The sequence below is a fragment of the Streptomyces sp. cmx-18-6 genome, assembly GCF_046548915.1.
Lineage (GTDB): Bacteria > Actinomycetota > Actinomycetes > Streptomycetales > Streptomycetaceae > Streptomyces.
The window spans coordinates 1-56,547 of record NZ_JAEBEP010000014.1 but is presented as its reverse complement, the minus strand read 5'-3'; the positions used below and the strand labels follow the sequence as shown (position 1 = coordinate 56,547).

Sequence of the window (56,547 nt, the reverse complement as noted above, 5' to 3'; positions counted from 1 at the left end):
CCGCCGGGTAAGCGATGGCCGGAATACGCCGCGACGGCGGCCGGTAACGTACTCCGCCCGCCTGCTCGCGCCTCTTTCATCCACGCATTCCTCCGTGCTTGACGTGAGAAATAACCGGGAGGTTGCCCGCGTCCGGCCCAAAACTTCGGGATGTCTCCCCGCACCCCGGGGGGCGTCTTCCCGTGCGGGGCCGCCCGGCGGGCGGGGCGGCGGCGGTCGACTCCTCGATGTGGCGATGTGTCGACCCGGTCTCCACTTCCGTCCCCGCCGGTGCGTGACCCCTGCCACGGATCCCGCGTTGTCTCTTCATGAGCCGGGAACCGCCCGGCCCCGCACCGAGCCTCCAGGAGCCACCCGTGCCGCGCATGCTCGACGTCAGCCAGGACGTACGCGCCGAGATCGGCGACGACGAAGCCGACCGGCTGCTCGTCGGCGACGAAACACCCGGCAGTTACGACTGCACCTCCTGCCGCACCCCCGGCGACTCCGATCAGGAGCGCACCAGCACGGTGCTGTTCATCGGGGACGAGACCGCCGTGCTCGCGTTCGCCCACGCGACGTGCATCCCGTCGCAGGTCGTCAAGGTCGCGGAGGACCAGCTCCAGGGCGCGGTGCGCAGCATCACCGGCAGCGAGCAGAAGAACACGGAGGGGCGCATGCCCGAACAGGCCGTCCTCGGCATCACCAGCGGTCTCGTCCTCATCGAGGACGATCTCCGCCCGGCCCTGGTCGTCGAACCGACCGGTCCGGTCGCCCGGCCCGGCACGGACGGCAGCGGGGGCGACGAGTTCCTCTCGTTGCTGCTGGAGCAGGGCTTTTGGCCCGCCCCCGACCTGAACCGGCTGCCGGAGGTGCTCCCCGGCTGGTCGGTGCTGCTCGCCGTGGGCCAGCTGCACGCCGTGCTCCAGCCGGGCCCCGGCGGCGGCAACCCGGTCGCCTGGTGGCAGGCCCACCAGCCCCTCCAGGTGACGGACGGCTGGCGGGCCGCGGTCAACAAGTCGCAGCACGTCCTGGTCTTCGCCGCGCCGGCCGGCACCATCGGCCAGCAGCCGCGCGAGGACCTGCTCCGGGACGCCCTGGAGAAGGCCGCGGTCAACGGGGTCCTGGTCGCCGCGTCGATGCCGCTGGCCGGGACCTGATCATGTCCGCCCCCGGGCGCCCCCGCCGAACAGCGTTTTCTCCGGCGGGACCGCATCCGACCGGCGGTGACGTCGTTGGCACCTACGTGCACTCATACGACGCCTCCCGCCAGCACCAGAGCCAGATTCCTGCCATGCGCCCCTCGCAGGATCCATCGGTGGGCACGTCCGCCACCCCGATCTACGACGCGCTGTACTCCGAGTACCGGCGCTCGTTCCGGGCGTTGCCGGGTGACCGCAGCGGTGAGGAGAACCTCCGCTTCCCGGCCTTCGGCGCCGGGCTCTTCGCCTCCCGCGCCCCGCTGGGCGGCAACGGCCACGCGGCGGCCCCGGCCGGGCAGGGCCAGCAGCACACGACCGGGCCCGGCGGCGGCCAGAGCCAGCACACCGGGAGCCTCGGCTCCTGGCAGCGAGTGGGCCGGCACGCCGGGCGGCCCCGGCCCGCCGCGCTCCCCCCGGGGTCCCGGGACTCCTGAGGACGGCGTACGAGAGAGCCCCGGCCCGCCCCACAGGGGGACGGCCGGGGCTCTCGTACGCGCGGGTGCTACTTGTTGCGGCCGCGCTTCTCGCGGACGCGCACCGAGATGTGGATCGGGGTGCCCTCGAAGCCGAACTCCTCGCGCAGCCGGCGCTCGACGAAGCGGCGGTAGCCGTGCTCCAGGAAGCCGGAGGCGAACAGCACGAACCGCGGCGGCTTGGTGCCCGCCTGGGTGCCGAACAGGATGCGCGGCTGCTTGCCGCCCCGGATCGGGTGCGGGTGGGAGGCGACGATCTCACCGAGGAAGGCGTTCAGCCGGCCGGTGGGGACGCGGGTCTCCCAGCCCTCGATGGCGGTCTCGATCGCCGGGACGAGCTTCTCCATGTGCCGGCCGGTGAGGGCCGAGACGTTGACGCGGGGGGCCCAGGCGATCTGCGCGAGCTCCGTCTCGATCTCGCGCTCCAGGTAGTAGCGGCGCTCCTCGTCGAGGGTGTCCCACTTGTTGAAGGCGACGACCAGGGCGCGCCCGGCGTCCACGGCCATGGTGATGATCCGCTGGTCCTGGACGCTGATGGACTCGCTGGAGTCGATCAGGACGACGGCGACCTCGGCCTTCTCCACGGCGGCGGCCGTACGCAGCGAGGCGTAGTAGTCCGCGCCCTCCTGGAGGTGGACGCGGCGGCGGATGCCGGCCGTGTCGATGAACTTCCAGGTGATGCCGCCGAGCTTGATCAGCTCGTCGACCGGGTCCCGGGTGGTCCCCGCCTGCTCGTTGACGACGACCCGGTCCTCGCCCGCGACCTTGTTCAGCAGGGAGGACTTGCCGACGTTCGGGCGGCCGATCAGCGCGATGCGGCGGGGGCCGCCGAGCGCGGTGCCGAACTTCTGGGCCGGGGCGTCCGGCAGGGCCTCCAGGACCGCGTCCAGCATGTCGCCGGTGCCGCGGCCGTGCAGCGAGGAGACCGGGTAGGGCTCACCGAGGCCGAGGGACCACAGGGCGGTGGCGTCGGCCTCGCCGCTCTGGCCGTCGACCTTGTTGGCGCACAGCACGACGGGCTTGCCCGCCCGGCGCAGCAGCTTGACGACGGCCTCGTCGGTGTCGGTGGCGCCGACGGTCGCGTCGACCACGAAGACGACCGCGTCGGCCGTCTCGATGGCGTACTCCGCCTGGGCGGCGACGGAGGCGTCGAGGCCCAGCACGTCCTGCTCCCAGCCGCCGGTGTCGACGACCTTGAAGCGGCGGCCCGCCCACTCGGCCTCGTAGCTGACGCGGTCGCGGGTGACGCCGGGCTTGTCCTGCACGACGGCCTCGCGGCGGCCGATGATCCGGTTCACCAGGGTCGACTTGCCGACATTGGGGCGGCCGACGACGGCGAGCACGGGAAGGGGGCCGTGTCCGGCCTCGCCGAGGGCGCCCTCGACCTCTTCGGGGTCAAAGCCCTCCTGCGCGGCGAGCTCCATGAACTCCGCGTACTCGGCGTCGCCAAGTTCTCCGTGCTCGTGGTCCGAGCCGCCGGAGTGAATCTGGTCGTTCATGAAGTCCGTTCCTCTTTGCATCATCATCGATGGACCACGATCAGCGCGGTCCACTACTCAAGTCAGGTCAAGTCTCGCCTATCGCCCGGTGAGGCGCTTGGCGCTTTCCAGGTGGGCGGTGAGCTTCGCCTGGATCCGCACGGTCGCCTCGTCCAGCGCCTTGCGCGTACGCCGCCCGTCGCCGGCGCTCGCGTCGAACGCGTCACCGAAGACGACGTCGACCCGGCTGCGCAGCGGGGGCAGCCCCCGTATCAACCGTCCGCGGCGCTCCGTGCTTCCCAGGACGGCGACGGGGACGATCGGCGCCCCGCCCCGCACCGCGAAGTACGCCAGTCCGGCCCGCAGAGAGGCGAAGTCGCCCTGGCCCCGGGTGCCCTCCGGGAAGATCCCGAGCACCCCGCCCCCGGCCAGGACGCCCAGCGCGTGGCCGATGGCGGTGCGGTCGACGGTCGTACGGTCCACCTCGATCTGGCCGATCCCGTGCAGGAACGGGTCGAGGGGGCCGACGAACGCCTCCTTCTTGATCAGGAAGTGCACCGGCCGGGGTGCGGTCCCCATCAGCATCGGTCCGTCGATGTTGTGGGAGTGGTTCACCGCGAGTATGACGGGTCCGGCGACGGGCACGCGCCACGCGCCGAGCACCCGGGGTCTGAACAGCCCGTGCATCAGGCCGATGCCGATTCTTCGCCCGACCGCGGCTCCGCGCGGTGTGGGCGCCCCCGTGGCGTCGCTCACGCGGCTGTCCGCCTCTCCTCGACGAGGGTGACGACGCACTCGATGACCTGCTGGAGGGTCAGCTCGGTGGTGTCCACCTCGACGGCGTCGTCCGCCTTGGCGAGCGGCGAGGTCTTGCGGCCGGAGTCGGCGGCGTCCCGCTGGATCAGGGCCTCGCGGGTGGCGGCGAGGTCGGAGCCCTTGACCTCGCCGCTGCGGCGGGCGGCGCGGGCCTCCGGGGAGGCGGTGAGGAAGATCTTGAGGTCGGCGTCGGGCAGCACGGTGGTGCCGATGTCCCGGCCCTCGACGACGATGCCGCCCTCGGCGCCGGCGGCGATGGAGCGCTGGAGCTCGGTGATGATCGTGCGCACCTCGGGGACCGCGCTGACGGCGCTGACCTTGGAGGTGACCTCCTGGGTGCGGATCGGTCCCGACGCGTCCCGGCCGTCGACGGTGATCGTCGGGCGGGTCGGGTCGGTGCCGGAGACGATGACGGGCTTGGCGGCGGCGGTGGCGATCTCGGCCGGGCTGGTCACGTCGATGCCGTTGTCCAGCATCCACCAGGTGATCGCCCGGTACTGCGCGCCCGTGTCCAGGTAGCTCAGGCCGAGCTTGGCGGCGACGGCCTTGGAGGTGCTCGACTTGCCGGTGCCCGAGGGCCCGTCGATGGCGACGATCACTGCGGAGCTTGCGGTTTCCACGGTGGTGGACACCTTCCTGGTACACGGGGTGGGGACGGACGGGCCCGAAGACGGCCTCGTACCAGGTTACCGAGTGCCGGGCGCGCCCTTGTACCCCGTACGGGGGAGGCTCCGTCCCCGTACGGGGGAGGCGGCGGGGGCGTACGGCGTGCCGGGGCCGCGGTGTCCCCGGGCCGCCGCCCCCGCACGGCCGGTCGTCGCCCCGTACCGCGTCCTCAGCCGCGGATCGACCAGCCGCGCTCGGTGAGGGCGGCGGCGAGGACGGGGGCGGCGCTCGGTTCGACCATGATCTGGACCAGGCCCGCCTGCTGCCCGGTGGCGTGCTCGATGCGGACGTCCTCGATGTTGACCCCGGCCCGGCCGGCGTCGGCGAAGATCGCGGCGAGCTCGCCCGGCTTGTCCCCGATGAGGACGGCCACGGTCTCGTAGACGGCGGGGGCCGCGCCGTGCTTGCCGGGGACCCGGACGCGGCCCGCGTTGCCGCGGCGCAGGACGTCCTCGATGGCGTCGGTGCCCGCGCGCCGCTTCTCCTCGTCGGCCGAGTGCAGGCCGCGCAGCGCGGTCACGGTCTCCGCCAGGTCGGCGGCGACCCCGGCGAGCACGTCCGCGACCGGCCCCGGGTTGGCGGAGAGGATCTCCACCCACATCCGGGGGTCGGACGCGGCGATCCGGGTCACGTCGCGGATGCCCTGGCCGCAGAGGCGTACGGCGCTCTCGTCGGCCTCCTCGAGACGCGCGGCGACCATGGAGGAGATCAGCTGCGGGGTGTGCGAGACGAGGGCGACGGCCCGGTCGTGGGCGTCGGCGTCCATCACCACGGGCACGGCCCGGCAGAGCGCGACGAGCTCCAGGGCGAGGTTGAGGACCTCGGTGTCGGTGTCCCGGGTCGGGGTGAGGACCCAGGGGCGGCCCTCGAAGAGGTCGGCGGTGGCGGCGAGCGGCCCGGAGCGCTCCTTGCCGGCCATCGGGTGCGTACCGATGTACGGGGTGAGGTCGAGGCCGAGCGCCTCCAGCTCGCGGCGCGGCCCGCCCTTGACGCTGGCCACGTCCAGGTAGCCCCGGGCCACCCCGTCGCGCATGGCCCCGACGAGGACGGTGGCGGTGTGGGCGGGCGGTACGGCGATGACGGCCAGGTCGACCGGGCCGGCGGGCGGCTCGTCGGTCCCCGCGCCGAGCGCCGCCGCCGTACGGGCCGACTCCGGGTCGCGGTCGACGAGGTGGACGTGGACGGAGCGGCCGGCGAGCGCCAGGGCGGCGGAGGTGCCGACGAGCCCGGTGCCGATGACGAGGGCGGTTCTCACTGGGCGATGTCCTTGCGCAGGGCGGCGGTGGCGCCGAGGTAGACGTGCTGGATCTCCGCGCGCGGGAGGTAGGTCTCGACGTGGGCGAGGACGCGCACGACCCGGGGCATGGCCCCCTCGACGTCCAGCTCCTGGGCGCAGATCAGCGGTACGTCGACGATCCCGAGCCCGCGCGCGGCGGCGGCCGGGAAGTCGCAGTGCAGGTCCGGGGTGGCGGTGAACCAGATGCTGATCAGGTCGTCGGCGACCAGCTCGTTGCGTTCCAGGACGGCCGTGAGCAGCTCACCGACCCGCTCGTCCATGTGTCCGGCCTCGTCCCGCTCCAGCTGGACGGCTCCCCGGACCGCTCGTACCGCCACGTCGTACTCCTCGCTCGTTCACTTCCGCGCTGCTCCTGATCACCCTAGAGGGACGGGGCGGGGTGCGGTCGCCGCGCTCTCCAGGTGAGACGCGGTGTGCCGGTCGGCCTTCCAGGGCGATTTCGCGGTCGGCGGTGCGGGAAATCGGCCCCGGCCCGCCGGGTTGCTTCACCTGCGCGCTCCCTGCCGCCACCATGGCGAGCACGCATCCCCCACACCTGACAACTGGAGAGCCCATGAACGCACGGCGAAGGACGGTCCTGGCGGCGGGCGCGGCAGGGGCCGCCGCCCTGGTGGCCGGCTGCGGATCGGACGGGGACGGGGGTGGCGGCGGGGAGACGGCCGCGACCTCGCCCGGGGCCTCCCCGGACGCCTCCCCCGGCGGCGGCGGGGAGGCGCTCGCCGCGACCGGGGACGTCCCGGTCGGCGGCGGCACCGTCTTCAAGGACCGGAAGGTGGTGGTGACCCAGCCGGAGGAGGGCGAGTTCAAGGCGTTCTCCGCCGTCTGCACCCATGCGAAGTGCCTCGTCTCCACGGTCAGCGACGGCACGATCAACTGCCCCTGCCACGGCAGCAGGTTCTCCCTCACGGACGCGGCGGTCGAGGCCGGCCCGGCGACCCGTCCGCTGCCCGCCGAGCGGATCACCGTCGCGGACGGGACGATCCGGCTGGGCTGAGGGCGTCGGGCCGGATCCCGGGAGCGGGCGGACGGAACGCGGAGGCGGGGCGGCTCTCCCCCACGTACCCTCGCGGCCATGATCACTCCTGCCGACGAGACGCTCGTACGCGACCACACGGTCTACGCGTGTGTGATGGGTTCGCGTGCGTTCGGGCTGGCGACGGAGGGCAGCGACACCGACCGGCGGGGTGTGTTCGTCGCCCCCACCCCGCTGTTCTGGCGCTTCGACAAGCCCCCGGCGCACATCGAGGGCCCCGGGCCCGAGCAGTTCTCCTGGGAGCTGGAGCGCTTCTGCGAGCTGGCGCTGCGGGCCAATCCGAACGTGCTGGAGTGCCTGCACTCCCCGCTGGTGGAGTACGTGGACGACACCGGCCGGGAACTGATCGCCCTGCGCGGCGCGTTCCTCTCCCGGCTGTCCCACGCCACCTTCGTCCGCTACGCGCTGGGCCAGCGCAAGAAGCTGGAGGCGGACGTGCGGGTGCACGGCGCGCCCCGCTGGAAGCACGCGATGCACCTGCTGCGGCTGCTGGCGAGCGGCCCGGACCTGCTGCGCACCGGCGAGCTGCGCATCGACGTCGGCGGCGCGCGCGAGGACCTGCTGGCGGTGAAGCGGGGCGAGGTGCCCTGGCCGGAGGTGGAGCGCCGGATGAACCGCCTGGCCGAGGAGAACGACGCGGCGGCGGCCGCCTCCCCGCTGCCGCCCGGGCCGGACCGGGCGGCGGTGGAGGACTTCCTCGTACGGACCCGGCGCGCGTCGGCCTGAGGACCGGCCCGGGGACCGGACGTCAGGGCGCGAGCCTCGCCCGTACGACGAGGGCGTGCAGGTCCTCCAGGGCCGTCGCGGCCTCCGGCAGCCGGGAGCGCTCCTGCGCCTCGTCCAGGACGCGGTGCAGCTCCTCGACGTCCCGGGTCACCGCTCCCCCGTCCAGGTCCGTCGCCGCCGCGTGCTCGGCCTCCGCCTTGGCCGCGATCAGGCCGGGCAGATAGGCGGGGGCGTCGTCGACCTCGTCGAGCAGCGTCGGCAGATGGGCCTGGACGCCCCCGCCGCGCATCAGGTGGATGCCGGTGAGCAGGGCGCGGAAGGTGTAGAGCAGCGGTTTCAGCTCGCCGCTCTTCGCGTACAGCCGCCACTGCGTGCCGGCGAAGCCCCGGTAGTGGTGGGCGTGGTTGCGGGTCAGCACGCCGGGGGCGAGGGCGGCCAGTTCGGTGTGGAGGGCGCTCGTGTGCACCACCAGCGGGGAGAGCAGCTGCTCCAGGACATAGCCGTTCGGCCGGAGCATCAGGCGGACGAACTTCCGCAGGTCGTGGGTGACGAGGTCCATCTCGATCCCGTCCCGCTCCCACATCCGGGTCCGGGTCTCCTCCGGCTCGTGCAGCCCCACCAGGTCCTCGGCGGGCAGGACGTGGACCCCCCGCAGGTCCACGTCCGAGTCCCGGGAGGGGAAGCCGTAGAGGTGGGCGCCGGAGACCGTGGCGAAGACCAGCGGGCCCGGGGCCTCGGCGAGGTCGGGGCGCAGGTCGGCGACGGGCAGGCCGGCGGACGTCAGGGTGAGGGGAGCCGCGTTCATCGCTCAAGCATCCCAGAGCGCCCCCAGGGACAGCAGGTCGCTGCGGTACTCGATGCGCTCCGACCACTCCTGGGGCCAGGCCCCCGCGCCCAGGTGGGCCCCGGCGAAGGCCCCCGCCAGGCAGGCGATCGAGTCGGAGTCGCCCCGGGTGCAGGCGGCCCGGCGCAGGGCGGTGAGCGGGTCCTCGGGGAAGAGCAGGAAGCAGTGCAGGGCGGTGGCGAGGGCTTCCTCCGCGATCCAGCCGTCGCCGGTCCGCTCGCACGGGTCGGTCTCCGGCGACGGGGTGCGCAGGGCCTCCTGGACGGCGGCCAGGGCGTGTCGGCACTCGTCCCAGCCGCGGCTGATGAACGCCTCGGGCGAGACGTCCCCGGCGTAGCGCCACAGGTCTCCGAGCCAACGGGTGTGGTAGCGGCCGCTGTTCTCGTACGCGTAACTGCGCAACTGCCCGATCAGGCCGAGCGGTTCGGCTCCCTGGGCGAGCAGATGGACCGCGCGGGCGGTCAGGTCGGACGCGGCCAGGGCGGTGGGGTGGCCGTGGGTGAGGGCGGCCTGGAGCTGGGCGGCTCCGGCGCGCTGTTCGTCGCTGAGGCCGGGGACGAGGCCGATGGGCGCGACCCGCATGTTGGCCCCGCAGCCCTTGGAGCGGGTCTGGCTCGCCTCCTGCCAGACCGGGACGACTTCGAGCAGCCGGCAGGCGGTGAGGCAGGTGTTGCCGGGGGCGCGGTTGTTGTCCGGCGAGTGGTACCAGGCGGCGAACTCCCGCCGCACCGGCTCCACCATGCGTTCCGGGGTGAGCAGTCCGCTGTCCATGGCGGTGCGGATGCCCCGGCCCAGCGCGATCGTCATCTGGGTGTCGTCGGTCACGATGGCGGGGGTCGGCAGCTCCATCCCCCGCCAGGGGCCGCACGTGGCGAGGATCGAGGGCACGTCGTTGAACTCGGTGGGGAAGCCCAGCGCGTCGCCGAGCGCGAGCCCGGTCAGCGAGCCGGTGGCCGCCTGCTTGGTCAGTCTTCGGGTGGCGATGGTCATGGCGTTCGTCCTTCCGGGCGCGGGCGCGAGAGAGGTGGATCGGCGGGGCCGGGAGAGCCTTCGACGGTTACGGGGCCGGGCTCGGCGGCTCCGGCGGCGGCGGGCGCAGCAGCGGCGGGTGCAGGGCCGTGGCTCCGCCCGCCCGGTACAGCGCGGCCGGTTTGCCCCGGCCGCCCGTGCGGCGCGGCGGCCGGTCGACGAGCTGGACGAAGCCGGGCGCGTTCAGGACCTTGCGCCGGAAGTTGGGGCGGTCCAGCTCGACGCCCCACACCGTCTCGTAGACCTGCTGGAGCTCGCCGAGGGTGAACTCGGCGGGACAGAACTCCGTGGCCAGGCAGGTGTATTCGAGCTTGGCCCCGATCCGGTCGCGGGCGTCCGCCAGGATCCGGTCGTGGTCGAAGGCCAGGTTCCGGTCGTGGTCGTGGTCGAAGGCCGGCGGGCCGGTGGAGCCCGCGTCGCGCCACCGGGCGCTCGCCGCGTCGCCGCCGCCGCGCGGTTCGGGCAGGTCCGGCAGGAGTGCGGCGTACGCGACGGAGACGACCCGCATCCTCGGGTCGCGGTCCGGGGCGGTGTAGGTGCGCAGCTGCTCCAGGTGCAGGGCGTCCACGGCGTCCGGGCCGAGTCCGGTCTCCTCCGCCAGCTCGCGGCGGGCCGCCTCGTCGGCGGACTCGCGGGGCAGGACGAAGCCGCCCGGCAGCGCCCAGCGCCCCCGGAACGGGTCCTGCCCGCGTTCGACGAGCAGCACGTGCAGCGCGCCGTCCCGGACGGTGAAGACCGCGAGGTCGACGGCGACCGCGAACGGCCAGAAGGCGTGCGGGTCGTACCCCTCGGGCACGCCGGCGCTCATCGCTTCTCCGTGAGGGGCGCGGCGAAGTCCCAGCCGGTGGCGAGGAGTTCGTCCACGGCGGCGACGGACCGCGCGAGACGGGCCTCGGGCGGGCCGGTGATCTCGACGAACCGCCTTCCCGTGCGGGTGAGTTCGGCGCGGAAGCGGTCGGTCATCCAGGGCCGCAGCTCCTCGCCGTCCCGCAGCCTGTCGTCCTCGAAGGCGACGCCCTCGTGGTCGGTGAGCAGCCACAGGTGGTGCGCGGCCTTGTCCGCGATCTCCTCGACGAGCGGGTTGCGCCCGCCGACGTACCGCTCGTGCCAGACGGTGGTGGCGAAGGAGTCCGTGTCGCAGAAGAGCACCGGGGAGCCGGTGCGGGCGGCGGCCTCCTCCCGCTCGTTCTGGGCCCGCGCGATGGCGGGGAAGTCGTCGGTGGTGAACGTGACGTCCTCCCAGGCGGCCCCGGGCCACTCCTCGCGCAGGGCGGCGAGCTTGCGCTCGCTGTACTCGCGCCCGTACTCGGCGACGTACCCCGTCCGCGCCCAGACCCCGCCGCGTGCCCGGTAGTGGTCGGTGAGCGCCCGCGCCAGGGTGGTGGTGCCGGTGGACTCCGCGCCGAGGACCACGACGCGGCGGGCGAGGGCGGCCCGCACGGGCGGCCGGAGGAAGTCCCAGCAGCCGGCCGGGTCGGTGCGCACGGCCGTGCCGGAGACCGGGAAGAGGGTGCGGTCGGGGTCGACGAGGACGGAGGCCGCCCCGAAACGGCGGCCGAGCTCCTCCCCGTACGCCTCCGAGGTGAACACCGCGTCCACCCGCTCCGGCACGGCGGCGGTGAAGACCGCCATATGGGCGTCCCAGACCGCCGGATCCCGCACGTCCATGTGCGTGTCGTCGACCGCGCCCACCACCGTGACGTCCGGGTGCACTTCGCGCATCCAGGCGACCCGGTCCGCGAGCGGGACCGACTCCACGGAGGCGGCGCAGACCAGCACGGTCAGCCGTTCGCAGTGGTCCTGGGCGCTCCGGACGAGGTGGTGGTGGCCGGCGTGCGGCGGGTAGAACTTGCCGAGGACCAGGCCGTGTTCGTAACGCTTCATACCGTGGCCACCTCCTGTGTACGGGAGTCGCGGGCCGTCAGGTCGCGGTGCCAGTTGCGCAGGCCGACGACGCAGAGCGCGAGGAACCCCGCGTACAGCAGCGAGGTCAGATACAGCCCCTTGTGCGCGTACAGCGGGATGTAGACCAGGTCGGCGGCGATCCACAGCCACCAGGACTCCAGCCGCTTGCGGCACTGCCCGTACGTCGCCATCAGCGACAGCGAGGTCGTGGCCGCGTCCCAGAACGGGACGGTGGAGTCGGTGGCCCGGGTGAGCAGCAGGGTGAGCCCGGCGGTCCCCACCACCCCCGCCGCGAGCAGCCAGGTCCATTCGGTGCGGGTCGTCCTGCGCACCGGAAGGACGGAGGAGCCTGGTCCACCCCCGTGGGTCCAGGTCCACCAGCCGTACGCGGCGAGGGTGATGAAGACGATCTGGAGGCCGGCGTCGGCGTACAGGCCGGCCTGGGCGAACAGCAGGATGAAGAAGACGTTGTTGGCGATGCCGATCGGCCAGTTGGCGATGTGCTGGCGGGCCACCAGCCAGACGCACAGCGCCCCGCTGCCGAATCCCAGGACCTCGGTCCAGCTGACCGGGGTGTCCAGGACGGTCACCAGGGGCTGCTGCAGGGGATCGAGCACGTCCGCGAGGCTCACGGGCCCGCCTCCTTCTTTATGGTCACTCTGACTATAAAGGGTGTGCGGGGGCGGCAAAAGGCCCGCGGCCGGTTCTGGTCGAACTTTCCGAACAGCTACCGGCCGCGGGCCTCGGGGAAGAGCTTCTAGAGACCGACCTCGCGCATCAGCATGCCGACCTCGGTGTTGGTGAGGCGGCGCAGCCAGCCGGACTTCTGGTCGCCGAGCGGGATCGGCCCGAAGGACGTCCGCACCAGGCGCTCGACCGGGAAGCCGGCCTCGGCCAGCATCCGGCGCACGATGTGCTTGCGGCCCTCGTGGAGGGTCACCTCGACCAGGTAGTTCTTGCCGGTGTTCTCGACGACGCGGAAGTGGTCGGCACGGGCGTAGCCGTCCTCCAGCTGGATGCCGTCCTTGAGCCGCTTGCCGAGGTCGCGCGGCAGGGGGCCCTGGATGGCGGCCAGGTAGGTCTTCTTCACGCCGTACTTCGGGTGCGTGAGGCGGTGGGCCAGCTCACCGTGGTTGGTGAGCATGATGATGCCCTCCGTCTCGGTGTCGAGCCGGCCGACGTGGAACAGCCGCGTCTCACGGTTGGTCACGTAGTCGCCGAGGCACTGCCGGCCGTCCGGGTCCTCCATCGAGGAGACGACGCCCGCGGGCTTGTTCAGCGCGAAGAACAGGTAGGACTGCGCGGCCACGGTCAGGCCGTCGACCTTGATCTCGTCCTGGTGGACGTCGACGCGCATGCCCTGCTCGACGACGATCTCGCCGTTGACCTCGACGCGGGACTGCTCGATCAGCTCCTCGCACGCGCGGCGCGAGCCCATGCCGGCCCGGGCCAGGACCTTCTGCAGCCGCTCGCCCTCCTGCTCGGCGCCCGGGTGGGTCTTGGGGAGGTTGATCTCGGGCTTGTTCGCGTACCGGTCGCGGTTGCGCTGCTCGATCTTGGCGTCCAGCTCGCGGGGGCGCGAAGGGCTGCCACCGCGCCGGAAGCCACCGCCGCGGTTGCCGCCCTGTGCGGGCTTCGGGCCGCCCTTGGCGCCGCCGCGGGCCGCCGAGCCGCGGCCCTTGCGGGGGCCGTCCTGCTCGGTACGGGCGCCGGGGGCGTCGTTGCCCACGTCGTAGCGGCGCTCCTCGGGGCGGGGACGGCGGGGGCGCTGCTCCTGCTCGTCACGGCCGCCCTGGTAGCTCGGACGCCCGTCCTGGGAGCTGGGGCGTCCGCCCTGGCTGGAGGGACGGCCGCTCTGGCCGCCGGGACGACCGCCCTGACCGCCGCCGCGCCCGCCCTGACCGCCGGTGGGACGACCGCCCTGGCCGGAGGGGCGGCCGCCCGGGGCTCCGGGCCGCCCGCCCTGGCCGCTGCCGCCGCGTCCGCCGCCGCCCTGGCCGCCGGGACGACCGCCCTGGCCGCCGCCCTGACCCTGGCCCTGGCGGAAGGAGCCGCCGCCGCTGCGGCCGCCACTGCCCGCGCCGCCGCCGCTCCGGGGGTTCCGGCCGCTGCCGCCGCTGCCGCTTCCGCTGTTCCTGCCACTGCTTCGCATCAAAATTCCGTCTTGTCGTCTGCGTGAGTATCCGGGGTGTCCGGTGCGTCCGGATCGAACGACGGCACACCCTCTAGCGTCTCAGCCTCGATCGCGTCCGCCTCCGGGAGGAAGGGCGCGAGTTCCGGGAGCTCGTCCAGGCCGCGCAGGCCCATTCGCTCCAGAAAGTAGTTCGTCGTCCTGTACAGGATCGCACCTGTTTCGGGTTCCGCGCCCGCCTCCGCCACCAGCCCCCTCTGGAGCAGGGTCCGCATGACGCCGTCGCAGTTCACTCCGCGTACCGCCGAGACCCGCGAACGGCTCACCGGCTGCCGGTAGGCGACCACCGCCAGCGTCTCCAGCGCGGCCTGGGTCAGCCGGGCGTGCTGGCCGTCCAGGACGAAGCCCTCGACGGCCGCCGCGTACTCTGGGCGGGTGTAGAAGCGCCAGCCGCCCGCCACCAGCCTGAGGTCGAAGCCCCGGCGCTGCACGGTGTACTCGTCGGCCAGCTCCCGCAGCGCGTCCGCCACGGCCCTGCGGGGCCGCTGGAGCACCTTGGCCAGCTGGTCGACGGTCGCGGGCTCGTCGACGACCATGAGGACCGCCTCCAGGGCGGGCTTCAGGTCGAGCGAGGCGACGGCGCCCGTGTCGTCCCCCAGGGTCGGCTGCTCGCTCATTCCCGTACGTCCTCCTCCTGCTCGGCCGTCCCGTTCAGCTCCCGGTCGAACTCGTCCGTCACCACCGGCTCCGCGTCCGCCCCGCCGCACCAGGCCACCATCAGGTCGCCCAGCGCCTCGTCCTGGTCCAGGGTGACGGCCTTCTCCCGGTACAGCTCCAGCAGGGCCAGGAAGCGGGCGACCACGGTGAGGGTGTCCGGGGCGTCCTCGGTGAGGGCCCGGAAGCTCACCGCCGCCCCGGCCTCGCGCAGCCGCCCCGCCACGATGCCCGCCTGCTCCCGCACGCTGACCAGCGGGGCGTGGATGTGGTCGACGTACACCTGGGGCCTGGGCCTCGGCCGCATCGCCTTGACCGCGAGCTTCGCGAACCCCTCGGGCCCGATGCTGATGACGACCTCGGGCAGCAGCTCGGCGTGGTGGTCCTCCAGGCCGACGGTACGGGGGTGGCTGCGGGCCTCGGACTCCAGGCGGCCCTGGAAGATCTCCGCGATCTGCTTGTACGCCCGGTACTGGAGCAGCCGCGCGAAGAGCAGGTCCCGCGCCTCCAGCAGCGCGAGGTCCGCCTCGTCCTCCACCTCGGCGGCGGGGAGCAGCCGGGCGGCCTTCAGGTCGAGCAGGGTGGCGGCGACCACGAGGAACTCGGTGGTCTGGTCGAGGTCCCAGTCCGGGCCCATGGCGCGGATGTACGCCATGAACTCGTCGGTGACCTTCGAGAGCGCGACCTCGGTCACGTCCAGCTTGTGCTTGGAGATCAGCTGGAGGAGGAGGTCGAAGGGGCCCTCGAAGTTCACCAGCCGGACGGTGAAGCGCTTGTCGTCGGCTTCGGGCTCCGGCTGGGCCTTCGGCTCCGGTACGGGCTCCGCCTCCGGTACGGACTGCGCCTGCGGTACGGGAACGGGATCCGGTACGGGAACGGCTTCCCACTCCCGTACGGGCTCCGGCTCGGCCTGTACGGGTCCCGGCTCGGCTCGTACCGCCTCCGGCTCGGCCGGTGCCGCCACCGCTCCCGGACCTCGCCCCAGGGCGCGGCGGCGCGAGGCGGCGGGGTCGTCGGGCGTGGGCATGGTGGTCCAGGGGTGGGGCGCGGACGGGCCCCGCCGGTCGGCGGGTCCCACCCGGCAGGCTACCGGCGGTGCGCCGGTCAGCGGCCGCGCAGCCGCCGTACGAGGATGCTCGCGTCGCCCCGGGACTCCAGGTCGGCCAGGACCACCGCCACCGCCTCGCGGACGATGCGGCCCCGGTCGACGGCGAGGCCGTGTTCGCCGCGCAGGACGAGCCGGGCATGTTCCAGGTCCATCAGCTCCTCGGCGGAGACGTAGACCGTGATCTTCTCGTCGTGGCGCTCACGGCCGCTGGGACGCCGGTTCGCGCCGCGTCCGCCGCCGCGCCTGCGCTGCTGCTGGACGGCCGGGGACTGCTCCGCCGGGGACGACCCGGTCGCGGGCCGCTCGCCGGACGGGGCGGGCGCGGAGGAGGCAGCGGCGGCCTGGGCCTGGCGGTCGCTCTCGCCGCCCCGGCCGCGCTGGTCGCCGCCGTCCATGTCGGCGGAGGCGTGCTCCTCGCGGCCCTCGGCGGGAGCGCCGCCCTGGCCGGAGGGATCGCTCTCCCCCGCCGGTGCGGGCACCCGTGGCTCGCCGTTCGCCTTGCGTCGCCGGTCCGCCGGGGAGGAGGACTGGAGGCCCATCCCTCCCCCGGTGGTGCGGAACAGTTCGTCGGCCCCCGGCAGACTCACTCGGCGTGACACCGGGCGAGCACCTCCCTGGCGAGCTGGCGATAGGCGGCTGCGCCGACCGAGTTGGAGGCGTACGTGGTGATGGGCTCACCGGCGACCGTGGTCTCCGGGAAGCGGACCGTACGCCCGATGACCGTGTGGTAGACGTGCTCGTCGAAAGCCTCGACGACGCGCGCCAGGACCTCGCGGCTGTGCACCGTACGGGAGTCGTACATGGTGGCGAGGATGCCGTCGAGCTCCAGCTCCGGGTTCAGCCGCTCCTGGACCTTCTCGATGGTCTCGGTGAGCAGCGCCACCCCGCGCAGCGCGAAGAACTCGCACTCCAGCGGCACTATGACCTTGTGAGCGGCCGTCAGGGCGTTCACGGTGAGCAGGCCCAGCGAGGGCTGGCAGTCGATCACGATGTAGTCGTAGTCGGCCATCAGCGGCTTCAGGGCGCGCTGGAGCGTGGACTCGCGGGCCACCTCGCTGACGAGCTGCACCTCGGCCGCCGACAGGTCGATGTTGCTCGGCAGCAGGTCCATGTTGGGGACGGCGGTCTTGAGCAGGACCTCGTCGGCCGCCATGCCCCGCTCCATGAGCAGGTTGTAGACGGTGAGGTCGAGCTCCATCGGGTTGACCCCGAGACCGACCGAGAGGGCGCCCTGCGGGTCGAAGTCGACGAGCAGGACGCGGCGTCCGTACTCGGCGAGCGCGGCGCCCAGGTTGATGGTCGACGTGGTCTTGCCGACGCCGCCCTTCTGGTTGCACATCGCGATGATCTTCGCGGGGCCGTGGTCGGTCAGGGGGCCCGGGATCGGGAAGTACGGCAGGGGCCGCCCGGTCGGGCCGATGCGCTCGCGGCGCTGGCGCGCGGCGTCGGGCGCGAGCGTGGCCGCGTACTCCGGATCGGGCTCGTACTCGGCGTCGGGGTCGTAGAAGTGCCCCTCGGGCACCTCGGCGAAGTCGGCGAAGCGGTCGGTGTTCCGGCTGCTCTCGTTGCCGGCCGTGGCGTTCACGTGTAGGCCGTCCATCATCTGGGGGGCTGTCGTCATGTGCTGTTGGGTGGCGAAGGTGCGGACAGCGACGGAGCCGACAGCCTCGAGCCCGATCGGGCTCAGACCCCGTGCAGGCATCCCTGGTTGACCACCCCCGGGAGTAATTGTCGACTCATTCACAAGTCGTCTTACCTCCTTGGACGTGACCAGGAAACTTATCGATAGGTCAGCGTGGCACCATGCCGACGATTGGCGACTCTATGGCGTGCCACCCGTCCGCAGCAACACAATCCGCCGGACCCGGCCCGATGTGTCGGCAATCGAACACCTCGCTGTCAAGGGTGCACACCGACCAAGCCGCACATTTCGCCGCCGCGCGAAACGGGTAAAGGGTTACGTTCGAGGCGAGTTGCGCAAGGGCCTCGAAGGGCCCGACACACGTCCGGCCGGACCTTGCTCGGCAAGGTCCGGCCGGAGTCCCGATGTTGACGGGAGGTGTTGACCCGTCAGCCGAGCAGGGCGCTCAGCTCGACGTGCGGGAGGCCGTGCGCCTCGGCCACCTCGCGGTAAACGACCTGGCCCTCATGGGTGTTGAGGCCCTTGGCGAGTGCGGCGTCGCGGCGCAGGGCGTCGGCCCAGCCGCGGTTCGCCAGCTCCACGATGTACGGCAGCGTCGCGTTGGTGAGCGCGTACGTGGAGGTGTTCGGGACCGCGCCGGGCATGTTGGCGACGCAGTAGAAGACCGAGTCGTGGACCTGGAAGGTCGGCTCGGCGTGGGTGGTCGGGTGCGAGTCCTCGAAGCAACCGCCCTGATCGATTGCAATGTCGACAAGTACACTTCCGGGCTTCATCTTGGCGACGAGCTCGTTGGTGACCAGCTTCGGGGCCTTGGCTCCGGGGATCAGGACCGCGCCGATGACGAGGTCGGCCTCGACGACGGCCTTCTCCAGCTCGAAGGCGTTGGAGACGACGGTCTGCACCTTGGTGCCGAAGATCCTGTCGGCCTCGCGCAGCTTGTTGACGTCGCGGTCGAGCAGCGTGACGTGGAAGCCGAGGCCCACGGCGATCTGCGTGGCGTTCCAGCCGGAGACGCCGCCGCCGATGACCACGGCGCGGCCGGCGTGGGTGCCGGGGACGCCGCCGGGGAGCACGCCGCGGCCGCCGACCGAGCGCATCAGGTGGTACGCGCCGACCTGCGGGGCCAGGCGGCCCGCGACCTCGGACATCGGGGCGAGCAGCGGGAGCGCGCGGTTCGCGGTCTCGACCGTCTCGTAGGCGATGGCGGTGGTGCCGGAGGCCAGCAGCGCGTCGGTGCAGTCACGGGAGGCGGCGAGGTGCAGGTACGTGAAGAGGGTCTGGTCCTTGCGGAGGCGGTGGTACTCCTCGGCGACCGGCTCCTTGACCTTGAGCAGCAGGTCGGCGGCGGCCCAGACCTCGTCGGCGGTGTCCAGGATCTGCGCGCCGGCGGCGACGTACTCCTGGTCCGGGATGGACGAGCCGACGCCGGCGTTCCGCTCGATGACGACCTGGTGGCCGTGGCGGACGAGCTCATGCACTCCGGCGGGGGTGATCGCCACCCGGAACTCGTTGTTCTTGACTTCGCGGGGGATGCCGACCTTCACGTCGATCACGGTCCTTGGCTCGGAGGGTAATCCGGGCACCATGGTGCAGACCCGGACATACACAGCGTAAATGGAGACGCCACGAAGGAACGCGGCAGAGCCAGTCTAATGAAGGACTTCGCGCTGTCTAGCCTTACAAAGCATTAACTTTCTGTCGAAGCACTGCGGATTTCGTAGGCAGAAGCCTCCTCACCCAGCAATCTATCGGCGGCGGCCCGGTGCAGCCGGGCGGCCGCGGGATCGCCCAGCCGGTCCAGGGTGTCGGCCAGCCGGAGCTGGAGCGCCGCCTGAAGCCGCACGTCATCGGCGCGACGGGCCAGCTCGGCGGCCTCCCGGCAGGTGTGCAGCGAGTCGTGCGGCCGCCCCGCGTACTCCTGCACCCGGGCCGCCTCGCTGAGCGCCCGCGCCTGGGCCGCGAGGTCCCCGAGCCTGCGGTGGCCCGCTGCCGCCGCCCGCCAGTTCCGCAGCGCCTCGCCGTACCGCCCGGCGTACGTGTGGACCGCGCCGAGCCGCCCGTAGAGCCGCGCCTCGTCCGCCCGCTCCCCCTGGGTGAGGCGCTGGGCGAGCGCCCGGCCGTACCAGTCGGAGGCCCGGTGGTAGTCGCCGAGCTCCGCGTACGTACCGCCTACGGATTCCATCGCGCGGCCCGTCGCGTACAGGTCGCCGGCGGCCCGTCCGGCGTCCAGCGCGGCCCGGTAGCGGGTCAGGGCGTCCCGGGTGCGGCCGGTGCGCGCGTCCAGGTCCGCGAGGTTCAGCAGGGCCGCCGCCTGCTCCCGGGGCAGGTTCCGGCGGAGCGCCACGTCCAGGACCAGGCCGTGCAGCCCGTAGAGCTCGGGGGCGGCGGCCTCGGTGCCCCGGTGCGCGGCCAGCGCCCGCACCAGGGCCGCGACCAGGCGGCGGGCCAGGGTGTCCAGCTCGCCGTCCGCCACGGCGAGCCGGGCGGAGGCGAGCAGGGCGGGCCGGCGCAGCCACAGCCAGACGCCCGCCTCGTCCGCGTTCGGGAAGCGCAGGGAGCGGGGCAGCCCGGCGAGCCTGCGGTGGGCGGTGGAGCCCTCCGGTTCGGTGACCGCCCGGCACGCCTGGAGCCGGCGCACGGTGCGCTCCAGCATCCGGGCGCGGGCGAGCTGGATCTCGGCGGGGCGGTCCCGGTCCTCCAGGAGGTCCCGCAGCAGCGGGGCGAGGCAGCCGGGGATGCCGTACTGGGGGTGGGCCGCGCCGTCCGTGCGCAGCAGCCCGAGCCTCACGAAGTCGTCCAGCGTCGACTGCGCGGCCGAGACCGAGCAGCCGGCCAGGGCGGAGGCGGTGTGGGCGTCCGCGAGCCCGGCGGGCGCGAGCGCCAGAAGGCGCAGTATCCGGGCGGCGGCCTGCGGGAGGGAGTCGTGGACGAGTTGGAAGGCGCGGGCCAGCGGGCGCGCTCCGGCTGGCTGCTGCTCGCCGGATTCGGGCAGTTCGTGCAGCTGCTTGGCGAGGTCCGCGACGGAGGCCATGGGGTGGGTGGCGAGCCAGCCGCCGACCAGGGCGAGGGCCGCGGGCTGCCCCCCGCACGCCTCGGCCAGGCTCTCGGCGGTGCGCGGGTCGACGGTGATGCGGACCTGGCCGATGGCGCGGGCGAGGAGCCGTACGGCCGCGCCCGCCTCCAGTCCGCCGAGGGTGCAGGGGCGGACGTCGGGGATTCCGGTCAGCGGGCCGGTCGCGGTGGCGACGACCAGGCAGTCGGGGTTCTCCGGGAGCAGCGGGTCGACCTGTTCGGCGTCGGCCGCGTCGTCGAGCAGCAGGACGAGACGGCGTACGGCGAGGGCTTCGCGGACCATCTCGGACAGCTCGTCCTGGTCGGCCCCGGGCGGGGCGGCGATGCCGAGGAGGCCGAGGAGTTCGCCCGCGGTGCGTTCGGTGGGGACGCGGTCGCCGCCGGGTTCGGTGAGGCCGACCCGGAGCACCCCGTCCGGGTAGTCGCCGGAGCCCGTACCGGGAACGGCCCAGGGCAGCGCGCCCGTTCCGGTCTCCGGCCCGGAGGCGTCGGCCGGGGCCGGGCCCGTGCCGGTGAGGGCGCCCGCGAGTTCGGCGGCGAGCGCGCTGCGGCCGGAGCCGGGGCGGCCCGCGACGAGGAGGACCCGGGCGCGGGGGGTCTTGCGGCCGGCCAGGGTGTCGAGCCCGGCGCGTTCGATGTCCGCCCGCAGGGCCTTCAACTCGCGTTCCCGGCCGAAGAACCGGGGCGGGGCGGCGCCGGGCGGCTCCTCGGTCCCCGCAGCTTCGGCCGGGCCGCTGGTGTCCACCGCCTGATCGGTCACGAGCCACGCTCCACTTCGCTGCACGCGGTGCCCGCCGGAACTCCGGACGGGGCCTTTCGAGCGTAGTTCAGCGGTGGTGTGGATCACTGCGGAGCGGGGCGGGGCAGTGGAGAACATCCCCCGATCGGATCAGCATTTCTGATGATTGTCCGACCGGGATGGGGAGGGATGGCGGGTGCGGGGAACGGCGGCGGACGGGCCGTCAGACGTTCGAAGCCTGAACCGGCCGGTCCGCCGGACTTCCGACGACCGGACGGTCAGGCTTCGAACGGCCGGACCGTCAGGCTTCGAACGGCCGGGCCGGCCACGGCGCCTCGGCCGGCCGCAGCGAGTCGACGCCGTCGCCCGCGAGGACGGCGGTGAGCGCGAGCGCCCCGACGACCAGGCAGTTGTTGTGCAGGTCGCCCGCGATCACCGAGCGCACCAGCTCGGGCAGCGGGACGCGCGCCTGCTCCATGTCCGCCTCCTCCTCGGCGACCGCGAACCGCTCGCCCTCCGCGTCGGAGAGGCCCCGGGCGAGGAAGATCCGCACGGCCTCGTCGCAGCCGCCGGGCGTGGTGTAGACGTCGGTCAGCACCCGCCAGTCCTCGGCCTTGACGTGCGCTTCCTCGTACAGCTCGCGCTGGGCGGCGTGCAGGGGGTTCTCACCGGGGACGTCGAGCAGCCCGGCGGGGATCTCCCACAGCCGCTGGCGGACCGGGTGGCGGTACTGGCGTACGACGATGACCTGGTCGTCCTCGTCGATCGCGAGGATCGCCACGGAGCCGGGGTGGACCTGGTAGTCGCGGCCGTGGACGGCGCCGTCCGGCATCACCACCTGGTCGGTGCGGACGCTGGTCTTGTTGCCGGTGAAGGGGGTGACGGTCGCGGTGACCTCCCACTCCTCGGGCGTGTCCTGGATACCCATGTGCGTCCTCCTGCGTACCGCGTACAAAAACGAGCGACCGGGGCACGCATCCGTGAAGATCCATGCCCCGGTCAACCGTAATGCCTCCGCGTTACCCGCCCGCGCCGACCTTGCGCGCGACGGCCGCCCTCACCAGGCCCGCGAAGAGCGGGTGGGGGCGGGTCGGGCGGGACCGGAGCTCCGGGTGGGCCTGGGTGGCGACCAGGTAGGGGTGCACCTCGCGCGGGTACTCGACGTACTCGACGAGCTTGTTGTCCGGGGAGGTGCCGGAGAACACCAGTCCGGCCTTCTTCTCCAGCTCGCCGCGGTAGGCGTTGTTGACCTCGTAGCGGTGGCGGTGGCGCTCCTCCACATAGGGCTCGCCGGCGTACGCCTCGCGCACGAGGGAGCCCTCGGCGAGCTTGGCCGGGTAGAGGCCGAGCCGCATGGTGCCGCCGAGGTCGCCCGCGCCCTCGACGTAGGCGAGCTGCTCCTCCATGGTCGAGATGACCGGGTGGGAGGTGGCGGCGTCGAACTCGGTGGAGTTGGCGTCGGGGATCTCGGCCAGCGAGCGGGCCGCCTCGATCACGATGCACTGGAGGCCCAGGCACAGGCCGAGCAGCGGCACCTTGTTCTCGCGGGCGTAGCGGATCGCGCCGACCTTGCCGTCGACGCCGCGCTCGCCGAAGCCGCCGGGGATGCAGATCGCGTCGACGTCGCCCAGCTGCTCGGCGGCGCCCGCCGCGGTCCGGCAGTCGTCGGAGGTGACCCACTTGACGGTGACCCGGGCCTTGTTGGCGAAGCCGCCGGCGCGGATGGCCTCGATGACCGAGAGGTAGGCGTCGGGCAGGTCGATGTACTTGCCGACCAGCGCGACGGTGACCTCGTGGTCGGGGTTGTGGACGCGGTCCAGCAGGTCGTCCCAGGTGGTCCAGTCGACGTCCCGGAAGGGCAGGTCCAGCTTGCGCACGACGTAGGCGTCCAGGCCCTCGGTGTGCAGCACCTTGGGGATGTCGTAGATCGACTTGGCGTCGATGGCGGCGACGACCGCGGCCTCGTCCACGTCGCACATCAGCGAGATCTTGCGCTTGATGGAGGTCGGGACGTCGCGGTCGGCGCGCAGCACGATCGCGTCCGGCTGAATACCGATGTTGCGCAGAGCGGCGACGGAGTGCTGGGTGGGCTTGGTCTTCAGCTCGCCGGAGGGGCCGATGTAGGGCAGCAGCGAGATGTGCACGACGAAGACGTTGTCGCGGCCGACCTCGTGGCGGACCTGGCGCACGGTCTCCAGGAACGGCAGCGACTCGATGTCGCCGACCGTGCCGCCGACCTCGGTGATGACGACGTCCACGTCGTCGGTGGCCATGCGGCGGATGCGGTGCTTGATCTCGTTGGTGATGTGCGGGATGACCTGGACGGTGTCGCCCAGATACTCGCCGCGCCGCTCCTTGGCGATGACCTGCGAGTACACCTGGCCGGTCGTCACGTTGGCGGAGCCGTCGAGGTCGACGTCGAGGAAGCGCTCGTAGTGGCCGATGTCCAGGTCGGTCTCCGCGCCGTCGTTGGTGACGAACACCTCGCCGTGCTGGAAGGGGTTCATCGTGCCGGGGTCGACGTTGAGGTAGGGGTCGAGCTTCTGCATGGTGACCCGCAGGCCCCGTGCCTTGAGCAGGGCACCCAGGCTGGAGGCAGTCAGACCCTTGCCGAGGGAGGAGGCGACACCCCCGGTGACGAAGATGTGCTTGGTCGTCGTGGATGTGGGCTGCATAGCCAAAGGGGGCTCCCGTGGTCGCGATTCTGAGGTGCGTACCGGCCGCCCGTCCGGGGGTTCCGGGGGCGCCGTCGCTGCGGTTCGGGGGCCTCGTACGCTGTCCGAGACGACCACCGGTCCACGGGCTACCAGGGTAACAGCGACGTGGGGAGGCTGCTTCCGGCCACACCCTGCACAGGGGGGTCACACCATCCCCCCAGTGATTTCACGTCCCACCCGATCAGCTCAGAGATGTTGCGGGGACCGTCGCGCGGATCTTCGTACCGCGTCGTATCCTGCTCGGACACTCGCTGCCGAGACGGCCGGACGGCGGCACCACCCAGCCCGCTCAAACCGGTACGGGACTCGTCGGTTCCCCTACACCCAGTAAGCGCCCCGGACGGGGCGACATGGCCGTTCGACTGGAGACGCACGTGGCCGGGCGCATCGAGGATTACGCACTCATCGGAGACATGCAGACCGCTGCCCTGGTCTGCCGGGACGGTACAGCGGACTGGCTGTGCCTTCCCCGCTTCGATTCGCACGCCGTCTTCGCAGGACTGCTGGGCACCGAGGAGCACGGCTTCTGGCGTCTGGGTCCGGCGAGGCCGGAAGGAGCCGAACCGCTGTCCGCGGACCGGCGCCGCTACCGAGGTGATTCCCTCGTCCTGGAATCGGAATGGGACACACCACGCGGGACCGTACGGGTGACCGATTTCATGCCACCGCGTGACGGCGCACCGCAGCTCATCCGGATCGTGGAGGGCGTCAGCGGCCGGGTGCCGATGCGCTCGGAACTGCGCATGCGGTTCAGCTACGGCCGGGTGACGCCGTGGGTGCACAAGGTCGACGGCCGCACGGTCGCCGTCGCCGGGCCGGACTCCGTCTGGCTGGACACCCAGGTCGACACCTTCGGCAAGAACCTCACCACCTACTCCGACTTCACCGTGGCCCCCGGCGACCGGGTGGCGTTCACGATCAGCTGGCAGCCCTCGCACCGCGAGCCGCCCGCGCTCCCCGACCCGGAGGGGTCGCTGGAGGCCACCGAGCTGTTCTGGCGCGAGTGGGTCGACCAGTGCACGTACCACGGGCCCTACCGCGAGGCGGTCGTCCGCTCCCTGATCACCCTCAAGGCGCTGACCTACGCACCGACCGGCGGCATCGTCGCGGCCCCGACCACGTCGCTGCCCGAGGAGATCGGAGGCGTACGGAACTGGGACTACCGCTACACCTGGCTGCGGGACGCCGCGATCACCCTCTCCTCACTGCTGCGCACCGGCTACCGGGAAGAGGCCCGCGCCTGGCGGGAGTGGCTGCTGCGGGCGGTGGCGGGCGACCCGGAGAACCTCCAGATCATGTACGGCATCGCCGGCGAGCGCGAGCTCGGCGAGGCCGAGCTCGACTGGCTGCCCGGCTACGAGAACTCCGGCCCGGTCCGGGTCGGCAACGGGGCGGCCAACCAGCTCCAGCTGGACGTGTACGGCGAGGTCACCGAGGCGCTGCACCTGGCGCACATGACGGGCCTGACCCGCAACGACTACGCGATGGGCCTCCAGCTCAAGCTGATCGAGTACCTGGAGAAGCACTGGGAGGAGCCCGACGAGGGCATCTGGGAGGTGCGCGGGCCGCGCCGGCACTTCGTGCACTCCAAGGTGATGGCCTGGGTCGCGGTCGACCGGACGATCAAGCTGGTCGAGTCCGGGGACGTCGAAGGCCCGCTGGAGCGGTGGCACCAGCTGCGCGACGACATCCACCGGGACGTCTGCGAGCGGGGTTACGACAAGGAGCGCAACACCTTCACCCAGTCCTACGGGTCGAAGGAGCTGGACGCCTCCCTGCTGCTCATCCCGCAGATGGGCTTCCTGCCGCCGGACGACAAGCGGGTCATCGGCACGATCGAGGCGATCCAGCGGGAGCTGTCCACCGAGGACGGCTTCATCCTGCGCTACCCCACCGAGGGCGAGGACGCGGGCGTCGACGGTCTGGCGGGCGACGAGGGCGCGTTCCTGGCCTGCTCGTTCTGGATGGCCGACGACCTCGCGATGATCGGCCGGGTCGACGAGGCGCGCCAGCTGTTCGAGAAGCTGCTGTCGCTCCGCAACGACCTGGGGCTCCTCGCGGAGGAGTGGGACTCCAACCTCCAGCGCCAGGTGGGGAACTTCCCGCAGGCGTTCAGCCATGTGCCGCTGATCGACACGGCGCTGCGGCTGACGGCGAGCGGGGCGTACGTGGGCTGAGGCCCGCTCCGTCCTCACGGTGGCCGCCCCGGGTTCTTCCGGGGCGGCCACCGTGCGTTCCTCAGGGCGCGGTGAGCGGTTCGGCCTCGAACGCGCCGTGCAGCGCCTCCAGGAACCGCGGCGCGGGAGGCAGTTCGGTGGCGCCGATGCGGTGGACGGCGATGCCCGGGTTCCAGGAGTTCATGACGGCCGCTCCCGCGAGGTGGGGCAGGTCGTCGGGGGTGACCGGCTCGACCCGCTGGTCGATCCCGAGCTTGGTCAGCTGCCGGCGGACGATACCCAGCGTCGTACCGGTCAGGATCCGGGCCTCGGGCCAGACCACCGCGTCGCCGTCCCAGAACACCAGGTTCCAGATCGTCGCCTCGCTGAACCGGCCGTCGCGGTCCAGGAAGGCGGCGTCGTCGAATCCCCCGGCGACGGCTCGGCGGAGGAGATGGGTCTTGGCCACCTCGCCGACGTGCTTGACGTGCGGCAGGTACCGCTCGTGTTCCGCCACCGCCAGGGCGAGCGGGCCGCCGGGGCCGGAGGAGGGCGCTCCGGTACGCACCAGCAGCCGGGGGTCCGCGTCGGCAGCGGTGAACTCTCCGGCCGGGGAGTACACCGTGGCCGTCAGCGACAGGTCGGCCGGTTCGTGGGCGGGGGCGCCGCGGAGGTGGTCCTGGAGCGCCGAACGGAGCCGCGAGCGGACCAGGTCCTCGGGCAGGGCCCGGCCGAACAGCTCCACCGACGCGGACCGCAGCCGCTCCAGGTGGAGGTCCAGGCCGCGGACCTTGCCGTCGCGGACCTGCATCGCGGTGAAGTGGGCGTGGCCTGCGAAGGCGAGGGGCGTGAGGTCGTCCGCGGTCGCCGTCCGGCCGTTCACGTGTACGAGGTTCGGGGTGTCTGTGCTCATGGAGGGAACGCTAAGGTTTGACACCGGTGACAAGGTCAAGCGCCGATGCGAAAGGCGGGGGAACATGCTGGTCGGAGAGTTGTCCAGGCGCACGGGCGTCAGCGCGCGGTCGCTGCGGTACTACGAGGCGCAGGGGTTGCTGGAAGCGCGGCGCGGCGCGAACGGCTATCGCTCGTACGACGAGGACGCCATCGCCTCCGTACGGAAGATACGTGCGCTGCTTCGGGCCGGGCTCTCCACCGACGTGATCCGTCAGGTGCTGCCGTGCGCCCGGGGCGAGCAGCCGGAGTTCGACTGGTGCGCGGACCTGCGGGCCATTCTGGACGGTGAGCTGACGGACCTGGACGAGCAGATCGAGGCGTTGCGGCGCAGCCGGGGCACGCTGGTGGGGTTGCTGGCCGAGCGATGACGTGAGCCGTCCGGCCCCCGGGGGCACCGGGGGCCGGGGCCGTCCTACTCGAAGGCCGCTGCCGCCTGCTTGAGCGCGGCGGCGACCGCCTCCGGCGCGTCGGGGCCGGGTTCGCCGGGGGTGTAGGTGACCGAGCGCAGGACGCCTTCGTAGCGGAACGAGCGGTGGCGCTCGAACAGCGGCCAGGAGACCGGGGACTTGCGGTCGATGCCGACGCTGACGCCCTGGAACGGGGCCATGCCGATGAGCTGGTGGACGCTGGGGGGCGCGGCCCTCACCTCGCCGTCGACGCTGACCGTGAACGACCAGCGCAGGCCCTTTCGCGCCGTGGCGGTGAGCACGACCACGTGTTCCCCCGGCGCGAGCGGCCCGGCGTCGGTCTCGTGCAGGACGCCGTACTCGTTGTACGCGAGGTTCAGCCGCCCCTCCTCGACGTACAGGCTGTAGCCGCCGCCCTGGTCGCCGTGGGAGACGAGCACCCCCTCCCCCGTCTCGTCGACGACGACGGTGATCTCGAAGGAGCGCAGGGAGACCAGCCGGGAGGAGCGGTAGCGCTCCAGCTCCGGGGTGCCGGGCAGCAGGGTCAGCGGGCGGGCGAGCCGTTGTTCGGCGGGGTTGCGGCGGGCGAGCGCGCCGCTGCCGTCGGGGAGCGGGAAGACCCCGTTGCGCCAGGCCGCCGCCTCCCACGCCTCGGACAACTCCTTGACCAGGCCGGGCTGTTCGGCGGCCAGGTCGTGGATCTCGGTGGGGTCGGTGCGGATGTCGTAGAGCGCCCACTCGGAGTCGTCGTAGGGGGTGCCGGGGCGGTGGAGGGTGACGAGCTTGTGGCCGGCCCGGTAGTAGCTGCGGTTGCCGGTCATCTCGCAGTACTGCTCGGGGTGGGTGGAGGCGTGGTCCGGGTCGGCGAGCACGGGCGTGAAGCTGATGCCGTCCGGCTCCTGGAGGGTGACCCCGCGCCGCTCGGCCGGGCGCTCGATGCCGGCCAGCCGCAGGAGGGTCGGGGCGATGTCGGTGACGTACTGGTACTGGCTGCGCACCCCGGGGGCGAGCAGCCCTTCGCGGGCGCCCCTGGGCCAGGACAGGACGAACGGGACGCGGACCCCGCCGGCGTACGTGTGGCCCTTGTAGAGCCGGAAGGGGGTGTTGGAGGCCATGCCCCAGCCGCGCGGGTAGTGGACCAGGCTGCGCGGGCCGCCGATGAGTCCGGGGTCGCGGTCGACGTCGGGGGTCCAGTCGCCGGGGAGGGCGGGGTGGTGGACGAAGCGGCTGAAGTAGGAGCGGGTGCCCTCGGCTCCGCCTTCGCCGGTGCCGCCGTTGTCGGAGGTGAAGACGATGATGGTGTTGTCGAGTTCGCCGAGCGCTTCGAGGGTGTCGGTGAGCCGGGCCAGGTTCTGGTCGATGTTGTCGACGAGCGCCGCGTACACCTCCATGTACCGGGCGTACAGCCGCTGTTGCTCCTCCGTGAGGCTGTCCCAGGCGGGGACGTCGAGGCCGGCCTCGCTGTTGCGGTCGGGCAGTTGCGTGCCGGGCGGCAGGAGGCCGGCGGCGAGCTGGGCGGCGAAGCGGCGCTCGCGCAGGACGTCCCAGCCCTCGTCGTAGCGGCCCTGGTGGCGGGCGATGTCCTGCGCCTTGGCCTGCAACGGGCCGTGGACGGCGTTATGGGCCAGGTAGAGGAAGAAGGGCTTGTCGGGGTCGTGGGCGCGCAGCGACTTCACCATCGAGATCGCCTGGTCGGTGATGTCATCGGTGTAGTAGTAGTCGTCCGCGAACTCGTCGATGTCCAGGGGGCTGTTGTCCCGGACCAGTTGGTGCGGGTGGAAGAGGCTGGTGAGCCCTTCCAGCACGCCGTAGTACTGGTCGAAGCCCTTGTTCAGCGGCCAGTTGTCCCGGTCGTCGGCCGCGTTGGACGCGGAGTCGCGGACCAGGTGCCACTTGCCGACCGCGTAGGTGGCGTAGCCGGTGTCGTGGAGGAGTTCGGCGAGGGTGGGGATGTCGTCGGCGATCTCCATGCCGTAACCGGGGAAGCCGGGGTCGGAGTTGGCGACCATGGAGTAGCCGACGCGGTGCGGGTTGAGGCCGGTGAGCAGGGCGGCGCGGGCCGGGGAGCAGAGCGGCATGGTGTGGTAGTTGGTGAGCCGGACGCCCTCGTCGGCGAGGGTGTCGAGCGTGGGCGTGGCGATCTCGGAGCCGAACGGGCCGATGTCGCTGTAGCCCATGTCGTCGACGAGGACGACCACGATGTTGGGGGCCTTCTCGCCGGGTGCCGTGCGCGGCGGCCAGGACGGCCGCGACTCGGAGAAGGTGCGGCCGATCCGGCCGGGGAAGCCGTCGTAGGGGTCGCGGCGGGTGGGCGTGGCGGTGGGGGTGTCGCGGCGGGTGGGGTCGGTGGTCATCGGCTGGGCTCTCCGTCATGGCTGGGGTGGTGGTCCGGTACGTCCGGTGCGGGGAAGAGGCGGGCCAGTTCGTCGGCCAGGGCGGTGAGTCGGGGCCGGTCGGGGTGGCCGGTGAAGGCGGCGATCTGGAGGAGGGTGGAGCCGCCCCGGACGGTGAGCAGCTCGGTGTCCAGGAGGCCGGGGACGATCCGGCGGACCGCGTCGGCCGCCGCCGGTTCGGCCAGCAGATCCGCCAGTGGTGTACGGAGGTTGAGCGCGCCCTCGGTGAACTCATCGGAGCGTGCGGCGGGTTGGCGTCCCGCTTCGGCCCGCTCGCGCTGGGCGTCGACCAGGAGGTGGGCCTCGGTCACGTCCTCGGGGGCGTGCGGGAGGCCGAGGCGGGCGTACTGGTCGAGAGGGGCGTCGTTCTCGCCCAGCCGCTCCACCAGCAGCCGCAGCATCCGCAGTTCGACGGCGGGGTCGCTGATCGGCTTCTCCTGCTGGGGGTCGGCCGCCAGGTCGAAGAGGAGCGTGCCGAAGCGCTGCGGCCCCAGGAGCGGGGAGGGGTGGGCCGGGATGCGGAGGGTGGGCACGCCCTTGGTGAAGGTGAACGGTTCGGCCAGGGTGAGGCCGGTCAGCTCCTCGGGGGTGAAGCGGCCCCGGATGCGGGTGGGCATCAGCGTGTGCTCGTACAGCGGCTGGTTGGTGTCGTCGTGGCAGGCCCGCATGTAGACGTACCGGCCGTCGGTGATGTTGACGTGGCCGCCGAACATCCCGAACAGGGCCGATGCGCGCGGCTGTCGAGCGTCGGCGCTCTCGCTCAGCGGGCGGCCCCGCATGTCCGGCGGGCGCTCCGCGCCGAAGAAGTCCAGCAGGGTCGGGGCGAGGTCGATGGTCTGCACGAGCGCCGCGTCGCGGGTCCCGGCGCGGTCGGGGCGGCGCGGGTCGTGGACGAACAGCGGGGTGTGGACCAGCTCGTCGTACCAGGGCGTCACGACCTTGGCCCACCACCCCTTCTCGCCCAGCAGATAGCCGTGGTCGGTGCAGACGACGAGCAACGTGTCGTCCCACAGCCCGAGTTCGTCCATAGCGTCGAGCACCCGGCCGAGCGAGTGGTCGCACATGGAGAGCAGCGCCGCGTACTCGTAGCGGGCGTGCCGCTCCTGCTCCTTCGTCTCGGTGACCCGGTTGTAGTCGGGCCAGTCGAAGTGCGGGCCTTCGTAGTCGTGCGGGTAGAGGTCCTTGTAGTGGTCCTGGGTGAAGAAGGGTTCGTGCGGGTCGAAGGTCTCGATCTGGACGAACCAGTCGTCCTCGGTGTGATTGGTCCGCAGGAACTCCAGGCCGGCGTCGAAGGTGAGGGTCTGCGGCTGCTTGGCCTCGGTGTCGAGGTGCTGCCGGTTGACCCAGTCCTGGCGCCAGAGGTCGTTGCGGGTGGCGCGCGGGCTGTCGGGGATCTCCGGGTCGGCGACCTGCCCCTTCCAGGCGTCGCCCTCCTGCCCCCGGAAGAACTCCCAGGAGTTGTACCGCCCGTGGTAGGTGGCCCCGCCGTCCTCCCAGTAGTGCTGGTGGTCGCTGACCAGGTGGGTGTACACGCCGTGCCGCTTCAGGATCTCGGGCATCGAGTCGTCGAACGGCTCCAGCGGCCCCCACCCCCGGTGCAGGAAGTTGTGGCGTCCGGTGTGGAGTTCGCGGCGGGCCGGCATGCAGGGCATGGAGCCCGCGTAGCAGGTGTCGTAGGTGACCGTGCGTTCCGCCAGGCGGCGGAAGTTGGGGGCGTGGGTCCAGTCCGCGCCGTACGGGGGCAGCAGGTGCCGGTTGAGGCTGTCGAACATGACCATGACGGCCTTCACGCGGTGTTCCGTCCTTCCGCAGCGTCGTCGGGCTTCAGGTCGCGGGCGCGGCGGAAGCCGCCGTGGCCGGTCGAGGAGTCGGGGGTGTTGTGGGAGCGGGCGGCGACCCGGTAGCGGTTGCAGTACGAGGCGTGGCAGAGGTAGGAGCCGCCCCGGATGACGCGCTCGCCGGGCCCGAAGGCGTCCGCGCACCACTCCCAGACGTTGCCGGAGGTGTTGTGGAGCCCGTAGCCGTTGGGTTCGTACGCGGTGACGGGCACGGTGCCCGTGCGCCCGCCGGGCCGCTCGGAGCGGTGCGGGAAGCGGCCGAGCCAGGTGTTGCACATCTCGCGGCCGCCGGGGGTGAAGTCGTCGCCCCAGGGGTAGCGGGCCCCTTCCAGGCCGCCGCGTGCCGCGTACTCCCACTCCGCCTCGGTGGGCAGCCGGGTGCCGGTCCAGTCGCAGTAGGCGAGGGCGTCGTCGTACGAGATGTGGACGACGGGGTGGTCCGCGCGGTCGGCGAGGTCGGAGCCGGGCCCTTCCGGCGCGGCCCAGTGCGCGCCGGTGACGCCGAGCCACCAGGGCGCGCCGGGCACCCGCCCGAGGACGTGGCGTTCGGCGGCCCCGGGGTGCAGCAGCAGGTGGAAGACGTAACTGCTGCCGTAGCGCTCGGCGTCGGTGCGGTAGCCGGTGGCGTCCGCGAAGGCCGTCCACTCGGCGTTGGTGACGGCGGTGGCGTCGATGGCGAAGGGGGCCACGGTCACGTCCCGGACCGGCCCCTCCCGGTCGGCGAGGTAGCCCTCGTCGAAGGCGTCGCCCATCGTGAAGGTTCCGCCGGGGAGGTGGACCATCCGCCCGGAGTCGGCGGCGACCGGTCGGCGTACCGCCGGGAGCGGCAGCACCGCCGTGGCCCCCGGCGACCCCGTACAGGCGCGTCCCGGGGTGCAGCAGGCGCTCACGCGAGCACCTCGGACTTCCGGATCGCGGCCTGTACGGGTACGGGCTCGGGCGCGGCCGCCAACAGGGCCCGGGTGTACGGGTCCTGGGGGTTCTCGCAGACGTCGTCGGCGCTGCCGCTCTCCACGATCCGGCCCTGGTGCATGACCGCGATGCGGTGGCTGACCTGGCGGACCACGGCGAGGTCGTGGGCGATGAAGACCAGGGCGAGGCCCAGGTCGCGCTGGAGATCGGTGAGCAGGCCGACGATCTGGGCCTGGACGGAGACGTCGAGCGCGGAGACGGGTTCGTCGCAGATCAGGACGGTGGGCTCGGGGGCGAGCGCGCGGGCGATGCCGATGCGCTGGCGCTGCCCGCCGGAGAAGGAGCGCGGGGTCCGGTCCGCGACGGCCGGGTCGAGCCCGGCCAGGGTGAGGAGTTCCGCGACCCGGGCCTCCCGCTCGTCCCGGTCGCCCAGGCCGAACGCGATCAGCGGTTCCGCGACGATCTGGCCGACCGTCATCCGGGGGTTGAGCGAGGCGTAGGGGTCCTGGAACACCATCTGGATCTGCCGGCGCACCGCGTGCAGCTCGCGGCGCGAGGGCCGGGTGACGTCCTGGCCGCGCAGCCGCACCGTGCCCCCGTCCGAGGGGTGGGCGTGCGCCAGGACCCGGGCCAGGGTGGACTTGCCCGAGCCGGACTCCCCCACGATGCCCAGGGTCTCGCCCTCGGCCAGCGTCAGCGACACCCCGTCGAGCGCGGTGAACCCCCGCCCGCGCACCCCGCGCCGCTTGTACGTCTTGCGCAGGCCGTCCGCCTCCAGGACGACGGCCCCGGTCGCGGGGCGGTCGATGCGGGTGGGCGGCGGGGGCGCGGGCAGCGGTTCGGTGCGCCCGGCGGCGGGCAGGCAGGCCGCCCGTACCCCGCCGGTCAGCTCGACGAGCGGGGGCGTCGCGGTGCGGCAGCGGTCCTCGACGAGGGTGCAGCGGTCCGCGAAGGCGCAGCCGTCCCCGAGGAGGGTGAGGTCGGGCGGGGAGCCGGGGATGCCGGTGAGCCGGGTGCCGGAGGGGGCGGAGAGGCGGGGGACGGCGGCCAGGAGCCCGGCGGTGTAGGGGTGGCGGGGGCGGGTGAGGACCTCGGCGGTCGGGCCGTCCTCGACGACGGCGCCGCCGTACATGACCAGGACGCGTTCGCAGGAGCGGGCGACGACGCCCATGTTGTGAGTGATGAGGACGAGGGCGGTGCCCGTCTCGCGGTTGAGGTCGGCGAGGAGGGTGAGGATCTGCTCCTGGACGGTGGCGTCGAGCGCGGTCGTCGGTTCGTCGGCCAGCAGGATGTCGGGCTCGCCGGCCAGCGCCATCGCGATCAGGACGCGCTGGCGCTGCCCGCCGGAGAACTGGTGCGGGTGGTCGTCGACGCGGCGGTGCGGTTCGGGGATGCCGACCCGGTCGAGGAGTTCGACCGCCCGGGCCCGGCGCGCGGCCCGGTCGCGTTTGCCGTGGGCCCTCAGCACCTCGTCCAGGTGGCGGCCCACGGTCAGCACCGGGTTCAGGGCCGTCATCGGGTCCTGGAAGATCATGCCGATGCGGGCGCCGCGCACCGCGCGCAGCTCCTCGGCGCTCGCGGCGGCGAGGTCCTGGCCGTCCAGCAGGACCGATCCGGTGGACAGACGCCCGGTGCCGGGCAGCATCCGGGTCAGCGCGAGCGCGGTGGTGGACTTGCCGGAGCCGGACTCGCCGACGACGGCGAGCGTCTCACCCCGGCGCAGGGTGAAGGAGACCTCGCGCACGGCACGCAGCACGACACCGCCGGGGGCGGTGAACTCCACCCCCAGGTCGCGGACTTCGAGCAGCTCGTGGGCGGCCGGCCGCGCGGCGGCGGCCCTGGGCGTGAGGGCCTCCACGGTGTGCGGCCGGGCTGCCGCCGATGGCACGGCGTGCGGCTGGGCGGTCATCGGCGTACCTCCCGGTTGAGCGCCTCGGCGATGAGCGAGAGTCCGAGGACGAGCGCGGTCACGGTGATCAGCGGCCCGGCGGCGAAGTGCGGGGCCTGGGCGAGATAGGGCATGGACTGGCTCAGGACGGAGCCGAGCGTGGGCTCCGGCGGCCGGACGCCCACCCCGAGGAAGCTCATCGCGCCCTCGATGAAGACGGCGACGGTCAGCGACACGGCGACCTGGACGATGAGCGGGTCGGCGGCGTTGGGCAGGATGTGCCGGACCAGCACCCTGGGGCCCGAACTCCCCCCGACCCGGGCGGCGGTGACGTACTCCCGCTCCCGCTGGACGAGGATCCCGCCGCGCAGCAGCCGACCGAACGCCGGGATCTCCGCGAGCGCGATGACCATCACCACGGGCAGCCGGCCGGGGCCGAGGATCGCGGTGACGGCGAGCGCCAGGATCAGGCCCGGGAAGGCCAGGATGAGGTCGAAGATCCGCTGTACGAGGGTGTCGAGCACCGGGTGCGCTGCCGCCGCCAGGGCGAACAGGCAGCCCAGGACCGCGCCGATGGGGACGGCGATCGCGATGATCTCCAGGTCGGCGCGGATGCCGTACAGGACGCGGCTGAGCAGATCGCGGCCGAGGTCGTCGGTGCCGAGCGGGTGCCCGGGCGTGCCGAGGGCCGCGAGGCTCAGGGAGCTCTGGTCGGTGGGCCCGTGCCCGGCGACGAGCGGCGCCAGCAGCCCGGCGAGGACGACCGCGCCGACGAGGGCGAGGCCGGTGCGGGCGCGGGCGGTGGAGAGCGCGGCGCGGTAGGGGTGGCGGGGGCGGGAGGTCTTCCGGGGGCCGCCGCCGGGCTTCCGGCCGGGTTTCCGCAGGGTCGCCGGGGATGCCGGGGCGAGGTCGGGGGTCGAGGTCATGGGTCACTCCCACCTGATCCGGGGGTCGAGCCAGGCGTAGACGAGGTCGGTGAGCAGCTGGACGACGACGAAGACGGCGACCAGGAGGAGCAGCAGGTCCTGGACGACCGGGTAGTCGCGCCGGCTGAGGCCCTGTTCGGCGAGCTGGCCGAGGCCCGGCCAGGCGAAGATCGCCTCGACGAGCACGGCCCCGCCGAGCAGGTGCCCGGTCTGCATGCCGAGCAGGGTGACGACGGGCGGGAGGGCGTTGGGGAGGGCGTGCCGCCACAGCAGCCGGCGCGGGGCCACCCCGGCGGCGGTGGCGGTGCGGATGTAGTCCTCCGCGAGCGCGCGTTCGATCCCGTCCTTGAGGTAGCGGCCGAGGACGGCGGCGCTCGGGAGGGCGAGGCAGAGCGCGGGCAGCAGCAGGTACTGGGCGGCGAGGTCGGGGGCCCCGAAGAACGACACCCGTCCGCCGGGCGGCAGCACCCCGAGGACCACGGCGAACAGCAGCACCAGCAGGACGCCGCTGACGAAGGGCGGCACCGCGAGGGCGGCGGTCGTCGTCACCCGGATCGCGCTGCGGACCCAGCCGCTGCGCGAGGTGGCCCCGAGGATGCCGAAGGCCGTACCGAGCACGATGACGAACAGCAGCGCGGCGGCGGTGAGTTCGGCGGTGGCGCCGAGCCCGTCCCCGATCAGGTCGGAGACCTGGCCGCCGATCGCGTACGAGGGTCCGAGGTCGCCGGTGACCAGTGAGCCGATCCAGTGCGCGTACTGGGAGAACAACGGCGCGTCCAGGCCGAGCCGTTCGCGGATCGCGGCGACGGTCGCCGCGTCCGCGTCGGGCCCGGCCAGTGAGGACGCCGGGTCGCCGGGGACCAGCCGCAGGATGGCGAAGATGAGGAAGGACGCCGCGAGCAGGATGAGGAGGGCGGAGGGCAGCCGCCTCAGCAGGTAGCCGCGCATGTCACGCCAAGTAGGCGTCGTCGAGGTTGAGATACGAGAACTTGTTCAGGGCGACGCCGTGCAGCCGGTCGGCGTTGACCTGGACCTGGCCGCGTACGACGAGGTCGATGATGAACGCCTCGTCGAGCAGGATCCCGGAGATCTTCTCGTGCAGGGCGTTGGCCTCCGCCGCGCTCGTCTCCGGCTTCGTCCACGCCTCCTGGACGACCTTCGTGTACGCGGCGGACCGGTACTTGGAGGTGTTCTTCGCCTCGTTGAACGGGTACGCGCTCACCGCGAGGGTGGAGGGCTGGACCTGGGCGAAGCCGTGGCCCATGGACCAGAGCGCGGGCATCTGCTGCGAGATCAGCTTCTTCTGCGCGGTGGCCCCGTCGGTGGGCTCCAGGGTGGTGTGGACGCCGATCTGCTTGAGGTCGTACTGGATGGACTCGGCGATGGCCGTCTCACCGGGCAACGCGATGTGCAGCAGGGGGAATTGGAGCTTGCTGTGCCCGGCGGACTTCAGCAGTTCGCGGGCCTTGCCGGGGTTGTGGCCGTAGTGGGTGCGGTGGGCCTCGCTGAAGGCGGGCGAGGACTTGGGCCACGGAGCGGCGGAGGCGAGACCGTAACCGCCGAGGGTCTGCGCGAGGAGCCGGTCGCGGTCGATGGCCCACGCGAGGGCCTGCCGGACGGTCTTGTCGTTCAGCGGGGCGATGGTGGTGTTGACGCCGAGGTAGATGGCGCCGGCCCCGGTGTCGTAGTTGGTGATCTTCAGCTTGGGGTCGCTCTTGACGACGCTGAGGCTCTTGCCGGGGACGCCGAAGGACAGCTGGGACTGGCCGGAGCGCAGGGACGAGATCAGCGCGTCGGCCTGGGCTATCACCCGCAGTTCGACGCCGTCGAGGTAGGGGCGGTCCGGCAGCCAGTAGGTGTCGTTGCGGGTCAGGCTCAGCCCGGAGCCGGGGCTCCACTTCTTCAGCTTGAAGGGGCCGGTGCCGATGAGCTTCTTGCCGGTGACGGCGTCCTCGACGGTCTTCTCATCCGTGATGATCATGAACTCGAAGAGGTCGAACAGGTTGTTCACCCGGTGCGCGAGCTTCAGCACCAGCTCATGGTCGCCGCGCTTCTCGAACCCGTTGACGGCGGCGGCCGTGCTGCGCAACTGGGCGGCGCGCACGGGGTTCTGGAGGTTCTTCACCGCGAAGATCACGTCGTCGGCGGTGAAGGGCCGGCCGTCGTGGAAGGTCACGTCGTCGCGCAGCTTCAGCGTGATGCTGCGCCCGTCCTTGGCGTACGTCCAGGAGGTGGCGAGCTCCGGCTTGGGGGTGAGGTCGTCGTCGTAACGCGTCAGGGTGTTGTAGATCAGCCGCTGCTGGAGGGACTGGCCGCTCTGCGCGAACAGCAGGGCGGGGACGAAGTCGGCGCTGACGGCGAGGTTGAGGGTGCCGCCGCGCTTGGGCTTGGCGCCCTCCTCCCGGGGAGCGGACGAGGTCTCCGAGACCGCCGAGCGGCATCCCGTCAGGCCCAGTCCGAGCAGCAGGGCGCCGCCGCCGCCGGCGAGCAGGGTGGAGCGCCGGGAGAGTCCGGCGGACGCGGGCGTGGACGGGGACGCGGACGCGGACGGGGAGGAGTGGAGCTCGGTCATCGAAGCCTGCCTGTGACAGTGAGGGACGGTGGGATGGGGCGGTGAGGTGCGGCGAAGCTGCCGCGGGCGGCGCTAATTGATTCCGCTGCGGGAGCAATTGATCGGAGACGTGGGCGTCACCGACGCACGGGTGTACGGGTGCGGAGGCGTACGGAGTCAGGTCGTACGGGTCAGGAGCGGGGCGACCGCGAGAGGTGACGCACCGAGGCGCGGGATCAGCGCTGCTCGGAGGGGTGCCGGGCACCGGGCCGGGTCCGTGGAGCGCGGAGGGGTCCGGGTCAGCCGCGGACGGCACAGACCGCGCTGGCCTGTCGACAGAGGTCGACGTGCCTGCGGGAGATGAGGCGCATGTCCGGGTTCACGGGAGCAATATGACAGTGGCTTCGCCGGGCGGTCAACCTGGTCTGTCCGGATCTTGGTACGAAAACACCTCCTGCCCCATACGCGCGGCTATCGCTGAGAGGCCGCCAAAGGGCTCCTGAACAGGGGATTCAGCGCAATGGTGCCCCCGGCGACGGGCAGCACGGTCATTCCGGCATGCGGACTGACGATGCGTTCGGGGTCCCCGCAGACATGGGAGAGGTCGACCGCGGCCCCCCTGATCTCCTCCAGGTACTCCGGATTGAGGATGCTGGAGTGCTCGGTGACCACGACCAGGTCCGGGTTGAGCACATCGAGCAGCAGGGCGGTGGCCCGGCCGACCGCCCGGGCCCGCTCCCGCAGCAGCCGGTCCGCCCGCCGGTCCCCGGCCGCCGCCGCGTCCACCAGCAGGAACACATCGGCCTCGGGCAGGATCCCGCGCCGCACGGCGGTCCGGGCGACGGCCATGTTGGACGCCGTCGCCTCCAGGCAGCCGGTCCGCCCGCACGGGCAGGTGACCGTGGAGTCCGGTACGGGGAGGTGGGCGACGTCCCCCGCGCCGGAACCCGGCCCCTGGTGGACCACCCCGGCGATGCCGAGGGCCGCGTCGACCACGTTGCCGATGAAGAGGTGGACCAGGCTGCGGCGGGCGGCGGACCGGCCGAAGAGGATCTCGGACTGGGCGATGGCGCGGGCGTGGTTGTCGATGCGTACGTCGATTCCGCCGAGGCCCCGGGAGAGTTCGGCGGCGAGCGGCCGATGGTGCCAGCCGAGCGTGTCGTGCCGCACCGCCGTCCCGAGTGCGGGGTCCACCCACCCGCCGAGCGCGGCCCCGACCCCCAGGAGGCGGTGGTCCCCGGTGGTGTCGGCGAGGAAGTCGCGCAGCCCGGCGACGACCTGGCGCGAGAGGTCCTGGGGGGCGATGCCGTCGTGCGGGAACGTGCGGCGGGCCAGCAGCCGGCCGCGTAGATCCAGCAGGCCGAACGTGGAGCCGGGCACCCCGATGTGCACCCCGCCCGCCACCGGGCCGTCGCTCTCCCCGGTGTGCAGGTCGACCGGGATCTGGGGTCTGCCGACCCCGTTGCTCTCCACCCGTTCGGGCAGTTCGCGGACCAGGCCGAGGCGGACGAGGTCGACGCACTGGCGCGATACGGCGGCGGGGCTGAGGCCGGAGAGCTGGGCGATCGACCTGCGGGCGACGGGCCCGTGGTCGAGCACCGCGCGCAGCACCGTCGCGGCGTTGGCCTCGCGCCGGCCGTCGCCGGTGGCCCGGGGCGACGGGGCGGTGATCGTCCGAGGGAGCTGGGGGGCGGCGGTCATGGAGCCTTCCTTCGGTCCTGCGCCACGGGGGCACTCGCAACGTTACGGCGGCGTGAAATCGCGCCGGGGCCCGCGCCCGGCGGCCGGGCGGGGTGGCCGAACTGTCCGGGACCGCAGGGAAAACCGCTGCTCAGAGGCGGTCTGACGGTGCGTTGCCGGACAGCGGCCGGGCCGTGCGCAAGCGCCGATTCAACCACCGTTGGACACCTCGCGGGGCACGGACGGGTGCTTGACGTACGCCGAGGGGCGCTGGAATTCTCCGGGGCATGTTCGCGACGGCCGTTTCCGACGCGCGGCCCGCCCACGCCGGCCGCGCCGCAGCAGCGCCCGGGTGTCCGCGCCGCTGTACCGCCGCCTGACCGGTCGCTTCTCCGGCCGCGCGGGCCCGCCGCCGCCCGGTGGCGCACCGATTCACCGCCGTATGACGGCTCCACCACTCCTCCCATCGGCCTCCGGCCCCTGCCGCATCCCTGGTTCTTCAGCCGGGGCTGCTTTCCGCTCGAATTAATTCCTCTCCAAGATTAATCAAGGGATTGGTCTTGGGACCCGAAAGGAACCCCACCATGTCCTCGGCAACCACCGCCCCCGCCGACACGTCCGCCGACCCCGCCGACACGTCCGCCCCTTCCACCCTCACCGTCCAGAAGGTCGGCGGCCGGCTCGGCGCCGTGATCTCCGGCGTACGTCTCGGCGGCGACCTCTCCCCCGAGACCGTCGCCGGAATCCGGGCGGCGCTCCTCGCCAACAAGGTCGTCTTCTTCCGCGGCCAGGACCACCTGGACGAGGACAGCCACGAGGCGTTCGGCAAACTGCTCGGCACCCCGGTCGCCCACCCCACCGTGCCGTCAGCGGACGGCCGTTACTCCCTCGGCATCGACTCCGACCACGGCGGCCGGGCCAACCAGTGGCACACCGACGTCACCTTCGTGCCCGCCTACCCGGCCTTCTCCATCCTGCGCGGCATCGTCATCCCGCCCTACGGCGGCAACACCCTGTGGGCCAACACCGCCACCGCCTACGACGGGCTCCCCGAGCCGCTGCGGGTGCTGGCCGACTCCCTGCGCGCCGTCCACTCCAACGACTACGACTACGCGGCGCTGCGCCCGCAGGCCCTGCCCGAGGCGCTGAAGCAGTACAAGAAGGTGTTCACCTCGACGAAGTTCCTCACCGAGCACCCGGTGGTGCGCGTGCACCCCGAGACCGGTGAGCGCACCCTGCTGCTGGGCAACTTCGTGCAGCGGATCGCGGGCCTGACGGGCCGCGACTCCCGTACGCTCCTGGATCTGTTCCAGTCGCACATCGAGCGCCCGGAGAACACCGTGCGCTGGCAGTGGCAGGTGGGCGACGTCGCGATCTGGGACAACCGCGCCACCCAGCACTACGGGGTGGACGACTCCGACGCCCATGAGCGCAAGCTCCGCCGCGTCACCATCGACGGGGACGTGCCGGTGGGCGTCGACGGCCGCTCCTCCACGCTGATCTCCCCCGAGGAGGTCCCCGACCCGTCCTTCGGCATCCCGTCCGGAGCGTCCACGACGGCCTGAGCTCGGCCGCCGGCACTTCGAGGCGGCCTGAGCGCAGTCGTCCCGCCTCCCCTGCCATGCGCACCCCGCGCCCCGGGCGGTAGCGTCCTGAACAGGACGACCGCCCGGGGTACGGGCGCGGAACAAGGGGAAAGCGGGCCGGGTACGTGGAGAGCCACAGCGGAATCACCGTGCAGCGGGCACTGGAGCTGCCGGGGCTGCGCGCGGGCCTCCCGGAGGTGGTGGCCGGCGCGGACCGGCTGAGCCGTACGGTGCGCTGGGTGCACGCGGGCGAGGTCCCCAACATCGCCTCCCTGCTCAAGGGCGGCGAGCTGCTCCTCACCACCGGTCTGGGCCTCGGCACCCGCCCCGCCGAGCAGCGCGCGTTCGTCCGCCGCCTGGCCGACCGGGGCATCTCCGCCCTGGTGGTGGAGCTCGGCCCGCGCTTCAGCAGGCTGCCCGCCTCCATCGTGGACGCCGCCCGCGCGGCCGGGCTGCCGCTGGTGCAGCTCCACCGCGAGGTGCCGTTCGTCGCGGTGACCGAGGAGGTGCACACCGAGATCGTCAACGGGCACTACGCCCTGCTCCAGCAGGCGGAGGAGGTGCACCGCCGCGCCACCCGGGCGCTGCTGGACGGCGGCGGGGTGCCGCAGGTCCTCGGCATCCTCGCCGACTTCACCGCCAACCCGGTCTTCCTGGAGACGCCGGACGGGCAGCTCCTGTACGCGGCGTCCACCGGCACGGGTCCGGTGGGCGCGGACCCGCTCCAGGTCTGGGAGGGCATGCGCGGCGACCGGGCGGCCCGGGAGTCCCCGCCGGTGGGCGCGGTCCTGGTGGACGTGCCGGGCGGCGGTCCGGACACCGGCGCCGTACGGGCCCGGCTGGTGCTGCTCGCCGTCTCGGGCCCGCTGGCGACCGTGCACCGGATGGCGGCGGAACGGGCGGCGGGCCTCCTCGCGGTGGTCCTGATGCAGGCCCGGCAGGAGGAGGAGCTGGCGGCGCGCGGCCGGGGCGACTTCCTCACCGACCTCGCGGAGGGCCGGATCACCCCGGAGGACGCCCCCGCACAGGCGCGGGTGCTCGACTTCCGGCCCGGGGACACCCCGCTGCTCCCGGTCGTGATGCGACTGGCCCCCGAGCTGTCCCCCTCGGGCAACTGGGCGCTGCTGGCCCGCGCGGTCCTGGAGGAGCTGGCCTCGGTCGGCGTGCCGGTGCTGCTGGGCGTACGGCCGGTGGAGGGGCGGGTTCCGCTGCTGCTCGGGCTGCGTTCGGAGGGCGAGCGCACGGCGGTCGCGGACCGGGTGGCGGCGGCGCTGCGGGCGGGCGTGGGGCGGGCCGGCCTCGACCGCGCAGGGTCGCAGCCGCCGGTGGTCGTGGTCGGCGTCGCCGGAAGCTGGGCGGCGGCGGGCGCGGGGCTGCGGCACGCCTCGGAGACCGCGACGGCGGCGCAGGGGCTGGACGACCGGCCCTGGTACGACGCCCGGCGGCTCGACATCGACCTGCTGCTGTGGCGGCTGCGGGACCACCCGGACCTGGCGGCGTTCGTGAACCGGGCGATCGGTCCGCTGCGCGAGCACGACCGCACCTCGCGCCCGCCGCTGCTGCCGACGCTCCAGGCGTATCTGGCGCACGCGGGCCGCAAGGCGGAGACGGCTCGCGAGCTGCACCTCAACCGCCAGACGCTCTATAATCGGCTGGCCAGGATCGGCGAGCTGCTGGGCACAGACCTGGACGACCCGCAGACGGTCCTGGCCCTCAGCCTGGCGCTGCGGGCCCGCCGCCACACGGCCTGAGAGCCGGTTTCGGCCCGCCGCACCACGGCGACTCCCGTCAGCGACCGCGCCCCGGGGCCAGCGGCTGCGCCAACTCGTCGTACACGCTGAGCACATGGGCGATGGTGTCGTCCTCGGTCGGCCAACTCGCCGCCTGCGCCCGCCCGGACCCGGCCAGCTCCGCGCACCGCTCGGGGTCGCCCAGCAGCCGGACGACCGTGCGGGCGAGCGCCTCGGCGTTGCCGTACGGCACCAGTTCGGCGGCCCTGCCCACCAGTTCGGGCATGCCGCCGGCCTCGGTCGCCACCAGCGGGACCCCCAGCCGGAGCGCCTGCTGGGCCGGCAGGGAGCGGCCCTCCCAGCGGCTGGGCAGCACGGCCAGGTCGGCGGCGGCGAGCAGGTCACCGACGTCCTCCCGGCTCCCGATCAGCCGTACGGGCAACTCCTCGGCCCTGATGCGCTGTTGCAGGGCATCGCGGTCGCGCCCCTCCCCCGCGACGACGAGCAGGGGCGCGGGGTCGAGGCCGCGCCAGTGGCGGGCCGCGTCCAGCAGGGCGCCGAAGCCGTGGTGCGGTACGAGGTTGCCGACAGCCATGAGCAACGGCCGCCCGACCGCGCCCAGTTCGGCCCGCACCTTGTCGCTGTGCACGGCGCCGGCGGACCGGGGGGCCGGCGCGGCGACCGGGGCGAGCCGCGCGTCCCGGGCCCCCCGGCCCCGCGCCCGGTCCACCAGGTCGGACGAGGGGGCGAGGACGACGGCGGCCGCCCGTACGGCTCTTCGCTCCAGCAGGTGCAGGATCTGCCGGCGGGCCCCTTCGGCGTACCGGCGGGTGTGCCAGGTCATCACCAGCGGCACGGTCCGGCCGCTGAGGGCGAGGGCGGTGCGGGCGGCGGCGTGCAGCCCGTGGGCGTGGACCACGTCGGCCCCCGCGCAGGCGGCCCGCAGCGCGGCGACGGCGGCCGGGTCGCTGCGCCGGGGCACCGGCAGGAACCGGGCCCCGGCCGCCGTGAAGTCGTAGGCGTCGTCCACCGCCGGCGGGGCGCAGACGGTGACCTGGAGTCCGCGCGCCACGAGCCCGGCGGCCAGCGAACTGACGTGCGTGCTGCTGCCCGCACTGCCGCCGCCCAGGACTTGGACCGTACGCAGCTGTGACACGTTGATTGGCTCCCGGGGTCCCCGAGTCGGCGGTAAGTACAGCGCCAAGGATGCCAGTCCGTACGCGCGTTCCGGCACTGCCGGAACGTTGCTGCCCGACACGCGGCGACAACCGACCACACGGCACCACTCTTACAGGTGAACCCAAGGGCGCGAAGTTGCCACGACCGGTGCCCCCACTCAGCCCCCGCACCGGCGTTTCCGTTCAGCTCCCGCACCGGCGTTTCCGCTCGGCTCCCCCGCACCGGCGTTTCTCCTCAGTTCCCCGCGACGGCCCCGCTCAGCACCCCGCGTCAGCGTTCCCGCCCAGCTCCCCGCACCGGCGTTGCCGCCCAACTCCCCGGAGCCCGCGCGGCCCGGGCGGGCCCCACGGCCCCGTGCGGCCCGCACGGCCCCGCGACACCCGCACGGGCCCGGGCCGGGAGACACCCCCGCCCGGACCCGTACACATCCTCATCCGCCCTTGCGGGCCGTCTCCAGCAACTCTTCGGCATGGGCGCGGGCCGTCTCGGAGTCCTCCTGGCCGGCCAGCATCCGGGACAGCTCCCGGACCCGGTCCTCGCCCTCCAGGACGGTGACCCCGGACCGGGTCACCGAGCCGTCCACGGTCTTCTCGACCAGCAGTTGCCGGTCGGCGAAGGCCGCCACCTGCGGCAGGTGCGTCACGACGACCACCTGGGCGGACCGGGCGAGCTTGGCGAGCCGCCGTCCGACCTCGACCGCCGCCTTGCCGCCGACGCCCGCGTCGACCTCGTCGAAGAGGTACGTGGGCACGGGGTCGGAGCCCGCGAAGACGACCTCCACCGCGAGCATCACCCGGGACAGCTCACCGCCCGACGCGCCCTTGGCGATCGGCCGGGGCTGGGCCCCCGGATGCGGGGCGAGCAGGAGTTCGACCTCGTCCGCGCCCGAAGGGCCGTACACGACGCTCCGTCCGCCGATGTCGATGCCGGACGCCTCGTCGGACGCCTCGGTCTGCCGGATGGCGAAGGAGACCCGGGCGTGCGGCATGGCGAGCGAGGCCAGCTCCTCCGTCACCGCCTCCGCGAACCGGGCGGCGGCCTCCGTACGGGCATCGGTCAACGCCTGTCCGAGAGCGGAGAGTTCGTCCCGCAGCGCGTCCCGCTCGGCCGTCAGCTCGCCGATCCGGTCGTCGTCGCCCTCCAGCTCGGTGAGCCGGCCCGCGCCCTCCTGGGCCCAGGCGAGCACGGCCGCGATGTCCTCGCCGTACTTCCGGGTCAGGGTGGTGAGCGCGGCCCGCCGCTCCTCCACGGCGGCCAGCCGCAGCGGATCGGCCTCCAGCTGGTCGGCGTACCCGGCCAGCTCGCCGGAGACGTCCGCGATCAGGATGGAGATCTCCCCGATCCGGTCGGCCAGCGCGGCCAGCGCCGGGTCGTGGGCCCGCACCGCCTCCAGGGCCTGCCCGGCGGCGGCGACCACCGTCGTCGCGTCGACGCTCTCCGGGTCCTCGGGGTTCCCCGCCAGCGCGGTGTGCGCGAGGGACGCGGCGGAGGCCAGGGCCTCCGCGTGCCCGAGCCGTTCCGCCTCGGCGGCCAGCTCGGCGTCCTCCCCCGGCAACGGCTCGACGGCGGCGACCTCGTTCAGCCCGAAGCGCAGCAGATCCGCCTCCTGGGCCCGCTCCCGCGCCCGGGTGGTCAGCTCCTCCAGCTCGGTGGCGACGGCGCGCAGCCGCCGGTAGGCCGCCGCGTACTTCGCGTGCGGGACCTCCACGCCGTCCCCGGCGTACCGGTCGAGCGCCTGCCGCTGTCGCGCGGGCTTCAGCAGCCCCTGCTGGTCGGTCTGCCCGTGCACGGCCACCAGCTCGTCCGCCAGCTCGGTGAGGACCCCCACCGGCACGGATCTGCCGCCGAGATGGGCCCGTGAGCGTCCCTCCGCCGAAACGGTACGGCTGATGAGCAGCGCACCGTCCTCGATCTCCGCCCCGGCCTCCTCGGCCCGCAGCGCCGCCGCGTCGCCCTCGGACACCGTGATCCTGCCCTCGACGACCGCGGCCTTGGCCCCGACCCGTACGAGGGCGGGGTCGGCGCGCCCGCCGAGCAGCAGCCCGAGACTCGTGACGACCATGGTCTTGCCCGCGCCGGTCTCACCCGTCACCGCGGTGAAACCGGGTGACAGCTCCACCACCGCGTCGTCGATGACTCCGAGCGACCGTATCCGCATCTCCTCCAGCACGGACATGACCTTACGAGGTTCCGAGGCGCACGCGCGACGGCCCCCGCCCCCGGATTCACTCTCCCGGGGATCACGGAGGCCGTGGGACGCCGTCGAGGCGGTCAGTGGGGCGCGCCCCGCCACCCCGAGACGGGCAGCGCGAACTTGGCCACCAGCCGGTCCGTGAACGATGCCTGGTGCAGCCGCGCCAGCCGTACGGGCACCGCCCCGCGCCGCACCTCGACCCGGGCGCCGGCGGGCAGCTCCACGGTCCGCCGCCCGTCGCACCACAGCACCCCGTGCGGGGTGTGCGGCTGGACCTCCACGGCGAGCACGGACGTGGGCGAGGTCACCAGCGGCTTGGCGAACAGGGCGTGGGCGCTGATCGGGACCATCAGCAGCGCCTCCACCTCCGGCCAGACCACGGGCCCGCCCGCCGAGAAGGCGTACGCGGTCGAACCGGTCGGCGTCGCGCAGACGATCCCGTCGCAGCCGAACCCGGTGACCGGCCGCCCGTCGATCTCCAGGACGACTTCGAGCATCCGCTCGGGCGACACCTTCTGCACGGCCGCCTCGTTGAGCGCCCAGTCGGTGTGGACGACGTCGCCGTTGCTGTGCACGACGACGTCGATGGTCATGCGCTCCTCGACGTCGTAGTCGCGGGTGACGACCCGGGAGACCACCTTGTCGAGGTCGTCGCGCTCGGCCTCGGCGAGGAAGCCGACGCGCCCCAGGTTGACGCCGAGCATCGGCACCCCGGAGGCGCGGGAGAACTCCGCACCCCGCAGCAGGGTCCCGTCACCGCCGAGGACGATCAGCAGCTCGCAGCCGTCCACGGCGGCGGGCGAGGTGTCGGTGACGGTCTCCACGGTGTCCGGGAGCGGCAGATCGGCCGCCTCGGTCGCCAGGACCCGCACACCGAGCCCGTTGCGCAGGAGCCCCTGGACGACGAGCTCCGCGCTGCGGATCGCGGCCGGGCGGCCGGTGTGCGCCAAAAGAAAGACTGTTCGTGCCGCATTCGTCGTCAACGAGGCCCCTCCGCCACTGCACGGTCGACATCCGCGGGATCCAGCTCAGGTGCGCCGGCCCGCAGCCACAGAAAGTATTCGACATTCCCCGAGGGTCCGGGCAGCGGACTGGCCGTGACCCCCCGCACTCCGAGGCCGAGACCCCACGCCCGGCGCGCCACTTCGCGTACCGCCTCGGCGCGCAGCTCCGTACTCCGCACCACCCCGCCGCTGCCGAGCCGCTCCTTGCCCACCTCGAACTGCGGTTTCACCATGAGGACCAGGTCCGCGTCGGGCGCGGCGCACCGGGCGAGGGCGGGCAGGACGAGCCCGAGCGGGATGAAGGACAGGTCCCCCACCACCAGGCCGACCGCCTCTCCGTCGAGGTCCGCCAAGGTCAACTCCCGTACGTTGGTACGGTCCTTGACGACGACCCGTTCATCCGACCGGAGCGACCAGGCGAGCTGCCCGTAGCCGACGTCGACGGCGACGACCTGCCGGGCTCCGGCCCGCAGCAGGACGTCGGTGAAGCCGCCGGTCGAGGCCCCGGCGTCCAGCGCCCGCCGCCCTTCGACGGCCAGCCCGAGCGGGACGAAGGCGGCGAGCGCCCCGGCCAGCTTGTGGCCGCCGCGCGAGACGTACTCGGGGTCGTCGTCGTCCTTGGTGACGACGATCGCGGCGGCCGTCTCGACCTGGGTGGCGGGTTTGGTCGCGGTCGTGCGGCCTACGGTGACCCGCCCGGCGGCGATCAGCTGACTCGCGTGCTCGCGCGAGCGGGCGAGCTTGCGGCGTACCAGCTCGGCGTCGAGGCGGCGACGTGCCACTCCTGCCACGTTCGGTTCAGCTCCTGTGGTCGTGCGTGTCGTACGAAGGGTCGTGCGGGTGGTGCGGGTGGTGCGAGGACATCGGCGTGGGTACGGGCCTGGGCCCGGGTGCGGCGGCCGGACGGGAGTCCAGCGAGGTCAGCGCGTCCTTGAGGCCGCGGTGTACATCCTCGTACACCTCGATGTGCCCGTCCGCCGCGAGGTGGTCCGCGTCGGCCAGGCGCTCCAGCGGGCCGTCGACCTCGGGCCGGCCGGTGGGGGTGCGCTCGACGCCCAGGGGCGCGGGCCCGGCGGGCTCGAAGGAGGGCGCGTCGGCGCGCGCACCGGCGCTCCCGCCGTCCGCCCCAGGCCCCTCTCCCGGCAGGTCCGGCTTCCCGGTCACCGGCTCCCCGGGCGTGCTCGCGGGGGCCGTATCCGCCTCCGGCATCCAGTCGCTCATGCCGAAACGCTACCGCGACGGGCCGGTGTACCGTCGAGCACGATGGCGACCATGGCGGAGTGCCGCAGCGCACTGAGAAGACTTTCCGACAACCTCGCGGCGGCCGAGGGCGACGTGCGCGGCGCCGCGTCCCTCGACCGCTCGCTGAGCTGTCACATCAAGGACCTCGACATCACGTTCACCGGCCGCCTGGCCGATGGCCGGATCCAGGTGCGGGACACGCTCGAGGGGCCGCCCCGCGAGAAGGCGGAGATCAGGCTGGCGATGACGAGCGACGACCTGGTGGCCCTGGTGGACGGCGACCTGAACTTCGCGAAGGCGTGGGCCTCGGGGCGCGTACGTCTGGAGGCGGGCTTCCGGGACCTGCTGAAACTGAGGTCACTGCTCTGAGGGTTCGTCCGACCCTCCCTGTTCAGGCGCCGCACGGAGTCGCCGCCGGACGCCGCCCCGCCGTGAACGCGGCCGGCGGGACGCCCATGAAGTGGCGGAACTCGGCCGTCATATGGGACTGGTCGTAGTAGCCCGCCGTCGCGGCGACGTCCGACCAGTGACCGGCGTCGGCCGCGAGCACCGTGCGGACGCGGTCGATGCGGGCGAAGTGCTTGGGCGACAGGCCGGTGCCGGCGGTGAACAGGGTGTGCAGGCGGCGCTCACTGATGTGCAACCGGGCCGCGGTCGTGGCGACGGTCGCACCGGCCAGCAGGCGCACCGCCTCTTCGAGCCGTCCCGAGGGCTCCGGCCGGTCGGCCAGCGCCTCTTCGAGAGCGGCGACCGGATCGGCGGCGAGCCGGTCGACGTCCAGACCCGGCAGCTCGCCGAGCGGCAGGACCCGGTCGGCGAGATCCCGCAGCGGACGGCCCAGTAGGACCTGGGCACGCCCCGGCCGCATACGGACCCGCACGCACGAGTGGCTGGGCACGCCGACGTGATAGGCGGCCCGGGTGCGCGGGCCCATGACGATCAACTCCCGCTTGTCGCTGCGCAGGAGAAGCGTGGTGGCGTGATCGGGCACCTCGACCACCGCCGAACCGGACGCCGTGGCGACGTCGATTCCGGCGACCCAGCGCAGAAGAGCGGGCGACACGTCGAGAGGGCTCACGCGGTTCACGATAGTGCCGAAATCTCCTATCGGGCGGCGCGCGGGCGATGCGATCTTCGGGACATGATCCTTGTCACCGGTTCCACCGGCACCATCGGCAGTCACGTCGTCCGTCTGCTCACCGAACGGGGCGTGCCGTTCCGGGCGATGTCCCGCCGTCCGCGCCCCACAGGGGTGGTGGCCGACTTCGACGACCCGGCGTCGCTGGCGCGCGCGGTGGCCGGCGTCGACACGGTCTTCCTCCTGACCGTGCCGCCCGCCCCGACCGCCGACCACGACATCGCGCTGGTCACGGCCGCGCGGGCGGCCGGCGTACGCAAGGTCGTCAAGCTGTCCGCCATCGGCAGCGGCGAGCGGTTCCAGGGGGCGACGGTCGGGCACTGGCACGTGTCCGCCGAGCAGGCGATCGAGGCGAGCGGGCTCGCGTGGACGATGCTCCGCCCGCCGAGCTTCGCCTCGAACTTCCTGTGGCACCGGGCGCTGATCCAGGCGGGGGAGCCGATCCCGAACCTGACCGGCGACTCCCGGCAGGCCGTCGTCGACCCGAGGGACGTGGCGGCGGTCGCGGTGGCCGCCATGACCAGTGACGCGCACGACGGGCAGCGGTACGACCTGACCGGACCGGAGCTGCTGACGTTCGCCGACCAGGCGGCGATCCTGGAGCGCGTGCTGGAGCGGCCGGTGGAGATCACCGATTCGCCCGCGCTCGACCGGCTGCCGGCCGGGATGGCCACCGGCGTCGGCTGGGCGCGCTCCGGCGGTGCGGCTTACGTCACCGACCACGTACCGCGGGCGCTCGGCCGACCGGCGGGCGCCTTCGAGCAGTGGGCACGGGACCACCGGGAGGCGTTCACCGCGCGGCCGTAACCCGCATTCACCCGCCGAGAACACCCACCACCGTTCCGGGCGGCGGGCGCTCGGACCCGGGGCTCAGACAGCCACCGCGCCCTTGTCCACTCCTGCCCCCGCCGCCACCTTCCGCGCCTGGCGCGCCGCCGGCACGACGAGCGGCGTACCCGTCTCCGGATCGTCGATCACCTGGCACCGCATCCCGAAGACCCGCTGCACCAGATCGGCGTCGACCACGTCGGACGGCGCGCCCTCCGCGACGATCTCCCCGTCCCGCATCGCGATCAGGTGCGTGGCGTACCGCGCGGCGTGGTTCAGGTCGTGGAGTACGGCGACGAGCGTGCGCCCCTGCGTCTCGTGCAGCTCCGCGCACAGGTCGAGGACGTCGATCTGGTGCTGGATGTCGAGGTACGTCGTCGGCTCGTCGAGGAGCAGCAGCGGCGTCTGCTGGGCCAGGGCCATGGCGATCCAGACCCGCTGGCGCTGACCGCCGGACAGTTCGTCGACGTAACGGTCGGCCAGCGTGGCCACCCCGGTCGACTCCATGGACTCCTGGACCACCCGCTCGTCCTCCGGCGACCACTGCCGCAGCAGCCCCTGGTGGGGGTAGCGGCCCCGGGCGACGAGGTCGGCGACGGTGATGCCGTCGGGGGCTATGGAGGACTGCGGCAGCAGCCCCAGCGTCCGGGCGACCTTCTTCGCGGGCAGCTGGTGGATGACCTGCCCGTCCAGCAGCACCTGCCCCCGGCTCGGCTTCAGCATCCGGGCGAGGGCGCGCAGCAGGGTCGACTTGCCGCAGGCGTTGGGCCCGACGATCACCGTGAAGGAGTTGTCGGGGATCTCGACCGAGAGATCCTCGGTGATGATCCGCTGGTCGTAGCCGAGGGTCACCGATTCTGCGGTGAGGCGCTGCATGGTGGTACTCCCGGAGTCGATGGGATGGAGCGGCGCCGGGCACGGGCAGACCACCGACCAGCACCAAGTTAGGTTAGCCTATCTTCCTGCTGAAGCCATCGTCGTGGACCGTACGGCCCCACCTCAACAAGCAACGCGCAAAGCCACGATGAGGACCACCGGCCACGGCTGCGGACGCGTCAACGGCGACCGCTGCGAACACGTCAACGGCCATCGGCGCGGACACGCCCGGAGCCACCGTCGTACGCGCTCCCACGGCCACCGCCGTACCCGCTACAGCCCGAGTCCGGCGACAGCCTTCCCCGTGTCCAGCCCGCACACCCCGTCGCCGGCGAAGGTCCACGCGGCGGCGCAGAGCGCCCGCAGCCCGTCGAGCGGGTCCCCCTCCCCGTCCAGGACCAGTTCCGCGTCGTCGCGTACGGCGGCGGTCCAGCCGCCGCACCGGAAGGCGCCCGCCGGACCGCCCTGCGACGTGACCTCGGGCTGCCCGGTCAGCAGCCCTCGCAGGTCCCGGTCCACATAGGTCGGCCGGTGCTGCGGCGGGGCGGCGAGCAGCCGGGCGGCGTCGGTCACTCCGGTCAGCACCAGCAGCGAGTCCACGCCCCCGTTGAAGGCCCCCTCGATGTCCGTGTCCAGCCGGTCCCCGACGACGAGGGGCCGCCTCGCCCCGGTCCGCAGCACGGTCTCACGGTGCATCGGCGGCAACGGCTTCCCCGCGACCTGGGGTTCGGCGCCGGTGGCGATCCGTACGACCTCCACGGCCGCGCCGTTGCCCGGTGCGATGCCCCGGGCGCCCGGGATGGTCAGGTCGGTGTTGGACGCGTACCACGGCAGGCCGCGCGCGACGGCGTAACTCGCCTCGGCGAACCGCCCCCACGCCAGGTCCGGCCCGCCGTACCCCTGGACCACGGCCACCGGATCGTCGTCCGCCGACTCCACCGGGACGAGCCCGCGCTCCCGCAGGGCGACCCGCAGCCCTTCGCCGCCGACGACCAGGACCCGGGAGCCGGAGGGCAGCTGATCGGCCATCAGCCGGGCGACGGCCTGCGCCGAGGTGATCACGTCGGCGGGCCCGGCGGGCACCCCGAGCTCCGTCAGGTGCTCCGCCACGGCGTCCGGCGTGCGCAGGGCGTTGTTGGTGACGTACGCGAGGTGCATCCCGCCGTCCCGCGCGGCGGTCAGCGACTCGACGGCGTGGACGATGGCCTCGCCGCCCGCGTACACCACCCCGTCCAGGTCGAGAAGAGCCGTGTCGTACGCCTCGCTCAGCGCCGCGCTGCTTCCCGCCGGCCGATACCTGTCCTGCTGCTGGCTCATATGGCTCTGCTCCTCGTTCGTGCCTCTCCCCCGATCATCGCGCATGTCCCGTGCACACATACGATGCTCAAATGAAGACTTCAGGTCCCGACGAGCAGGGGCTGCGGCTGATCCCGTTCCGCGGACTGCGTTACGTCCCCGAGCAGGTCGGCAGCCTGGCCGCGGTGACCTCGCCCCCGTACGACGTGGTCGTCAGGCCGGACGGTCTGCATCACCTGGAATCGGCGGACCCGCACAACATCGTGCGCCTCATCCTCCCCCAGGCGGACACCGCGGAGGACCGGCACCGGCAGGCGGCGCGGACGCTGGACCGCTGGCTCGCCGAGGGCGTCATCGCCCCGGATCCGGAGCCCGCGCTGTACGTCTACGAGCAGCGCAACGACACCATTCTCCAGCGCGGCCTGATCGGGGCCCTGGCGCTTTCCCCGGCGGCCGAAGGCATCGTGCTGCCACACGAGGACGTCATGGACGACGTGGTGGCGGACCGCGCGGAGCTGATGCGCACGATGCAGGCCCACCTGGAGCCGCTGCTGCTGACCTACCGGAGCGAGGGCGGAGCCCGGGAAGGCGCGGCGGCGGTCATCGAGCGCACGGCCGAGCGCGCCCCGCTGCTCGCCACGACGACGGAGGACGGGTTCCACCACCGCCTGTGGGCCGTCACCGACCCGGCCGAGCGCACCGAGATCGAGTCAGATCTCGCCCGGCACCAGGCCCTGATCGCGGACGGCCACCACCGCTGGGCCACCTACCTCCGGCTCCAGCGGGAACAGACCGCCCCCGGCCCGTGGGACTTCGGCCTGGTCCTCCTCGTCGACACGGCCCGCCACCCGCTCCAGGTCCGCGCGATCCACCGCCTCCTGCGCGGCCTGCCCGTCCCCCGGGCCCTCGACGCGCTGACCGGCCTCTTCCGCGTCCGCCCGGTCGACGGCCCGCTCCCCCTGGCCCTCGACGCCCTGGCCGACGCGGCGGCGGAGGGCAACGCCTTCCTCCTCGCGGGCGACGGCGGCTTCCACCTGGTGGACCGCCCGGACCCGGCCCTGCTGACCCGCACGATCCGGACGGACCGCCCCGAGGCGTGGCGCACCCTGGACGCGACGGTCCTCCACTCGGCGCTGCTCGACGACGTCTGGCAGATCCCGGACGCCCCCGAGCACATCGGGTACATCCACGACACCGCGGCAGCCGTGGAGCAGGCCGAACGCCTCGGCGGCACGGCGGTGCTGATGCACCCGGTACGCGAAGAGGTCGTCCGGGACCTGGCCAGGCAGGGCGTCACCATGCCCCGCAAGTCGACGTCCTTCGGCCCGAAGCCGGCGACGGGCCTGGTCATGCGCAGCCTCACCATCGACTGACGAAGCCCCGGAGAACAGGGCTCCGTAACAGACCCCGGACATGGAGAAGGGGCGGCACCCCGATGGAGTGCCGCCCCTTCTGCCACGTCAGCGCCTAGACCTTGGCCGCCCCGTCTTCTCCGGGACCGTCCTCGTCGACCTCGCCCTCTTCGCCGTCCTCATCGTCCGCGCGGTCCTCGTCACGGCCCTCGGCCGCGGCCTCGACGGATTCAGCGGCCGAGGACTTCACCGGCTCGTCGGCCTCGTCCTCACCGAGGGCGTCGACGAACTCGACACCGTCCAGCTCGGCCAGCCGGTCCGACGCGTCGGTCGAGCCGTCCTTGTCGGCCTCCAGGGCCTTGCCGAACCACTCACGCGCCTCGTCCTCGCGCCCCGCCTCGAGCAGCGCGTCCGCGTACGCGTAACGAAGGCGCGGCGTCCACGGCTGGATGGAGTTGGACGCGAGCTCGGGGCTCTGAAGCGTGACGATGGCGGCGTCGATCTGCCCCATGTCGCGCCGGGCCCCGGCAGCCACCAGCCGCATCTCGACCTGTCCGGCCTTGTCCAGCTTCTTCACCTCGGGCTCACCGGCCATGTCCATCGCCCGCTCGGGCCGCCCGAGCCCGCGCTCGCAGTCAGCCATGACGGGCCACAGGTCCACGGACCCGGTCATACGCCGGGACGCCCGGAACTCCGCGAGCGCCTCCGCGTACTTCTGCGTCGCGTAGGCCGCGAACCCCGCCGCTTCCCGCACCGCGGCGACCCGCGAGGCCAGTCGCAGAGCGATACGGGCGTACGCGTACGCCTCCTCCGGGTCCTCATCGATCAGCCGGGCCACCATGACGAGGTTGCGCGCGACATCCTCGGCAAGGGTCTTCGGCAGGCTCATGAGCTCCTGGCGTACGTCCTTGTCGATCTCGTGACCGGTGACGTCGTCGGGAATCGGAAGCCGCTTGATCGGCTCACGGTCCCGGTCGCGGTCGTCGCGCCCACGGAACCCGCCACGGTCCCGGTCGTCACGTTGCCCGCCCCGGTAACCACCACGGTCCCCGCCCCGGTCACGGTCCCGGTCGTCGCGGCGGAACCCGCCGCCGGTGCTGCCGCCACGGTTGTCATCACGCCGGAAGCCACCACCGGAGCCACCGCCACGGCTGTCATCGCGACGGAAGCCACCGCCGCTGGGACGGTCGTCATCACGACGCGGCCCACGCGGCCGGTCGTCACGACGCTCGAACCCGCCACCGCTCGGCCGACTGCCACGGCTGTCGTCGCGCTGCTGACCGCCGCGGTAACCACCACGGTCGTCATCACGACGCGGCCCACGGTCACGGTCCCGGTCGTCGCGGCGGAAGCCGCCGCCGGTGCTGCCGCCACGGTTGTCATCACGCCGGAAGCCACCGCCGGAGCCACCGCCCCGGTTGTCATCGCGACGGAACCCGCCGCCGCTGGGTCGGTCGTCGTCGCGACGGGGCCCACGCGGCCGGTCGTCACGACGCTCGAACCCGCCACCGCTCGGCCGGCCGCCACGGTCATCGTCACGGCGGAAGCCACCACCGGAACCGCCACCCCGGTTGTCATCACGGCGGAACCCACCACCGGAACCGCCGCCCCGGTTGTCGTCACGACGGAACCCACCGCCGGAACCGCCGCCACGATTGTCATCGCGACGGAAGCCACCACCGGCGCCACCGCCCCGGTTGTCATCACGACGGAACCCACCACCGCTGGGACGGTCGTCATCACGGCGCGGCCCACGCGGCCGATCATCACGACGCTCGAACCCACCACCAGCGGGCCGGCCTCCACGATCGTCACGGCGGAACCCGCCACCGGAGCCACCGCCGCGATTGTCATCACGACGGAACCCACCCCCGGCCTTGCCACCACGGTCGTCACGGGGGAACCCGCCACCGCTGGGACGGTCGTCGTCGCGACGGGGCCCACGCGGCCGGTCGTCACGACGCTCGAACCCTCCACCGCTCGGCCGGCCACCACGGTCATCGTCACGGCGGAAACCGCCACCGGAGCCACCGCCCCGGTTGTCGTCACGACGGAACCCTCCACCGGAACCGCCGCCACGATTGTCGTCACGCCGGAAGCCACCGCCGGAGTTACCTCCACGGTTGTCATCACGACGGAACCCACCACCGGAACTACCGCCCCGGTTGTCATCACGACGCGGCCCACGGTCCCGATCCCGGTCGTCGCGACGGAAGCCGCCACCGGTCGGCCAGCTGTCGTCACGGCGCGGGCCGCGGTCGTTGTCACGACGAGGTGCCGCGGAGCCGGACCGGTCGTCACGACCACCGCGGAAACCGCCCCGGTCACCACCGTCCCGGCGACGCGGCTCGCGCTCCGGACGATCGTCGGGAGAGTTGGTGGACATGGGTGTGACTCCTGTCTTCGGGTACCACAGACATTCTCGCGCAGCCGACCGTCCGACGCGCTTCGACGAAAAACAAAAGGACCCCTGGTCCCAGCGTGAACGCTGGGACCAGGGGTCCTTGAAAGATTGTTCGGCGGCGTCCTACTCTCCCACAGGGTCCCCCCTGCAGTACCATCGGCGCTGAAAGGCTTAGCTTCCGGGTTCGGAATGTAACCGGGCGTTTCCCTAACGCAATGACCACCGAAACCCTATCGGGTTCTAGCGAACAAGCACACTCTTCAATTAAGTAGTGAAACTGTTCAACCGGTGCGATAACTGTTCGCAACCCGGGAACAACACAGTGGACGCGAGCAACTGAGGACAAGCCCTCGGCCTATTAGTACCAGTCAGCTCCACCCGTTACCGGGCTTCCACATCTGGCCTATCAACCCAGTCGTCTACTGGGAGCCTTAACCAATCA

General features: G+C 73.0%; 50 protein-coding genes and 2 rRNA genes. 12 read left to right on the top strand and 40 right to left on the bottom strand.

Features of this window, described 5'->3' with window-relative positions; all coding sequences use genetic code 11:
- Positions 1-356: 356 nt before the first annotated feature.
- Positions 357-1,139, top strand: coding sequence for a hypothetical protein (locus tag ACLJPL_RS27820; RefSeq protein WP_411083682.1), 783 nt, complete (start codon positions 357-359; stop codon positions 1,137-1,139).
- 134 nt (positions 1,140-1,273) lie between these two features.
- Entirely contained in the window at positions 1,274-1,615 is a 342-nt protein-coding gene (locus ACLJPL_RS27815; RefSeq protein WP_411083681.1) for a hypothetical protein, read from the top strand.
- Positions 1,616-1,683: 68 nt separating this feature from the next.
- On the opposite strand, the gene der is transcribed toward ACLJPL_RS27815, so the two are convergent.
- The 5 genes from der to aroH form a co-directional block, all read right to left on the bottom strand.
- Positions 1,684-3,153, bottom strand: coding sequence for a ribosome biogenesis GTPase Der (gene der, locus ACLJPL_RS27810; protein WP_411083680.1), 1,470 nt, complete (start codon positions 3,151-3,153; stop codon positions 1,684-1,686).
- Positions 3,154-3,231: 78 nt separating this feature from the next.
- Positions 3,232-3,888 carry a lysophospholipid acyltransferase family protein gene (locus tag ACLJPL_RS27805; RefSeq protein ID WP_411083679.1) on the bottom strand — a complete coding sequence of 219 codons (657 nt, stop codon included), beginning with the start codon at positions 3,886-3,888 and terminating at the stop codon, positions 3,232-3,234.
- On the bottom strand, positions 3,885-4,580 hold the full coding sequence (cmk, locus tag ACLJPL_RS27800; RefSeq protein ID WP_411083678.1) for a (d)CMP kinase: 696 nt from the start codon (positions 4,578-4,580) through the stop codon (positions 3,885-3,887). The genes ACLJPL_RS27805 and cmk overlap by 4 nt, the downstream gene beginning before the upstream one ends.
- A 203-nt stretch (positions 4,581-4,783) precedes the next feature.
- Positions 4,784-5,869: a prephenate dehydrogenase gene (locus ACLJPL_RS27795; protein WP_411083677.1), complete on the bottom strand. Its 1,086-nt coding sequence runs from the start codon at positions 5,867-5,869 to the stop codon at positions 4,784-4,786.
- Positions 5,866-6,228 carry a chorismate mutase gene (gene aroH, locus ACLJPL_RS27790; RefSeq protein WP_411083676.1) on the bottom strand — a complete coding sequence of 121 codons (363 nt, stop codon included), beginning with the start codon at positions 6,226-6,228 and terminating at the stop codon, positions 5,866-5,868. Before aroH ends, ACLJPL_RS27795 begins: the two co-directional genes overlap by 4 nt.
- Before the next feature lie 236 nt (positions 6,229-6,464).
- On the opposite strand from aroH, the gene ACLJPL_RS27785 reads away from it, so the two are divergent.
- Positions 6,465-6,905 carry a Rieske (2Fe-2S) protein gene (locus tag ACLJPL_RS27785; RefSeq protein ID WP_411083675.1) on the top strand — a complete coding sequence of 147 codons (441 nt, stop codon included), beginning with the start codon at positions 6,465-6,467 and terminating at the stop codon, positions 6,903-6,905.
- 78 nt (positions 6,906-6,983) lie between these two features.
- On the top strand, positions 6,984-7,670 hold the full coding sequence (locus tag ACLJPL_RS27780; protein WP_411083674.1) for a DNA polymerase beta superfamily protein: 687 nt from the start codon (positions 6,984-6,986) through the stop codon (positions 7,668-7,670).
- A 22-nt stretch (positions 7,671-7,692) separates the two neighbouring features.
- On the opposite strand, the gene ACLJPL_RS27775 is transcribed toward ACLJPL_RS27780, so the two are convergent.
- The 14 genes from ACLJPL_RS27775 to ACLJPL_RS27710 all read right to left on the bottom strand — a co-directional run bounded on the left by ACLJPL_RS27775 (position 7,693) and on the right by ACLJPL_RS27710 (position 23,529).
- Positions 7,693-8,475, bottom strand: a complete 783-nt coding sequence (locus ACLJPL_RS27775) for a DNA polymerase beta superfamily protein (RefSeq protein WP_411083673.1) — start codon at positions 8,473-8,475, stop codon at positions 7,693-7,695.
- Between the two features lie 3 nt (positions 8,476-8,478).
- The gene (locus ACLJPL_RS27770) at positions 8,479-9,504 is read right to left on the bottom strand and encodes an ADP-ribosylglycohydrolase family protein (RefSeq protein ID WP_411083672.1); all 1,026 of its coding nucleotides are present in this window, start codon (positions 9,502-9,504) and stop codon (positions 8,479-8,481) included.
- A 67-nt stretch (positions 9,505-9,571) separates the two neighbouring features.
- On the bottom strand, positions 9,572-10,351 hold the full coding sequence (locus tag ACLJPL_RS27765) for an NUDIX hydrolase (RefSeq protein WP_411083671.1): 780 nt from the start codon (positions 10,349-10,351) through the stop codon (positions 9,572-9,574).
- Positions 10,348-11,427 carry an AAA family ATPase gene (locus tag ACLJPL_RS27760; RefSeq protein WP_411083670.1) on the bottom strand — a complete coding sequence of 360 codons (1,080 nt, stop codon included), beginning with the start codon at positions 11,425-11,427 and terminating at the stop codon, positions 10,348-10,350. Before ACLJPL_RS27760 ends, ACLJPL_RS27765 begins: the two co-directional genes overlap by 4 nt.
- Positions 11,424-12,080, bottom strand: a complete 657-nt coding sequence (pnuC, locus tag ACLJPL_RS27755) for a nicotinamide riboside transporter PnuC (RefSeq protein WP_411083669.1) — start codon at positions 12,078-12,080, stop codon at positions 11,424-11,426. Before pnuC ends, ACLJPL_RS27760 begins: the two co-directional genes overlap by 4 nt.
- Before the next feature lie 125 nt (positions 12,081-12,205).
- Positions 12,206-13,600 carry a pseudouridine synthase gene (locus ACLJPL_RS27750; protein WP_411083668.1) on the bottom strand — a complete coding sequence of 465 codons (1,395 nt, stop codon included), beginning with the start codon at positions 13,598-13,600 and terminating at the stop codon, positions 12,206-12,208.
- Entirely contained in the window at positions 13,600-14,256 is a 657-nt protein-coding gene (gene scpB, locus ACLJPL_RS27745; protein ID WP_380991531.1) for an SMC-Scp complex subunit ScpB, read from the bottom strand. Before scpB ends, ACLJPL_RS27750 begins: the two co-directional genes overlap by 1 nt.
- Complete coding sequence (locus ACLJPL_RS27740) at positions 14,253-15,320, bottom strand: segregation/condensation protein A (protein ID WP_411083667.1); 1,068 nt, start codon at positions 15,318-15,320, stop codon at positions 14,253-14,255. The genes scpB and ACLJPL_RS27740 overlap by 4 nt, the downstream gene beginning before the upstream one ends.
- Before the next feature lie 77 nt (positions 15,321-15,397).
- Entirely contained in the window at positions 15,398-15,988 is a 591-nt protein-coding gene (locus ACLJPL_RS27735) for a hypothetical protein (protein ID WP_411083796.1), read from the bottom strand.
- Entirely contained in the window at positions 15,985-17,103 is a 1,119-nt protein-coding gene (locus tag ACLJPL_RS27730; protein WP_411083666.1) for a ParA family protein, read from the bottom strand. The genes ACLJPL_RS27735 and ACLJPL_RS27730 overlap by 4 nt, the downstream gene beginning before the upstream one ends.
- 368 nt (positions 17,104-17,471) lie before the next feature.
- Entirely contained in the window at positions 17,472-18,587 is a 1,116-nt protein-coding gene (gene ald / locus ACLJPL_RS27725; protein ID WP_411083795.1) for an alanine dehydrogenase, read from the bottom strand.
- A 143-nt stretch (positions 18,588-18,730) separates the two neighbouring features.
- Positions 18,731-20,875, bottom strand: coding sequence for a tetratricopeptide repeat protein (locus ACLJPL_RS27720; protein WP_411083665.1), 2,145 nt, complete (start codon positions 20,873-20,875; stop codon positions 18,731-18,733).
- Between the two features lie 280 nt (positions 20,876-21,155).
- On the bottom strand, positions 21,156-21,782 hold the full coding sequence (locus ACLJPL_RS27715; protein WP_411083664.1) for an NUDIX domain-containing protein: 627 nt from the start codon (positions 21,780-21,782) through the stop codon (positions 21,156-21,158).
- A gap of 91 nt (positions 21,783-21,873) precedes the next feature.
- On the bottom strand, positions 21,874-23,529 hold the full coding sequence (locus ACLJPL_RS27710) for a CTP synthase (RefSeq protein WP_411083663.1): 1,656 nt from the start codon (positions 23,527-23,529) through the stop codon (positions 21,874-21,876).
- 416 nt (positions 23,530-23,945) lie between these two features.
- Between ACLJPL_RS27710 and ACLJPL_RS27705 the strand changes: the two genes are divergently transcribed.
- Positions 23,946-25,748 (top strand): glycoside hydrolase family 15 protein, encoded by a 1,803-nt coding sequence (locus ACLJPL_RS27705; protein ID WP_411083794.1) that lies wholly within the window; start codon positions 23,946-23,948, stop codon positions 25,746-25,748.
- Between the two features lie 61 nt (positions 25,749-25,809).
- On the opposite strand, the gene ACLJPL_RS27700 is transcribed toward ACLJPL_RS27705, so the two are convergent.
- Entirely contained in the window at positions 25,810-26,640 is an 831-nt protein-coding gene (locus tag ACLJPL_RS27700) for an aminotransferase class IV family protein (protein ID WP_411083662.1), read from the bottom strand.
- A 64-nt stretch (positions 26,641-26,704) separates the two neighbouring features.
- On the opposite strand from ACLJPL_RS27700, the gene ACLJPL_RS27695 reads away from it, so the two are divergent.
- Positions 26,705-27,049, top strand: a complete 345-nt coding sequence (locus ACLJPL_RS27695) for a MerR family transcriptional regulator (RefSeq protein WP_411083661.1) — start codon at positions 26,705-26,707, stop codon at positions 27,047-27,049.
- A 44-nt stretch (positions 27,050-27,093) separates the two neighbouring features.
- Here ACLJPL_RS27695 and ACLJPL_RS27690 read toward each other — a convergent pair whose 3' ends face one another.
- From ACLJPL_RS27690 to ACLJPL_RS27650, 9 genes are all read right to left on the bottom strand, one after another.
- On the bottom strand, positions 27,094-29,442 hold the full coding sequence (locus ACLJPL_RS27690; RefSeq protein WP_411083660.1) for an arylsulfatase: 2,349 nt from the start codon (positions 29,440-29,442) through the stop codon (positions 27,094-27,096).
- The gene (locus ACLJPL_RS27685; RefSeq protein ID WP_411083659.1) at positions 29,439-31,271 is read right to left on the bottom strand and encodes a sulfatase; all 1,833 of its coding nucleotides are present in this window, start codon (positions 31,269-31,271) and stop codon (positions 29,439-29,441) included. The genes ACLJPL_RS27690 and ACLJPL_RS27685 overlap by 4 nt, the downstream gene beginning before the upstream one ends.
- A complete protein-coding gene (locus tag ACLJPL_RS27680) occupies positions 31,268-32,101 on the bottom strand; it encodes a formylglycine-generating enzyme family protein (RefSeq protein ID WP_411083793.1) in 834 nt (277 codons plus the stop codon). The genes ACLJPL_RS27685 and ACLJPL_RS27680 overlap by 4 nt, the downstream gene beginning before the upstream one ends.
- Positions 32,102-32,205: 104 nt before the next feature.
- A complete protein-coding gene (locus tag ACLJPL_RS27675; RefSeq protein ID WP_411083658.1) occupies positions 32,206-34,140 on the bottom strand; it encodes an ABC transporter ATP-binding protein in 1,935 nt (644 codons plus the stop codon).
- Positions 34,137-35,045 (bottom strand): ABC transporter permease, encoded by a 909-nt coding sequence (locus ACLJPL_RS27670; RefSeq protein ID WP_411083657.1) that lies wholly within the window; start codon positions 35,043-35,045, stop codon positions 34,137-34,139. Before ACLJPL_RS27670 ends, ACLJPL_RS27675 begins: the two co-directional genes overlap by 4 nt.
- A 3-nt stretch (positions 35,046-35,048) precedes the next feature.
- Positions 35,049-35,993: an ABC transporter permease gene (locus ACLJPL_RS27665; RefSeq protein ID WP_411083656.1), complete on the bottom strand. Its 945-nt coding sequence runs from the start codon at positions 35,991-35,993 to the stop codon at positions 35,049-35,051.
- A 1-nt stretch (position 35,994) separates the two neighbouring features.
- Positions 35,995-37,617, bottom strand: coding sequence for an ABC transporter substrate-binding protein (locus tag ACLJPL_RS27660; protein WP_411083655.1), 1,623 nt, complete (start codon positions 37,615-37,617; stop codon positions 35,995-35,997).
- Positions 37,618-37,895: 278 nt separating this feature from the next.
- Positions 37,896-37,967 carry a putative leader peptide gene (locus ACLJPL_RS27655; protein ID WP_311597362.1) on the bottom strand — a complete coding sequence of 24 codons (72 nt, stop codon included), beginning with the start codon at positions 37,965-37,967 and terminating at the stop codon, positions 37,896-37,898.
- Between the two features lie 100 nt (positions 37,968-38,067).
- On the bottom strand, positions 38,068-39,297 hold the full coding sequence (locus ACLJPL_RS27650; protein ID WP_411083654.1) for an ROK family protein: 1,230 nt from the start codon (positions 39,295-39,297) through the stop codon (positions 38,068-38,070).
- A gap of 563 nt (positions 39,298-39,860) precedes the next feature.
- Here ACLJPL_RS27650 and ACLJPL_RS27645 point away from each other — a divergent pair.
- Together ACLJPL_RS27645 and ACLJPL_RS27640 are read left to right on the top strand one after the other, a co-directional pair.
- Positions 39,861-40,841: a TauD/TfdA dioxygenase family protein gene (locus ACLJPL_RS27645; protein ID WP_411083653.1), complete on the top strand. Its 981-nt coding sequence runs from the start codon at positions 39,861-39,863 to the stop codon at positions 40,839-40,841.
- A gap of 146 nt (positions 40,842-40,987) precedes the next feature.
- The gene (locus tag ACLJPL_RS27640; RefSeq protein WP_411083652.1) at positions 40,988-42,613 is read left to right on the top strand and encodes a PucR family transcriptional regulator; all 1,626 of its coding nucleotides are present in this window, start codon (positions 40,988-40,990) and stop codon (positions 42,611-42,613) included.
- Between the two features lie 37 nt (positions 42,614-42,650).
- Here ACLJPL_RS27640 and ACLJPL_RS27635 read toward each other — a convergent pair whose 3' ends face one another.
- The 5 genes from ACLJPL_RS27635 to ACLJPL_RS27615 all read right to left on the bottom strand — a co-directional run bounded on the left by ACLJPL_RS27635 (position 42,651) and on the right by ACLJPL_RS27615 (position 48,190).
- Complete coding sequence (locus ACLJPL_RS27635) at positions 42,651-43,748, bottom strand: glycosyltransferase family 4 protein (RefSeq protein ID WP_411083651.1); 1,098 nt, start codon at positions 43,746-43,748, stop codon at positions 42,651-42,653.
- A gap of 453 nt (positions 43,749-44,201) precedes the next feature.
- Positions 44,202-45,947 carry a DNA repair protein RecN gene (gene recN, locus ACLJPL_RS27630; RefSeq protein WP_411083650.1) on the bottom strand — a complete coding sequence of 582 codons (1,746 nt, stop codon included), beginning with the start codon at positions 45,945-45,947 and terminating at the stop codon, positions 44,202-44,204.
- Positions 45,948-46,042: 95 nt separating this feature from the next.
- Positions 46,043-46,948, bottom strand: coding sequence for an NAD kinase (locus ACLJPL_RS27625; protein WP_411083649.1), 906 nt, complete (start codon positions 46,946-46,948; stop codon positions 46,043-46,045).
- Positions 46,945-47,760, bottom strand: a complete 816-nt coding sequence (locus ACLJPL_RS27620; RefSeq protein ID WP_411083648.1) for a TlyA family RNA methyltransferase — start codon at positions 47,758-47,760, stop codon at positions 46,945-46,947. Before ACLJPL_RS27620 ends, ACLJPL_RS27625 begins: the two co-directional genes overlap by 4 nt.
- 7 nt (positions 47,761-47,767) lie before the next feature.
- Complete coding sequence (locus ACLJPL_RS27615; RefSeq protein ID WP_411083647.1) at positions 47,768-48,190, bottom strand: hypothetical protein; 423 nt, start codon at positions 48,188-48,190, stop codon at positions 47,768-47,770.
- A 42-nt stretch (positions 48,191-48,232) separates the two neighbouring features.
- Between ACLJPL_RS27615 and ACLJPL_RS27610 the strand changes: the two genes are divergently transcribed.
- The gene (locus ACLJPL_RS27610) at positions 48,233-48,580 is read left to right on the top strand and encodes an SCP2 sterol-binding domain-containing protein (RefSeq protein ID WP_411083646.1); all 348 of its coding nucleotides are present in this window, start codon (positions 48,233-48,235) and stop codon (positions 48,578-48,580) included.
- A 22-nt stretch (positions 48,581-48,602) separates the two neighbouring features.
- On the opposite strand, the gene ACLJPL_RS27605 is transcribed toward ACLJPL_RS27610, so the two are convergent.
- Positions 48,603-49,289, bottom strand: coding sequence for a helix-turn-helix domain-containing protein (locus ACLJPL_RS27605; protein WP_411083645.1), 687 nt, complete (start codon positions 49,287-49,289; stop codon positions 48,603-48,605).
- A gap of 63 nt (positions 49,290-49,352) precedes the next feature.
- Between ACLJPL_RS27605 and ACLJPL_RS27600 the strand changes: the two genes are divergently transcribed.
- Positions 49,353-50,156 carry an NAD(P)H-binding protein gene (locus ACLJPL_RS27600; protein ID WP_411083644.1) on the top strand — a complete coding sequence of 268 codons (804 nt, stop codon included), beginning with the start codon at positions 49,353-49,355 and terminating at the stop codon, positions 50,154-50,156.
- A 63-nt stretch (positions 50,157-50,219) separates the two neighbouring features.
- Here ACLJPL_RS27600 and ACLJPL_RS27595 read toward each other — a convergent pair whose 3' ends face one another.
- Entirely contained in the window at positions 50,220-51,053 is an 834-nt protein-coding gene (locus tag ACLJPL_RS27595) for an ABC transporter ATP-binding protein (protein WP_411083643.1), read from the bottom strand.
- A 273-nt stretch (positions 51,054-51,326) separates the two neighbouring features.
- Positions 51,327-52,370: an HAD-IIA family hydrolase gene (locus tag ACLJPL_RS27590; protein WP_411083642.1), complete on the bottom strand. Its 1,044-nt coding sequence runs from the start codon at positions 52,368-52,370 to the stop codon at positions 51,327-51,329.
- 71 nt (positions 52,371-52,441) lie between these two features.
- Here ACLJPL_RS27590 and ACLJPL_RS27585 point away from each other — a divergent pair, with 71 nt between their 5' ends.
- Positions 52,442-53,722, top strand: coding sequence for a DUF1015 family protein (locus ACLJPL_RS27585; protein ID WP_411083641.1), 1,281 nt, complete (start codon positions 52,442-52,444; stop codon positions 53,720-53,722).
- 94 nt (positions 53,723-53,816) lie between these two features.
- Here ACLJPL_RS27585 and ACLJPL_RS27580 read toward each other — a convergent pair whose 3' ends face one another.
- Complete coding sequence (locus ACLJPL_RS27580) at positions 53,817-54,590, bottom strand: tetratricopeptide repeat protein (protein ID WP_411083640.1); 774 nt, start codon at positions 54,588-54,590, stop codon at positions 53,817-53,819.
- Positions 54,591-54,620: 30 nt separating this feature from the next.
- Here ACLJPL_RS27580 and ACLJPL_RS27575 point away from each other — a divergent pair, with 30 nt between their 5' ends.
- A complete protein-coding gene (locus ACLJPL_RS27575; protein WP_411083639.1) occupies positions 54,621-56,186 on the top strand; it encodes a hypothetical protein in 1,566 nt (521 codons plus the stop codon).
- 29 nt (positions 56,187-56,215) lie between these two features.
- Here ACLJPL_RS27575 and rrf read toward each other — a convergent pair.
- Positions 56,216-56,332, bottom strand: a 5S ribosomal RNA gene (gene rrf, locus ACLJPL_RS27570).
- Between the two features lie 111 nt (positions 56,333-56,443).
- A 23S ribosomal RNA gene (locus tag ACLJPL_RS27565) occupies positions 56,444-56,547 on the bottom strand; the annotation flags it as partial.

Excerpts from the sequence above, each read along its gene's own strand:
- ACLJPL_RS27815 (WP_411083681.1), top strand. The coding sequence starts at position 1,274 with ATGCGCCCCTCGCAGGATCCATCGGTGGGCACGTCCGCCACCCCGATC.
- der (WP_411083680.1), bottom strand. The coding sequence starts at position 3,153 with ATGAACGACCAGATTCACTCCGGCGGCTCGGACCACGAGCACGGAGAA.
- ACLJPL_RS27785 (WP_411083675.1), top strand. The coding sequence starts at position 6,465 with ATGAACGCACGGCGAAGGACGGTCCTGGCGGCGGGCGCGGCAGGGGCC.
- ACLJPL_RS27780 (WP_411083674.1), top strand. The coding sequence starts at position 6,984 with ATGATCACTCCTGCCGACGAGACGCTCGTACGCGACCACACGGTCTAC.
- ACLJPL_RS27775 (WP_411083673.1), bottom strand. The coding sequence starts at position 8,475 with ATGAACGCGGCTCCCCTCACCCTGACGTCCGCCGGCCTGCCCGTCGCC.
- ACLJPL_RS27770 (WP_411083672.1), bottom strand. The coding sequence starts at position 9,504 with ATGACCATCGCCACCCGAAGACTGACCAAGCAGGCGGCCACCGGCTCG.
- ACLJPL_RS27765 (WP_411083671.1), bottom strand. The coding sequence starts at position 10,351 with ATGAGCGCCGGCGTGCCCGAGGGGTACGACCCGCACGCCTTCTGGCCG.
- ACLJPL_RS27760 (WP_411083670.1), bottom strand. The coding sequence starts at position 11,427 with ATGAAGCGTTACGAACACGGCCTGGTCCTCGGCAAGTTCTACCCGCCG.
- ACLJPL_RS27750 (WP_411083668.1), bottom strand. The coding sequence starts at position 13,600 with ATGCGAAGCAGTGGCAGGAACAGCGGAAGCGGCAGCGGCGGCAGCGGC.
- scpB (WP_380991531.1), bottom strand. The coding sequence starts at position 14,256 with ATGAGCGAGCAGCCGACCCTGGGGGACGACACGGGCGCCGTCGCCTCG.
- ACLJPL_RS27740 (WP_411083667.1), bottom strand. The coding sequence starts at position 15,320 with ATGCCCACGCCCGACGACCCCGCCGCCTCGCGCCGCCGCGCCCTGGGG.
- ACLJPL_RS27730 (WP_411083666.1), bottom strand. The coding sequence starts at position 17,103 with ATGCCTGCACGGGGTCTGAGCCCGATCGGGCTCGAGGCTGTCGGCTCC.
- ACLJPL_RS27715 (WP_411083664.1), bottom strand. The coding sequence starts at position 21,782 with ATGGGTATCCAGGACACGCCCGAGGAGTGGGAGGTCACCGCGACCGTC.
- ACLJPL_RS27710 (WP_411083663.1), bottom strand. The coding sequence starts at position 23,529 with ATGCAGCCCACATCCACGACGACCAAGCACATCTTCGTCACCGGGGGT.
- ACLJPL_RS27700 (WP_411083662.1), bottom strand. The coding sequence starts at position 26,640 with ATGAGCACAGACACCCCGAACCTCGTACACGTGAACGGCCGGACGGCG.
- ACLJPL_RS27695 (WP_411083661.1), top strand. The coding sequence starts at position 26,705 with ATGCTGGTCGGAGAGTTGTCCAGGCGCACGGGCGTCAGCGCGCGGTCG.
- ACLJPL_RS27690 (WP_411083660.1), bottom strand. The coding sequence starts at position 29,442 with ATGACCACCGACCCCACCCGCCGCGACACCCCCACCGCCACGCCCACC.
- ACLJPL_RS27680 (WP_411083793.1), bottom strand. The coding sequence starts at position 32,101 with ATGGTCCACCTCCCCGGCGGAACCTTCACGATGGGCGACGCCTTCGAC.
- ACLJPL_RS27675 (WP_411083658.1), bottom strand. The coding sequence starts at position 34,140 with ATGACCGCCCAGCCGCACGCCGTGCCATCGGCGGCAGCCCGGCCGCAC.
- ACLJPL_RS27670 (WP_411083657.1), bottom strand. The coding sequence starts at position 35,045 with ATGACCTCGACCCCCGACCTCGCCCCGGCATCCCCGGCGACCCTGCGG.
- ACLJPL_RS27665 (WP_411083656.1), bottom strand. The coding sequence starts at position 35,993 with ATGCGCGGCTACCTGCTGAGGCGGCTGCCCTCCGCCCTCCTCATCCTG.
- ACLJPL_RS27660 (WP_411083655.1), bottom strand. The coding sequence starts at position 37,617 with ATGACCGAGCTCCACTCCTCCCCGTCCGCGTCCGCGTCCCCGTCCACG.
- ACLJPL_RS27650 (WP_411083654.1), bottom strand. The coding sequence starts at position 39,297 with ATGACCGCCGCCCCCCAGCTCCCTCGGACGATCACCGCCCCGTCGCCC.
- ACLJPL_RS27645 (WP_411083653.1), top strand. The coding sequence starts at position 39,861 with ATGTCCTCGGCAACCACCGCCCCCGCCGACACGTCCGCCGACCCCGCC.
- recN (WP_411083650.1), bottom strand. The coding sequence starts at position 45,947 with ATGTCCGTGCTGGAGGAGATGCGGATACGGTCGCTCGGAGTCATCGAC.
- ACLJPL_RS27615 (WP_411083647.1), bottom strand. The coding sequence starts at position 48,190 with ATGAGCGACTGGATGCCGGAGGCGGATACGGCCCCCGCGAGCACGCCC.
- ACLJPL_RS27610 (WP_411083646.1), top strand. The coding sequence starts at position 48,233 with ATGGCGACCATGGCGGAGTGCCGCAGCGCACTGAGAAGACTTTCCGAC.
- ACLJPL_RS27600 (WP_411083644.1), top strand. The coding sequence starts at position 49,353 with ATGATCCTTGTCACCGGTTCCACCGGCACCATCGGCAGTCACGTCGTC.
- ACLJPL_RS27595 (WP_411083643.1), bottom strand. The coding sequence starts at position 51,053 with ATGCAGCGCCTCACCGCAGAATCGGTGACCCTCGGCTACGACCAGCGG.
- ACLJPL_RS27590 (WP_411083642.1), bottom strand. The coding sequence starts at position 52,370 with ATGAGCCAGCAGCAGGACAGGTATCGGCCGGCGGGAAGCAGCGCGGCG.
- ACLJPL_RS27585 (WP_411083641.1), top strand. The coding sequence starts at position 52,442 with ATGAAGACTTCAGGTCCCGACGAGCAGGGGCTGCGGCTGATCCCGTTC.
- ACLJPL_RS27580 (WP_411083640.1), bottom strand. The coding sequence starts at position 54,590 with ATGAGCCTGCCGAAGACCCTTGCCGAGGATGTCGCGCGCAACCTCGTC.